The sequence below is a fragment of the Actinocrinis sp. genome, assembly GCF_035650855.1.
In the GTDB taxonomy this organism is placed as follows: Bacteria; Actinomycetota; Actinomycetes; order Streptomycetales; family Catenulisporaceae; genus Actinocrinis.
In genome coordinates this window covers 1-41,944 of sequence record NZ_DASRGV010000341.1, presented here as the reverse complement: position 1 = coordinate 41,944, position 41,944 = coordinate 1, and the positions used below count along the sequence as shown (strand labels likewise).

Here is a 41,944-nt window from a genome sequence, read left to right as displayed (position 1 = left end):
AGGTCGTGATGGTTGAGCGCGGCGGCACGCAGCCGGACCGTGGTCCACCCCTCCGGGACGGCCGGCTCGGGGCGTTCGCCCAGCTCCAGTCCCTTGAGCGGTTCGTCCTTGTCGATGGCTGCGGCGTAGACGGCGAACATGCGCCTCACCCTACCGATCGGTAACCCAGGCGGCCACCGTCTGGGACCGAAGTCACAGCCGGTGGCCGCACGTGGTTTGGAGTAACGCTGTATTCGGGGCTGGCGCCCCTTCGGCTATCGCCGCGCGACACCCGCGTCCCGGGCCGCCTGCGCGACCGCGGCCGTGACCGCCGGGGCCACCCGCGGGTCGAACGGCGAGGGGATGACGCACTCGGGCGAGAGCTCGTCCGCGACCACCTCGGCCAGCGCGTCGGCGGCGGCCAGCTTCATCGACTCGGTGATCTGCGCGGCGCGCACCGACAGCGCGCCGGCGAACACACCCGGGAAGGCCAGCACGTTGTTGACCTGGTTCGGGAAGTCGGACCTGCCGGTGGCGACCACGGCCGCGTACCTGCCCGCCACGTCGGGGTGGATCTCCGGGTTCGGATTCGCCATCGCCGTGATGATGCAGTCGCGGGCCATCGTGGCGACCGCGGACTCGGGCACCGTGCCGGCCGAGACCCCGATGAACACGTCGGCCCCGGCCATCGCGGACTCCAGGCTGCCGGTCAGCCCGGCCCGGTTGGTGAGCGCCGCCAGCTCGCGCTTGACCGGCGTCAGGTCCTCGCGGGTCACGTCCACGATGCCCTTGGAGTCGGCCACGGCCACGTCGCCGATTCCCGCCTGCACCAGGATCTTCGCGATGGCGACGCCCGCGGCGCCCGCCCCCGAGATCACCGCGCGCAGGTCGCCGAGGACGCGCCCGGTCACCTTCGCCGCATTGCGCAGCGCGGCGAGCAGCACGATCGCGGTGCCGTGCTGGTCGTCGTGGAAGACCGGGATGTCCAGCCGCTCCTGCAGGCGGGCCTCGATCTCGAAGCAGCGCGGCGCGGAGATGTCCTCGAGGTTGATTCCGCCGAAGGCCGGGGCGAGCCGGGCGATCGTCTCCACCAGCTCGTCCACGTCGGTGCAGTCCAGGCAGACCGGGACCGCGTCCACCCCGCCGAACTGCTTGAACAGGATCGCCTTGCCCTCCATCACGGGCAGCGCCGCGAGCGGGCCGATGTCGCCGAGGCCGAGCACGGCGGTGCCGTCGGTGACCACGGCGACGGTATTGGACTTCCAGGTGTAGTCGAGGGCCAGCTCGGGCCGCTCGGCGATCGCGGTGCACACCTCGGCCACACCCGGGGTGTACGCGAGCGAGAGGTCGGAACGGTCACGCAGCGGCACCGTCGCGGCGACCTCGAGCTTGCCGCCGCGGTGCAGCTCGAAAACGGGATTGCCGGTGTCATCATGCGCGGGCATGAGGGAACATCCTTCGGTCGATTGCAGGCGTCCCCGCGGCGTGCGCACCGAGACGGCCTACAGCGGGTAGGCAAATACCGTCTCCGGCGGCGGCACCGTCGAGGCACCAGGAGGGTGGAGGAAGGCCAGCTCCGGACCGCGCGAGGGTGAGGAACGCGGCTCAGGCCGACCGTAACCGTTGGTGTCCGGTCGCTTGGAAAAAGATTACGCCGCCCGGCTCGACTGATTCCAGGGAATCGCTCGGTTCGGCGACAAGGCACACAGTGTTGAATTAGTACAACGTCCCTTGCCAGGACCGTACAGAGGCGTACCGTAACGGCAAGCCTGCTCACGGGAGCCGCGAATCGCGTACGGTAAGCAGGCGGACACCGAACCGCGAACCGCCTTCCGAATGACATTACCGAGGTCAACGCAGTGGAACTTGCCTCCTACGCGGACCGCGCCGTACAGCTGGTGAACACGGCCGATCCGTACCGCGACCAGGACCATCTCACGACGGTCGACGACGCGCGGGCACTGCTGTCCCGCCAAGGGGCCTGTGGACGGCTCACTCACGGGGACCTGATGGAACTGCGGTCGCTGCGGCAGCGGCTGCGAGTCGTCTTCGACGCGGTGGACGCGGGCAACCCGCAGCAGGCCGTGACCGTCCTGAACCAGCTGCTCGAGCAGTACCCCATCAGGCCTCAGATCTCCGGGCACGACGACACCGACTGGCACCTGCACCTGGCCGAGGGCGCGCCGTCTACCGCGGCCGCGTATGGCGCCAAGGCCTGCATGGGCCTGGCGGTTCAGGCGACCGAGGTCGGGATGGACCGGCTTGGCGTCTGCCAGGCGTCGCCGTGCCGGGATGTGTTCATTGACACATCCACGAACCGCTCACGCCGCTACTGCTCCGAGCGCTGCGCGACACGGGCGAACGTCGCCGCGTACCGTGCCCGCCGCCGCGAGGCCGCCTTGGCTACCTCCGGCGCCACCGCCTGAGCACGCCTGCCGAACCGCCCGAAAGGCGGGAGAGGCGCGCTCGTGCCGCTCTGGGCGGCCACAGGCGCACGACCACCCGGCCGAGCACCAACGCGTCCGGTACCGCACCGAATTGGCGAGAATCGCCTGGTGCGTAAGGGTTGTCCGCGAGCAGCCACCAGCCGCCGCCTTCGCGCCGCGCGATCCGCTTAAGCAGCACCAGCTGCGGATCGCGCGGATCGCGGGCGAGTACTGCGTCTCCCGGGCCGAGCGCTCCCCCGTAGCGAACCAGAAGCCTGTCGCCGTCGTAGTACGCCGGCACCATCGAGGCTCCTGACACCCGTGCCAACCCCCACGGGACCAAACCGGTGACAGCGCTCACATCAGTCGATGATCCCACGCGCGGCAGGGCCGATCAGCCCGGAGTAGGCTCGGATCGAACCGAATCGTCGAGGACCGTAAGGGGTTCAACCTATGCGCATCTTCGCTCCGAAGCTGACCGTTCACGCGCACTGCGACCTGCCGTGTGGTGTCTACGACCCGGCGCAGGCCCGGATCGAGGCCGAGTCGGTGAAGGCCATCCAGGAGAAGTACCAGGGCAACGAGGACGCCGCGTTCCGCACCCGCGCGGTACAGATCAAGGAGCAGCGGGCCGAGCTGGTCAAGCACCACCTCGAAGTGCTGTGGGCCGACTACTTCAAGGCCCCGCACTTCGAGAAGTACCCGCAGCTGCACGGTCTGTTCAACGACGCGGTGAAGGCGGCCGGGGCCGGCGGCGTCAAGGGCTCTAACGACCCGGCGACCGGGCAGCGGCTGCTCGACCTGATCGGCGAGATCGACAAGATCTTCTGGGAGACCAAGCAGGCCGCCTGACCTGCACACTTCGGCCTCTTCCACGGCCGGGGCCCCGGGAACGACTGCGGGGGTCCCGGCCGTTTTCCCTGTCGGGTGCGGCGAATCGTCGCCGAAGCTCGGACGTATCAGTGTTGCGAGGCGACAGCGGTCACCCGTTGGAGGTACTTTCTTCTCACGGCAGGGTGCGGACTGCATACGATGCGTGCGGTCGGCGCGGCGCAGACGCCTGGCACGGACGCAGGAGGCACATACAGTGGACCAGGGCGCGGTTGGACTGACACAAGCCGCTACAAGGCTCAGCTCGGCTGGAGGGGCGACCGCGGTGGAGGATCGCGACTTCGTGGAGGTGCGGATCCCGGCCGTCGGGGCCTATCTCTCCGTACTGCGTACCGCGACCGCCGGCCTGGCCGCCCGGCTCGACTTCACTCTGGACGAGATCGAGGATCTGCGGATCGCGGTCGACGAGTCCTGCGCGATGCTGCTGCAGAAGGCGGTCGAGGGCACCAGCCTCACCTGCCGGTTCGACCTGGCCGGCAGCGCGCTGGCGATCACGGTCTCGGCGCCCACCTCGGACGGCAAGCCGCCGGCCCGCGACACCTTCGCCTGGACGGTGCTGACCGCGCTGGCCGGCGAGGTGGACGCGGTGACCGCAGCGGATGGACGCACCGTGGCGATCACCATGGTCAAGCGGCGCGACGGCGCGGAGAAGACGGCTCAGTGACTACCGCGCAGACCCCGATCACCGAGGCTTCCGGCGGTCTTCCCGACGGCGTGGCCGTCGTCGGCGAGCCCGCGAGCGGCGACGCGGTAGACCACGAGAGCTTGGACCTGGACGGCGCGCAGATGGCTGAGGCGGCAGACCTGGACGGCGAGGGCGCGTTCGACCTGCCGGAGCCCGCCGCCGCGCCCGAGGCGGAAACGGTGGCCGGTCCCGGAGCGCAGCGCACGCCGCAGGCGACGCCGCGCAGCTCGGCGCACGCCGCCGCGCACGCCGAGGCCCGCGAGCTGTTCCGGCGGATGGCCGAGCTGTCCCCCGAGGACCCGGCCCGGGCGCAGATCCGCGACCGGCTGGTGCGCATGCACCTGCCGCTGGTCGAGCACCTGGCCCGGCGCTTCCGCAACCGCGGCGAGCCGCTGGACGACCTGACCCAGGTGGCCACGATCGGCCTGATCAAGTCGGTGGACCGGTTCGACCCGCAGCGCGGCGTCGAGTTCTCCACCTACGCGACGCCGACCATCATCGGCGAGATCAAGCGGCACTTCCGGGACAAGGGCTGGGCGGTGCGGGTGCCGCGCAGGCTCCAGGAGCTGCGGCTCTCGCTGACCGCGGCGACCAGCGAGCTGTCCCAGCGCAACGGCCGCTCCCCCACGGTCGCCGAGCTGGCCGGGCACCTCGGGCTGACCGAGGAGGAGGTACTCGAAGGGCTCGAATCGGCTAACGCCTACTCGACGCTGTCCCTCGACGTGCCCGAGTCCGGCGACGACGAGTCCCCGGCGGTGGCCGACTCGCTCGGCAGCGAGGACGAGGCGCTGGAGGGCGTGGAGTACCGCGAGTCGCTCAAGCCGCTGCTCGAGCAGCTGCCGGCCCGCGAGAAGCGGATCCTGCTGCTGCGTTTCTTCGGCAACATGACGCAGTCTCAGATCGCCGACGAGATCGGCATTTCTCAGATGCACGTCTCCCGGCTGCTCGCCCGCACGCTGGCGCAGCTGCGCGAGAAGCTGCTTGTCGACGAGTAAGCGGTCGGCTTAAGAGCTCAGCGAACGTCCCGGCTGAGCACGCGGTGCGAGGCCGGGACGAACAGCAGCACGATTCCGGCCAGGCCGTAGAGCCCGGTCGGCACCGCCTCGCCGTAGAGATCGCCCTGCACCATCCAGTAGCAGGCCGCGAGCACCAGCAGGTGGGTCAGCAGCGCGGGGGTCCGCGCCCAGGTCTCGCAGCGCAGCAGGCCGCGGGCGACCCAGCCGACGCCGAGCCCGAAGATCGCGAACATCGCCCCGCCGAGTTCGGCCCGGCTGCGCAGCACCGGCTGGCCGCTCAGTCCGGCGACGACGAGGTAGATCCCGTAGCCGAGGAGCAGCGCGGCGACCAGCGCGGTGAGCACCGCCGCCGCGGTAACCGTCCCGGGCCGATCCGACGAGGCCTGCACGGCCGATCCGTGCTCGCCCGGTCCGCCGTTCGCCGGGGACGCGGCGGCGCTCTCAGGCACGGTCTTAGGAGCGGGCTTAGGCGCGGCCTTCTTAGGCGTAGCGGGCTTCGCAGGTACGGTCTTCTGACTCACCTTCGCAGCGTACAACTCCGCGCCCCGACCTCAGACAGCACAGTCGCCCCTGTCATATGTACTGTTTGCTGCATGTCCGACGAGCGGTTGGCCACGCCCGAAGCCAATCAAGAGCGCCAGTGGTCCGTGCGCACCGGGCTGCTGGTGATGAACCCGAAGGCGACCACCGCCACGGAACGCACCTGCGATGTGCTGGTCGGGGCTCTCTCCTCGGCCCTCGACCTGCGCACCGTACGCACCGAACGGCGCGGTCACGCCGCCGAGCTGGCGCGCGACGCCGCCGAGGAAGGCGTCGACGTGGTCATCGCCTTCGGCGGCGACGGCACCGTCAACGAGGTGGTCACCGGCCTGCTCGCAGACGGGCCCGGACTGGAGGTCCCCGCGCTCGCGGTCGTGCCCGGCGGCTCGACCAACGTCTTCGCCCGCGCACTCGGCCTGCCGAACCACGCCGTCGAAGCCACCGGTGCGCTGCTTCGGCTCCTACGCGAGCAGCGCACGCGCCTTGTCTCCATGGGCGCGGCCTACTCGGACGGCGAGAGCGCGCCCCGATACTTCACCTTCTCGGCCGGCTACGGATTCGACGCTGCCGTCGTCGGGGCCGTGGAACGGCAGCGGGCGGAAGGCCGGCGCTCGACGGGGGCGCTTTATATCCGTTCCGCGCTCGCCGAGTACTTCAGGAACACCGACCGCAGGACCGCGCCGATCAGCGTGACGCTCGCGGACGGCACGGAACTGCCGCCGCTGTTCATGGCGGTGCTGGCCAACACGGCGCCCTGGACTTACCTCGGCAGCCGCCCGATCCTGGCCACCCCGGAGGCAAGTTTCATGACCGGGCTGGACCTGTTCGGGCTTTCCAGCATGTCCGCCCTCCCCGTTTGGCGGACGGTCGGGCGGTTAATCGCGAATTCGCGGCGGCTGGGCGACGGTCGCGGGGTGCTGATCCGGCACGACCTGCCGGAGCTCACCCTTTCGGCCCAGCGTCCGGTCGAGTTCCAGGTGGACGGCGACTACCTGGGACCACGCGAACGTGTGACATTCCGTAGTGTTCCCGATGCACTGCGCGTGTTCGCGTGATGTACTGGGTTCCGGCGGGACGACCGTCCGCACCGCGCCGTTGGCCAGGCAGGTCGCGGACCGAGGCCCGCTAGGCCGCGGAACCTTGGACTCACTGCCACCGCCTTCGGCGCGTGCCTTCGAAGGCAAGGTGTGATCCAGCAGACACCTGAGAAATCCAAAATCACCTCGACAGACCCTTGTGCTGGGCGCCCGGGCCTGCCACGCTTGTTCACGGCCTTGAAACAACGGCTGTGATCGCTCAGCGCGGAGTGTCCGGCCCACCAGCCGGTCCCGTGGGACCAGCGGCAGCCCAGGCCCAAGAACCCCCCGCACGTCCTGGCCGTGGTCGGTCCCAGATCGACCCGCCGGTTCGAGCGGAGACGCTCGTGAAAGAGTTCACATTCACAAGATCTTCCGAAGATCAGTGAACCGGGAACAATTCATGTGGCGTCTGCATTAGGTAGTAGTCCGGCGCACGTGTGGTGGCGGCGCCAGGACCACTGCTGACAAGCGCCGCACTTCCCGCGGCGCTGCGGTACCCGCAGTAACCACTGCACAAGCGCACGAAGTCGTTGAAGCTCGGGCGGGCGCACCCCACCCCGTCCAGAGCGCACTACGCGAGGAGTTAGGACCGATGGACTGGCGCCACCGCGCCGCGTGCCGCGATGAGGACCCGGAGCTGTTCTTCCCGATCGGGAACACCGGGCCGGCACTGCTGCAGATCGAAGACGCTAAGGCGGTTTGCCGCCGTTGCGACGTCATTGACCAGTGCCTCCAGTGGGCGCTCGAGTCCGGCCAGGACGCGGGCGTCTGGGGCGGGATGAGCGAGGACGAGCGCCGCGCGCTCAAGCGCCGCGCCGCCCGCGCCCGCTCCCGCATGGCCTGAGAGCCGGCGGGCAGCGAGCCCAAGCTGGAGCAACCCTGAAGTACAGTGCGACAAGCGTAAGTACAGCCCGCCGACGGGATTGACCGTCGGCGGTGCGACAACGCGGAGGGACCGGACACGTCCGGTCCCTCCGCGTTTTGCTGTTCCCGCGCGTCCGCACCCTGGGGCATTCCCCGGTGAACATTCGGTGACGGCAAGGCGAATTCAAGCCGCAGCGTCGTGAGGGGACCGCGGCGACTCAGTCGCCGACGTTGAGCTCCAAGGTCACCACGGTGCCGCCGCCCTCCCGCGGCGTCATGTCGAAGGTGCCGCTCAGCTCGCCGGTCACCAGGGTCCGCACGATCTGCAGGCCGAGGTTGCCCGCGGTGGCCGGGTCGAAGCCTGGCGGCAGGCCGCGGCCGTCATCGGCGACCAGGATCGTCAGCTCCGGACCGCGCCGCACGGCCGTCACCTCGAGCGAGGAGCCGGCGCCGTCGAGTCCGTGCTCGAACGCGTTCTGCAGCAGCTCGGTCAGCACCATGGCCAGCGGCGTGGCGACCCGGGCCGAGAGCACCCCGAACGAACCCACCCGCCGGGACTGCACCCCGCGCGAGGACGCGCCGCTGCCGGAGGCCGCCGAGTAGTCCAGCACCATGGCCAGCACCCGGTCCGCGATCTCGTCGAACTCGACCCGCTCGTCCAGGGTCTGCGAGAGGGTCTCGTGCACGATGGCGATCGAGCCGACCCGGCGCACCGCCTCGTTCAGCGCCGCCCGGCCGCGCGGCTCGTCCAGCCGGCGCGCCTGAAGCCGCAGCAGCGCCGCGACGTTCTGCAGGTTGTTCTTCACCCGATGATGGATCTCGCGGATCGTCGCGTCCTTGGTCACCAGCTCGCGGTCCCGGCGGCGCAGCTCGGTCACGTCGCGCACCAGCACCATCGCGCCGATCCGGGTGCCCTGCGGCAGCAGCGGGATGGTGCGCAGCCGCATCGCGCCGCCGATCGTCTCCATCTCGGTGTCCCGGGGCGAGCGGCCGTCCACCGCGGAGGCCAGCGCCTCGTCGATCGGGCCCGACTCGGGGTCGAGCAGCTCCGCGCAGACCTTGCCGAAATGCGAGCCGATCAGGTCGGTGGCGTGGCCGAGGCGGTGGAACATGGACACCGCGTTGGGGCTGGCGTAGGTGACCGCCCCGTCCGCGTCGAGGCGGATCATGCCGTCGCCGACCCGCGGCATCGCGTCGAGGTGGCTGCGCGACTTCGGGTTGGGGAACCGGCCGGTCGCGATCATCTGGGCCAGGTCGGCCGCGGTCTGCAGGTAGGTCAGCTCCAGCCGGCTCGGGGTGCGGGCGGTCAGCAGGTTGGTGTTGCGGCCGATCACCGCGATCACCCGGTCCGCCCGGCGCACCGGGATCGCCTCGACCCGCACCGGCACCGCCTCGCGCCATTCCGGGTCGCCCTCCCGGATGATGCGACCCTCGTCCAAGGCCTGGTCGAGCAGCGGTCGTTTGCCGCGTGGTACCACGTGACCGACCAGATCCTCCGGATACGAGGTGGGGCCGGTGTTCGGGCGCATCTGCGCCACCGCGACGTACCGCGTCTCGTCGGCGGTGGGCACCCAGAGCACGAGGTCGGCGAAGGAGAGGTCGGCGAGCATCTGCCAGTCGGCGACAATGAGGTGCAGCCACTCCAGGTCTCGATCATCGAGGGTGGAGTGGTCGCGGACCAGATCGTTCATGGACGGCATTGGCTCAGTATCCCAGGCGCATCCGTCCGGGCTGCGCGTCATGGAGATCTTCGAACGTAGCGCGATAGGAAAGAGGACGGACGGATGACCGACCCGCTCGGCTGGCTCGACGAGCACGCCCGCAAGCGTGAGGCCGCGGGGCTGCGCCGGCGGTTGCGGCCGCGTCCCGCGCACAGTGGGCTGGTGGATCTGGCCGGCAACGACTACCTCGGCTTGGCGCGCGACGCGCGGGTCACCGACGCGGCCGCGGCCGCCGCGCGCGTCTGGGGTGGCGGCTCGACCGGATCGCGGCTGGTGACCGGGACGACCGAGGCTCACGTCGAGTTCGAGCGGCAGCTGGCCGAGTTCGTCGGCGCCGAGGCGGGGCTGGTCTTCTCGTCCGGTTATCTGGCGAACCTGGGTGCGATCACGGCGCTGGCGGGGCGCGGGGATCTGATCGTCTCGGACGCGCTCAATCACGCTTCGCTCATTGACGGCTGCAGGCTGTCCAGGGCACGCATCGAGGTTGTAGGGCACCGTGAGGTGACTGAGGTGCGCAGGGCGCTGGCCGAACGGCTGGAAGAGCGCGCGTACGTCGTGACAGACGCGGTCTTCTCGGTCGACGGAGACGTGGCGCCGCTCGCGGAACTGGCCGCGGCGTGCCGGGATTACGGCGCGGTGCTGATCGTGGACGAGGCGCACGGGATCGGCGTGTTCGGCGAGGGGGGCCGGGGCGCGGTTCACGCGGCGGGTCTGGCCGGCGCGCCGGACGTGGTGGTGACCGCGACGCTCTCGAAGTCGCTCGGCGCGCAGGGCGGGATCGTGCTCGGGCCGGCGGCGGTGACCGCGCACCTGGTGGACACGGCGCGGCCGTTCATCTTCGACACCGGCCTGGCTCCGGCGGCGGTCGGCGCGGCGGCGGCGGCCCTGCGCATCCTGCGCGAGCGCCCGTACTTGGCCGAGCAGGTGCGCGCGAACGCCCGGACCCTGCACCGGCTCGCGCTCGCCGCCGGGTTGACCGCCACTCCCCCGGTCGGCGCGGTCACCTCGGTGCTGATCGGCGACCCGGATCTGGCGGTCGAGCTGGCCGGGCTGTGCGCCGAGCGCGGGACCGCGGTCGGCTGTTTCCGGCCGCCGTCGGTGCCGGACGGCCGCTCCCGGCTGCGCTTGACCGCGCGCGCCGATCTCTCCGAGCGCGATCTGGACATCGCGGCCGCGGCGTTGCGCGCCGTCGCCGAACGGATCGGTTGAGTTCCCGCGCGGCGTCCCCTTCCGGTGGTCCAGACCAATATGCGCAGAGGTCTGGACAACCGAGATTGGTCTAGTCCACAATCGTGACGGCTCGCCGAACAGCGGCGCAGACCGGCCGTCCCGGCCCGCTAGTCCATGCACCGCAGGAGGAGTCGTCGCGTGCCCACCATCTCGGCGCCCCGAGCGGTCCTGGACGGCCGGATGACCGGTCCGGTGACGGTGGCCGTCGAAGACGGCGTGATCCGCGCGGTCCGCCTCGCGGACGGACTTGAGAGCGCTCCCGCCGACGTCGTGCTGGTCGACGGAGTGCTCACCGCGGGCCTTGTCGACATCCAGATCAACGGCGCCTTCGGAGTGGACTTCAGCTCGGCCGACGATGACGGGTGGGACCGGGTCGCCGCGTCGCTGCCCTCGACCGGGGTCACCGCGTTCCAGCCCACGTACATCACGGCTCCGCTCGGTGCGCTGGTCTCCGGGCTGCACACCGCGATCGAGGCGCGGGAGCGGCAAGAAGCCAGTGACTGGAGCCTTGGCGTCGCCGCGCGGATCCTGGGCGTGCACCTGGAGGGCCCGTTCCTCTCCCCGGTGCGCCACGGCGTTCACGAGAAGCGCTTCCTGGCCGAGCCGGCGCCCGAGGCGATCGACCGGCTGCTCGGCGCGCCGGGCCACGAGATGCTGACCATGGTCACACTCGCCCCGGAACTGCCGGGCGCGCTCGACGCGATCCGCCGGCTGACCCGCGCCGGAGTGCGCGTCTCGGTGGGCCACACCGATGCGACGGCCGATCAGATCACCGCCGCCGCCGACATGGGCGCGACGTTGGTCACGCACATCTTCAATGCGCAGCGCGGCCTCGCGCACCGCGAGCCCGGCGTGCCCGGCGCGACCATGGCGGACCGCCGCTTCTACTGCGGGCTGATCGCCGACCTGCACCATGTGGCGCCCGAGGTGTGCAGCCTGGTGTGGAAGGGCGCGCGCGGCCGGGTCGTATTGGTCACCGACGCGATCGCCGCCGCCGGCATGCCGCCCGGCAACTACGAGCTCTCAGGCATTCCGGTCGAACTCGGCGCGGACGGCGTACCGCGCAACGCCGACGGGACCATCGCGGGTTCGGCGCTGACGCTGGATCAGGCAGTACGCAACATGATCTCCCTGGGCCTGCCCGCGGCCCAGGTCGTCGAGGCGGCCAGCCGGATCCCGGCGGACGCGCTCGGCCGTACCGACCTCGGCCGGATCGCGGTCGGCGCGCGCGCCGACCTGGTCTGGTGGTCGGACGACTTCCACCCGCGCCGCACGTGGGTGGACGGCAGGGAGGCGGAGGCGCCCACCACGGCGGCCACGCTCCCCGGCCAGCGGGAATCGCTCGCCGTGTCGCCCTGACTCGCACGGCAGGTTCCCGCCGGTGAGCCGGGGCCGCGGCCGGACGGATGCCCGCACCATCCGCCCACGCACCGCTCCCCCGGCCGGAAGAGGGCCGCAGGCGCGGACGGAAGTTGAGGGTCTTCCGTCCGCCGCCTGCGGGCCACCGGACCTTTTTCACCGCGTCTTCCCGCCCGCCGCGGCGCCATTGCGACTGCAATAATTACCTGGACGCGGCGCGCCCGCGTGCCCAAGGATTGGGTCGGACTGCGCGCGCCGTGCTGACGGCGCACTCACGGGGCGTTTGTAAGGCCGTCGGGCAAACGGGGCTTAATACGTCTATGGGGGCAAGCGCTGGCAATGCTGCACCATTCGGGCTTTAGAGATCCACAACCCGGTGCTGATGTAGTCGTTTCGGACCGGGCGCTTGACAGCGCCCACATTCGCGATACATCGTGTCTCTCAGATCGCGATGTATCGCGTTTACGGAGGGGTAAGCGATATGAACGCACTAAGACGCGCCGGGAACACGCTCGCGCGTATACCGGGCGGCCGGATCGGCAAATGGGTCGTGCTCGGCGTCTGGGTCGTGCTGCTGGTCGGGCTCGGCTCGCTGGCCGGAAAGCTGACCGGCGCTGAGGACAACCAGGCGTCCAGCTGGCTGCCGGGCAGCGCCGAATCCACCCAGGTGCTCAACCTGACCGGCCAGTTCCAGTCCACCAGCCTGGTGCCCACCGTGGTGGTCTACCAGCGCGAGAGCGGCATCACGCCCGCCGACCTGACCAAGGCCCGGCAGGACGCCGCCGCGTTCGCCAAGGTGCCGCACGCCACGAACAAGATCGTCGGCCCGATCCCGTCCAAGGACGGCAAGGCCATCGAGACGATCGTGCAGATCGAGCTCGGCCAGAACAACGGCTGGAACGATCTGAAGCCCGCGGTGGACGCCTTCAAGTCGACGGCTTCGACCGGCGATCCGGGTCTGACGGTCTACGTGACCGGTCCAGGCGGTATGGGCGCCGACGAATCCGCCGCGTTCAGCGGGATCGACGGGGTCTTGCTCTACTCGACGATCGCCGTCGTCGTGATTCTCCTGCTGCTGACGTATCGCAGCCCGGTCCTGTGGTTGCTGCCGCTGACCTCCGCCGGTCTCGCGCTCACGGTCGCGGAGGGCGTCGTCTACCTGCTGGCCAAGCACGGCTTGACGGTTAACGCACAGAGCGCGGGCATCCTCCTCGTCCTTGTGATGGGCGCGGGGACGGACTACGCACTGCTGCTCGTCGCCCGATATCGAGAAGAGCTGCGCCGGCATGAGGACCGGCATGAGGCGATGGCGGTCGCGCTGCACCGCGCCGGTCCCGCGATCATCGCCTCCGCCGCCACCGTCGGCATCGGCATGCTCTGCCTGACGGCGGCTCAGATGAACTCGACCAGCGGTCTCGGCCCGGTCTGCGCGGTCGGCGTGATCGTGGCGCTGCTGGCCATGGTGACGCTGCTGCCCGCGCTGCTGACCATCTTCGGCCGGTGGATCTTCTGGCCGGTGCGCCCGACCGCGGGCACCGAGGACCCGACCGCCACCGGATTCTGGGCGAAGATCGGCGGCGGCATCGCCAAGCGGCAGCGGCTCGTGTGGGTCGGCACCGTGGTCGTCCTGGGCGCGCTCGCCTTCGGGATCAGCGGACTCAAGGCGGACGGCCTGTCCAACGCGGGCCAGTTCACCAACACCCCGCCCTCGATCATCGGCCAGCAGGTCGTCGCGGCGCACTTCCCGGCCGGCGCGGGCAGCCCGGTCGTCGTGATCGCGAACGACTCGTACGCCCCGCAGGTGGAGGTCGCGCTCGCGACGACGCCGGGCATCTCCTCGGTGGACGATCCGGTCAGCAAGAACGGATACGTCTACATGCAGGGCAACCTGACGGCGGCTCCGGACAGCCAGGCCGCGAAGAACGTCGTGGATCAGGTACGCGCCAACGTGCACGCGATTGAGGGCGCTGACGCGAAGGTCGGCGGCAACACCGCGGTGACCATGGACACCGAACGCGCCTCGCAGCACGACGACAAGGTCATCATCCCGCTGATCCTGCTGGTGGTGCTGGTGATCCTGGGCCTGCTGCTGCGCGCGCTGGTCGCTCCGCTGGTGCTGATCGGCACGGTGGTGCTCTCGTTCGGCGCCGCACTGGGCCTGAGCGTGATCTTCTTCAACAACGTGTTCCACTTCAGCGGTGAAGACGCGGCCTATCCACTGCTGAGCTTCGTGTTCCTGGTCGCGCTCGGCATCGACTACAACATCTTCCTGATGACCCGCATCCGCGAGGAGGCGGTCAAGGTCGGCACCAAGCGCGGCGCGCTGATCGGCCTGGCCGCGACCGGCGGCGTGATCACCTCGGCCGGCATGATCCTGGCCGGCACCTTCGGGGTGCTGGGCACGCTGCCGGTGGTGGGCTTCGCCGAGATCGGGTTCACCGTCTCGCTGGGCGTCCTGCTCGACACCTTCATCGTCCGCTCGATCCTGGTCACCGCGCTGGCGATGGACCTGGACCGGCGGATCTGGTGGCCGAGCAAGCTGGGCCGGCGCGCCACCGCGCTCGCCGCGGTTCCCGCGCAGGCGCTGCCTGCCGACGAACCGGACGCCGTATCTCGTTAGGCGCCGCATCCCGTTAGACGCTGACTCGCTAGATGCATTAGCGGGTCGCGAAGAAAGCAAGGGTCCTGCGCCCGCGAGTCACTCGCGGGGCAGGACCCTTTTTCTGCTCTCCGCGGCTACTTGGTCTCAGTGACCTTCGCCAGCGCGCGCGGGGCGTCGGGGTTCAGGCCGCGGGCCGTGGTGACCTCGTAGGCGAGCTGCTGGAGCGGCAGGATCTCCAGGATCGGGGCGACTTCCTCGGCGACCCCTGAGGGCAGCACGAAGCCCGCTGAGGCGCCCGCCACGTGCTCGCGGGAGCCGACTACGACCAGGTCTGCTCCGCGCTCGCGCAGGCGGTCCAGGACCGGCTCCAGGGCCGCGCCGCCGGCCCCCGCGGAGGCGATGGCGATGACCGGGGAGACGTTGTCCACCATCGCCAGCGGGCCGTGCAGCAGGTCCGCGCCGGAGAAGGCGTGCGCCGGGAGGTACGAGGTCTCCATGATCTTCAGCGCGGCCTCGCGCGCGGTCGGGTAGCCGTAGCCGCGCGAGGTGATGACCAGGCGGGAGGCGAAGCGGTAGCGCTCGGCGAGCTTGGCCACCTCGTCGCGGCGGTCCTGGATCGAGGCGGCCAGGTCCGGCAGCCCCTTGGCTGCCGAGCCGTCGCCGCCGCGCACCGCGTCGACGAGCAGAAAGAGCGTCAGCAGCTCCGCGGTGTAGCTCTTGGTCGCCGGCAGCGCCTTCTCCGGACCGGCCAGCACGTCGAGGGCCAGCTCGCTGGCCTGGTTCACCGGTGAGTCGGCCACGTTGGTGACGGCCAGGGTGAGCGCCCCGGCGGCCTTCGCCATCTCGGTGTAGGCGACCAGGTCGGGCGAGCCGCCGGACTGCGAGACGGTGATCGAGAGCACGTCGCTGAAGTCCGGCCGCGCGCCGTAGGCGGTCGCCGTGGACATCGAGGTCAGGCCGGCCGGAACGCCGAGGCCGACCTCGATCAGGTACTTGGCGTAGTAGGCGGCGTTGTCGCTGGTGCCGCGCGCGGTGAGCAGCACGAAGCGCGGCCTGCGGCGGCCGATCTCGGCGGCCACCTCGCGGATCGCCGGCAGGCCCTCGTCCAGCACGCGCTGGAGCACGGCGGGCTGCTCGGCCATCTCCCTGGCCATGATCTCGCCGGGCTCCGGGCTGGTCGCGGCCTGGCCGGCCGGGGTGGTCGTCATGCGGGGCGGTTCCTCTCGGGGTTCACGGTTCGAGAAGGGCGGTTCGAGAAGGGCGGTTCACCTGGCCTTGCCGCGCCGCCCGGAAATAGCCTCGGCTGCGGCGAGGCTGCACACGCGGGACGCGCCGTATGTCGCGACGACGGTCACGCCTCGGGCTGCCAGTTCATCGATCCGGCGGTACGGAAGTCCCAACTCGACGACGACGGCGTCCGGACGCTCGGCGACGATCGAGCTGACCGCATCAGCCATCCACGCGTTGCGGTTCAGGTCCCGCACGGCGAGTACGAGTGGACGGCCTACCGCAGCGGCGAGCAGCGGTGCGATGTCGATGCGTGCGTTCTCGTCGACGACGGGCACCGTCATCAGGCCGACCGATTCGGTACCTGCGGTTGGTGCGGAAACGCGCGTGCCCGTCGTCCCAGGCAGCAGCTCGGCGAGCGGCGCGAGCAGTCCCCAGCGAGTCGCGGTGTCGACGGCGATGTTCACCAGCGGGGAGAACTCGACGACGTAGGCGGGACCGGTGAGCGGCTTCAGCTCCCCGTGCACGCGCAACGCTCGCCGCGCGGCCTCGAGCCCGACGCCCGGTGTCACCGCCGGCTCGTCCGCTCCGGCGGCTCCCGCGGTTCCGGCCGCGCGCTGCGCCCAGATCTCGGCCGACCACCGTGCCACCGCGCGGTTGCGTTCGGCGGCCTCGTGCAGCCTTTCCTCCGACAGGCGGCGCTCCCGCACGGCCCAGACGATCGCGTTGCGCAGGTACAGGAACGCGTCCTCGCCGACGAGGCCGCCGCCGAAGCAGATCGCGTCCGCTCCGGCCGACAGCGCCTTGACGGTGCCCTCGGCGATGCCGTGCGTCGCGGAGATCGAACCCATGTCGATCCCGTCGGTGATGATCAGACCGTCGTATCCGAGTTCCTCGCGCAGCAGGCCGGTGAGCACGGCGCGCGACATCGTCGCGGGCAGCGCGGCGTCGTACCGCGGGAAGAGGATGTGCGCGGTCATGATGCACTTCGAGCCGGCGGCGACCGCCGCGCGGAACGGCGCGAGATGCAGTGCGAACTGCGCGTCGTCGAAGTCGATGAGCGGCAGGCCGAGGTGCGAATCCGTACCCGTGTCGCCGTGTCCCGGGAAGTGCTTGGCGCAGGCGGCGACTCCGGCGGCTTGCAGACCCTTGATGTACGCGGCGGTGTGACGCACCGTCAGCGCGCTGTCCGAGCCGAACGAACGCACCCCGATCACCGGGTTTTCCGCGTTCGCGTTGACGTCGGCGACCGGGGCGTAGTTCAGGTTGATCCCGGCGGCGGCCAGGTCCCCGCCGATGGCCCGGGCCACCTGCTCGGTCAGCCGCGGGTCGTCCGCGCTGCCGAGGGCCAGGTTGCCCGGGTAGGAGGAGCCGTGCTCGATCTCGAGCCGGGTGACGTCGCCGCCCTCCTCGTCCACGGCGACCAGCAGGTCCGGCTCCAGCTCGCGCAGCCGGCCGGTGAGCGCGGCCAGCTGCCCGGTGTCGCGGACATTGCGGTGGAAGAGGGCGACGCCGCCCAGCTCCCCGGCCCCGATCCGGCGCAGCAGCCAGTCCGGCGGGGTGAGGCCGTCGAAGCCGGCTTGGAGGACGGCTCCGGCGTCGCGCAGCAGTCGGGCGGTGTCGGTGCCGGATCGGGCCATGGGTCCTGTCCTCGTTGTCTTGCGTCTTGCGTTGTCTTGCGTCTTGCGTCGTACGTCGGGCGGTGCCGCGCGGCGCTCAGCCCTTGACCGCGCCCGCGGTCAGCCCCGAGGCGACCTTCCGCTGGAAGATCACGAACAGGACGATCACCGGGAGCGAGACCAGCAGCGCCCCGGCCATCTGCGAGCCGTAGTCGGCGCCGTGCGTCGGGCTGGAGGAGTAGAAGGACAGCCACACCATCGAGGTGCGCTTGTTGTTGCTGCTCAGCAGGGTGTTGGCGAGCACGAACTCGTTCCAGGCCTGGATCCAGGCGTACACGCCGGTGGTCACCAGGCCGGGCAGGGAGAGCGGCAGGATGATCCGGAAGAAGGCGCCCCACCGGGTGCAGCCGTCCACCATCGCCGCCTCGTCCAGCTCCACCGGGATGTTCACGATGAAGGAGCGCAGGGTCCAGACCACGTACGGGATGGTGAAGACCAGGTAGGCGAGGATCACGCCGAGGAACTGGTCGTAGAGCCCGGCCTTGTTCAGCACGATGTAGAGCGGGATCGCGATGGACAGCAGCGGGACCATCTGCACGATCAGGATGGCCACGATGAACGGGTTGCGGCCGCGGAAGCGGAACCTGGCCACCGCGATCGCGGCGAGGAACCCGACGGCGAGCCCGGCCAGCACCGAGCCGATCGTGATGATGGCGGTGTTGCGCATGTTCCCGAGGAAGTCCGGGTCGTCGAAGATCGTCTTGTAGCTGGAGAAGTCGAAGTGCGTCGGCCAGAAGGTCGGGTTCTGCGCGAGCAGGTCCCCGTTGGACTTCACCGTGGTGAGGATCATCCAGTAGATCGGGAACGCCATCACCACGCCGAAGACCACGGCGACGGCGTTCCACACGCCGGTCATCGCGCGGCTCTCGCCGGGCCTGCGGCCGCGGCCCCGGCCGCGGGAGCGGCTCGGCTGCGCGGCGGGCAGGCGATCTGGCATCGCCCGGGCGGGGGTGAAGCCGGCCATCAGCCCTGGCCTCCGATCTTGACGACCTGTCGGATGTACGCGACCAGCACGGCCAGCATCAGCACGATCATCGCGATGGAGATCACCGAGCTGGTGCTGTAGTGCGAGCTGGTGAAGCCCTCTTCGTAGAGGTAGATGCCCACGGTCCAGTAGCCGGGCTCTGGCGAGTTCTGCCGCAGCGCCCAGATCTGGGTGAAGACCTGGAAGTCCCAGATGAAGCTGAGCGAGGTGCACAGCAGCAGGAAGGGCCGGATGATCGGCAGGACCACGTGCCGGAAGCTCTGCACCGGGTTGGCCCCGTCGACGCGCGCGGCCTCGACCAGCTCCTTGGGCACCTGGGTCATCGCGGCGTTCAGGCCGAGCACGAGGAAGGGCAGCGCGCCCCAGACCACCGCCGCGGCGACCACGACGTAGAGCCCTTCGTTGGCGTTGGCGAACCAGTCGTGGTTCTTCATGCCGCTGCCGCCGAACAGGTAGAAGATGTAGTCGATCACGCCGCCGATCCCGGCGAACAGCCAGCGGAACACGGTCCCGGTGACCAGCGCGGGGATGGCCCAGACGAACATCAGCACGGTGGAGACGAAGATCTTCGCCCAGGGCGAGACCCGGTTGAGCACCAGCGCCATGGCCAGGCCGAGCGCGATGGAGATCGCGACGACCTCGAAGGTGAACAGGAAGGTGCGCCAGACCACGTGCCAGAACTGGGCGTCGGACAGCACCCTGCTGAATCCCTGGAAGCCGATCCAGCGGTCCAGGCCGGGCACGGCCAGGCGCAGGTAGCTGTTGACGTTCTGGAACGCGAGCAGGATCACCCGCACCAGCGGGTAGCCCATGACGCCGATCAGGGTGATGACGGCGGGCAGGATCAGGACGTACGGGATGTACCTGCCCTGGACCGTGACGCCGCGGCGGCGGCCCTTGGACGGCGCCAGGACCGGGCCCTCCAGACGTTCGACCCCGCGCTGGCGTGGGTCGGATTGAATCGCGCTCATCGTTGTAGAGGGGTCCTTCCCTGGAGCCCGCGGTCCTACTGCTTGCCGCGGCGGCCTGTGCACAGCAGCCCGCGCGGTGCGGCGCGCGGGCTGCTTTTCCTGTCACGTGCTAGGCCGCCCGGGGTGTCCTAGGACATCGTGCTCGCGGACCCGGGTGGTGTAGAACACCGTGCTCCGTGCGAGGAGGCGCCGGGCCCGCGAGGGGGAGACTACTGCGCGTTCAGGTCGCCCAGAATGGTGGTCTGGGCGGTGCCGAGGGCGGTCGCCGCGTCGGTTCCGGTGGCGATGGCCGAGAACGCGGTCTGCAGCGCGGTCTCGTCGGCGCCGGACCAGTTCGGCGAGTTCGGGATGAACCAGGTGGACGCCTTGGCCGCGTCACCGGTGGCCTTGTTCGCCGGGCTGGCCGCCTCGTAGGCCGAGATCAGCGTCTTGTTGTTCGGGATGGCGTACTTGGCCAGCAGCGTCTGGTTGGCGGTGTTGGTGAAGATGCGCAGGAACTCCGCGCCCAGGCCGGGGTTGGCGGCGTGGGTCGGCACGGCCAGGTCGGAGCCGCCGAGGAAGGCCGGAGTCGGCGCGTCGGCCGTGGTGCCCGGGACCGGGATCTCGGCCAGGTCGTTGGCCAGCGCGGGGTTGCCCGCCTTGGGGTCGACCACCGAGCCGGCCTCCCAGCCGGCGCCGATGATCGCGGCGATGTTGCCCTTGGCCATGAGCGCGTCCTGGTTGGACTCGTCCACGGTGGTGCCGCCGACCGAGTACTTCTTCTGCAGGTCGTACCAGGTCTGGATGCCCTTGACGAAGGTCGGGTCGGTCAGCGTGCCGGACCAGTTGCTGCCGCTGGCCTTGGCGATGACGCCCTTGACGCCGTAGGTGGCGGCGCCGAAGGAGGCCGCGGTGTACCAGTCCTTGCCGGGCAGGTAGAGCGCGGAGAAGTTCGGCACGCTGGCGTTCTTCGTCTGCACCTTGGCCAGGTCGGACTGCAGCTCGTCCAGGGTGGTCGGCGGGGTGGAGATGCCGGCCGCGGCGAACAGGTCCTTGCGGTAGATCAGGACGCGCGCACCCGCGTAGTACGGGACGGCGTAGGTCTTGCTGCCGTCGGCGCTCTGGCCGGAGGCTGCCAGCGAGTCGAGCCACTGCCCGGAGTTGTCGAACTGGCTCTTGACGCCGGTCAGGTCGACGAACGAACCGGCGTTGATGTACTTGGCGGTCTGCGTGTTGCCCAGCTCGAGCGCGTCCGGCGCGTTGCCGGACAGCAGCGCGGTGTCGAGCTTGGTGGTGTAGTTGGACCAGGTCTGGTACTGGACGTCGAGCTTGGCGCCAGTCTCCTTCTCGAACGCGGTCTTCGCCGCGACGACCACGTCGGGCCAGCCCTTCTGGGCGTCCTGCATGATCCAGACGTGGACTGTCTTGCCGGCACCCTGAGTGCTGAGCGCACCCTGGGGTGTCGCGTTGTTGCCGCTCGACGACGACGAGCACGCCGAGGCGGTCAGCGCGGCCGCGGCGAGCGCGGCGGCGGCTGCGATCTTGCGCTTCAAGCCATCCTCCTGTGGATGCCAAGGCGGGTGAGAGTGGACGGCACCGGTTCGGTCCCGAGCCGGCGACCCTGGGCTTCGCCGAGCCGGGCGGGTGCCACGCTGAAGAAGTACGGTGGTGGGGCTGCTTACCGGAGGTCCGGGCCGCGTTTCTCAATGGTTTAGACCAGTTGGGAGAGTGGCATAGACCAATGTGGACCGTCAAGGGTTCCGGCGCGACCGGCCCAAGCCGTTATCAAGGCTTCACCGGCCAGGGGCGATGCCCGGCCTGGTGCATACTGGTCTAGACCTCTCTCGTCAGCAGGGACGCCTCGGTGCGTCCGGCCGCGCGGGCCGCCGCCGTGGCGCGCGCCGGGGAGGGCTGTCGGTCCTTTACAGCGCCGTGGGACCATGACACCTTGTGGCCACAACATCAGGAGGTGCCGTGACGGTCGAGCACAGCGCGGTCGAGGTGCGCGCCCCGCTCGTCGGGCCGGGGGAACCGGATCTGGACGACAACGCCCAAGGCGCCGAGCCCGCCGCGCGCGTGCCCAAGTACTACCGGCTCAAGCGGCACCTGCTGGAGATGACCCAGACCATGCCGCCCGGCACCCCGGTGCCGCCGGAGCGCACCCTCGCGCTGGACTTCGACACCTCGCGCACGACGGTCCGTCAGGCGCTGGCCGAGCTGGTGGTCGAGGGCCGGCTCGAGCGGATCCAGGGCAAGGGCACCTTCGTGGCCAAGCCGAAGGTCGCGCAGGCGCTGCAGCTGACCTCGTACACCGAGGACATGCGCGCGCAGGGCCTTGAGCCGACCTCGCGGCTGCTGGAGATCGGCTACGTGTCCGCGGACGACGACCTGGCCGACCGCCTGGTGATCAAGCCCGGCTCCCGGGTGCTGCGGATCGAGCGGCTGCGCATGGCCAACGGCGAGCCGATGGCGATCGAGACCACGCACCTGTCCGCGAAGCGCTTCCCCGGCCTGCGCAAGCACCTGACGAAGTACAGCTCGCTGTACACCGCGCTGAGCGAGGAGTACGGGGTGCACCTGGCCGAGGCCGAGGAGACCATCGAGACCGCGCTGGCCACCCCGCGCGAGGCGGCGCTGCTGGGCACCGACACCGGGCTGCCGATGCTGCTGCTCTCCCGGCACTCGAAGGACGAGAACGCGGAACCGGTCGAGTGGGTGCGCTCGGTGTACCGCGGCGACCGGTACAAGTTCCTGGCGCGGCTGACCCGGCCGAAGGCTTAGCGCCCGTTCCCCCATGTCCCATCGGCTCCGCCGCAAGCCCCGGCGATCGCTGCTCGTGATCGCTGTCGCGGTGCTCGCGCTCTGCGGGATCGGCGTCGGCATCGGGGTGGGGATGAACGGGTCGCATCGCGACGGACCGCCGAGCGCGGCGCAGCGAGCTGACTTCGCGGACGTACTCCCGGCGCCGGTCAGCGCGACGGCGACCGGCGGTCAGTTCACGATCACCGCCGCGACGTCGATCCACGCGCCGTCAGGTTCCGCGCCCGCGCTGGCCGTCGCCGGCTATCTGGCGGCCCAGCTGCGGCCGGCCACCGGCTTCGCGCTTCCGGTGACCAGCGCGGACGCAGGCGGCGCCGGAGCGATTCGGCTGGTACTGAGCGGCGGCGGCGACAAGCAGCTCGGCGCCGAGGGCTATCGGCTAGATGTTTCCGATGATCAGATCACTGCCACGGCGGCACAGCCCGCGGGTCTCTTCCACGCCGTGCAGACGTTGCGTCAGCTGCTGCCGCCTCAGTCCGCCGAGCACACGGCGCAACCCGGCCTGACGTGGACGGTGCCCAACGGCCACGTGCTCGACTACCCGCGGTTCGCGTATCGCGCCGCGGGCCTCGACGTCGCGCGGCACTTCTTCAGTGTCGCGGACGTCGAGCGGTACATCGATGAGATCGCGCTCTACAAGGTCGACTATCTGCACATACATCTGACGGATGATCAGGGCTGGCGGCTGGCGATCGACGGCTGGCCGAACCTGACCGACGTCGGCGCCCGCACCGAGGTCGGTGGCGGGCAGGGAGGCTTCTACACCCAGGACGATTACCGCGAGCTCGTCGCCTACGCGCAGGCCCGGTATGTGACGATCATTCCGGAGATCGACGTCCCCGGGCACGTCACCGCAGCCCTGGCCTCCTACCCGGCGCTTAGCTGCGATGGCAAGCCGCAACCGGTGTTCACCGGAATCGCCGCCGGTTTCAGCTCGCTGTGTACGGCCAACCCTGCGACGTACACGTTCCTTGACGACGTCATCCGTCAGGTTGCCGCCCTCACGCCGGGCCCGTACGTCGGCATCGGAGGGGACGAGGCACAGGCCACCTCCGCTGCCGACTACGCGAAGGTTGTCGACCGCGCGGCTGCGGACGTGAGGGCTGACGGTAAGACGCCGTGGGGCTGGCAAGAGACCGCGACAGCGTCGATCGGCACTCCTGCGGTGGCCACGTATTGGAACCCCGGCTTACCGAGCGCCGCGATCAAGCAGGCCGCGAACACGGGCACGCAGCTGGTCCTGGACCCGGCCAACCACACCTACCTGGATCAGAAGTACGACAAGAACACGGCCCTCGGCCTGCACTGGGCCGGATACGTCGAGGTGCAGGACGCGTACGACTGGGACCCGGGCGCATACCTGCCCGGCGTGAATTCGTCCGCGATCCTGGGCGTCGAGGCGGACCTCTGGACCGAGACCGTGACCACCAGCGCCGACATCGACTACATGGCGTTCCCCCGGCTTCCGGCAGTAGCCGAACTCGGCTGGTCGCCTGAGTTGTCACACAACTGGACCGCCTTCCGCGGCCGCCTGGCCGCACAGGGCCCGCGCTGGAGCGCGATGGGCCTCAAGTACCACCACTCGCCTCAGATCCCCTGGCCCACCGGCAGTTGAGCCCCTGATCGGTGCTCGACCGGGCAGCCCTAGACTCGCCGGAATGAGCATCCTCGTTGTCACGGGCACCGGCACGGGTGTCGGCAAGACGATCACGACGGCGGCGTTGGCGGCCCTCGCCGCGGCGCGCGGTTCCTCGGTCGCCGTGGTCAAACCCGCGCAGACCGGCGTCACTGACGGGGAGGCCGGCGACCTGGCCGAGGTGGCCCGCCTCGCCGGGATCACGGAAGCGGACACGCACGAGTACGCCCGTTATCCCGACCCGCTCTCCCCCGCAGCCGCCGCGCGGACGAGCGGCCTGCCGCCGGTCTCGCTGCACGACGCGGCGGCCGACATCCGCAAGCTCGCGGAGTCGCACCGGCTGGTCCTGGTCGAGGGCGCGGGCGGGCTGCTGGTGCGCTTCGACGAGGACGGCACGACGCTCGCCGACCTCGCCCGCGAGCTGGGCGCGCCGGTCCTCGTCGTAGTCGATCCGGCGCTCGGCACGCTCAATCACACCGCGCTGACGCTGGAGTCGATGGCGCTGCGCGGCGTGGAGCTCGCGGGACTGGTCCTCGGCAGCTGGCCGCAGCCTCCCGAGGAACCGGACCTCGCGATGCGCTGCAACATCCGGGATCTGGAGACCCTGGCGGCGCGCCCACTCGCCGGGGCGATCCCGTCCGGCGCCGGCGCTCTTGACGCGCCCGAGTTCCTGCTGGCCGCCCGCGCGGGCCTCTCCCCGGCCTTCGGCGGCACGTTCGACGCGGCGGCCTTTCGCGCCCGCTTCGGCTGCTAAGCCGTGACAGCGCGCTCGTGACAGATCATGCGTGAGAATGGCCACCTCTTAAGCCCTGCTCGACCCGCGTGTGCGTCAATAGGGCAGACTGCCTGGGACGAGACGTCGAACGAAGGGCCCCGCATGACCGTCACCGTTGAAGCCGCCGACTCCGCGACGCCGGAGGGGACGGACGACATCCTGGCCGTCGCGCGGGTCCAGGTGCTGGAGGAAGGGCGCGGCCTCGACGAGGCTCAGGTACTCGCGGTGCTGGGACTGCCGGACGAGCGGCTCGAGGAGTTGCTCGCCCTGGCGCACGAGGTGCGCGAGCGCTGGTGCGGGCCGGAGGTCGAGGTCGAGGGCATCGTGTCGGTGAAGACCGGCGGCTGCCCGGAGGACTGTCACTTCTGCTCGCAGTCGGGGCGCTTCCCGAGCCCGGTGCGGGCCGCGTGGCTGGACATCCCGTCGCTCGTGGAGGCGGCGAAGGAGACGGCGGCGACCGGCGCGACCGAGTTCTGCATCGTGGCGGCCGTGCGCGGGCCCGACGAGCGGCTGATGGCGCAGATGCGCGAAGGCGTCGCGGCGATCAAGGCGGCGGTGGACATCAACGTGGCCGCGTCGCTCGGGATGCTGACGCAGCATCAGGTCGACGAGCTGGCCGAGATGGGCGTGCACCGGTACAACCACAATCTGGAGACCGCCCGCTCCTACTTCCCGAACGTGGTCACCACGCACACGTGGGAGGAGCGCTGGGCCACGCTGACGATGGTGCGCGACGCGGGCATGGAGGTTTGCTGCGGCGGCATCGTCGGGATGGGCGAGACCCGCGAGCAGCGCGCCGAGTTCGCCGCGCAGCTGGCCGAGCTGGAGCCGGACGAGGTGCCGCTGAACTTCCTCAACCCGCGCCCGGGTACGCCGTTCGGCGATCGCGAACCGCTCGAGGGCCGCGAGGCGCTGCGTACGATCGCCGCGTTCCGGCTGGCCCTGCCGCGCACGATCCTGCGGTACGCGGGCGGCCGGGAGATCACGCTCGGGGACCTGGGCACCGAGCAGGGACTGCTCGGCGGGATCAACGCGGTGATCGTCGGCAACTACCTCACCACGCTGGGGCGGCCGGCGACGCAGGACCTCGAGCTGCTGGATCGGCTTTCGATGCCGGTGAAGGCGCTGTCCGCAACGCTCTGACCTGCGCTGTCCATTTCAACGGGACACCGGTTCCGGGTAGTTGCGCCGGGCCCTTTCCCCCATGCTCAAGCGAGCAGCGGGGCCAGCGCCAGCTCGGCGGCTCCGACGAGCGCGGGTGCGGGCAGCGCGGCCGGGACCACCGGGACCGCGACGGCACGCTCGAGGAACGAGCCCTCGTGCAGCGCGCTGGACAGTGGCTCCGGCGCCACCGCGAGCAGCCTGGCCAGCAGCCCGCCGAGCACGATCCGGTCCGGGTCCAGCAGGTTGACCAGCACCGCGAGACCCGCGCCGACCCGGCCGGAGACGGTGTCTGCCGCCTTGCGCGCGACCGGGTCGCCTGCCGCCGCGTCGACCAGGACGACCCGGGCCCGGTATTCGAGCCCGGTGGTCGGCGTGTCCAGGCGGCCGGCGGCCCGAAGCAGGGCGCGCGGGTCGGCCTCGGTCTCCAGGCAGCCGCGCGCGCCGCAACGGCACGGCTCTCCGCCCGGGTTCGCCGTGGTGTGGCCGACCTCCATCGCGTAACCGCTCGCGCCGGCGAAGAGCCTGCCCGCGCTGATCAACCCGCCGCCGATGCCGATGTGCTCGGTCGTGACGAACAGCATGTTGCGGGCGTCCTTGCCGGCGCCGTGCACATGCTCCGCGAGCGCGGCCAGGTTCGCGTCATTGCCGACGTGGACAGGCAGGCCGCTGAGCGCAGACACATCGGCGAGCTCCGCGGTCACCAGGTCGCGCGCCGGAATGCCGGGCCAGTTCATGTGCCGCGGCGCGAGCGCGTAACCGTCGGTCGCGCGGACCGGTGAGGGCAGCGACACTCCGACACCGATGCAGGGCCGGCGTGCCTCCTCGGCGATGAGGCGGACCAATCGCCCTATCCGGTGCATCGTCATCTCGACGTCTGGCGACGGCTCGACGGCCTCGCGCTCGATCCGCAGCATCGTGCCGCCGAGCTCGAACGCGCTCACGTCGAGGGTGTCCACGCGCAGGTGGACGGCGATCACGATCGGGGACGTCGGCGCGACGCTGACCAGGTGCGAGGGCCGGCCGCGACCGCTGCCCGCCCCCGCCCCCGCTCCGGCCAGGGGCTGCTGCGGGTGCTCATCGACGGTGACCAGGCCGCGTTCGACCAGGTCGGAGAGCGCGTAGCTGATCGCCGAGCGGCCGCAGTCGAGCTCGGCCGTCAGTTCCGCGCGCGTGGCGGCTCCGCCGCGCCGGTGCAGCGCGGTCAGCAGCCTCGTGGCGTTGTTCGCCGAGTCGTTGCCCGACGTACCGCCGATCGGAGTGGACAGATCCGGGGTCACTCCACGATTATGTATTTGTACAACGTCTGCACAAAATGAGGCCCGCGGGAAAGCCGCGCGGGCGCGGAGGGGGAAAGGACGGACGATGACGACGGCGACACTGATCGGCCTGGTCGCGGGCTCGCTCACCACGCTGGCCTGGCTGCCGCAGGTGCTCAGGGCGTTCCGCACCCGCTCGACCAAGGACTTCGCGTGGGAGTGGTTCGCGATGTTCGGCACCGGGGTCGGCGCGTGGCTGATCTACGGCTTCCTGGCCGCGGCCCCGGCGGTGATCGCCGCCAACGCGCTGACGCTGGTGCTGGTGCTGGCGCTGGGCGCGCTCAAGCTGACCCACTCGGCGCGCTCCCGCTGAGGCGCGCCGCTGCCACGTCACTGCCAGGCCACTACCGCGCCACTAGGCGCACCGGACGCCACATTAACCGAATCGCAACATCACGAATCCGTGCAACCGTGCTGGCACGGCAATAACCTCCCTGCGGCGTCAATGCCGACGCCGTCGCCAGGAGGTTGAGATGAGTACGGGTTCAGATCAGCCGAGTCCGACTGCCCCGGGCCGGTCGATCCTCTCCCCGCTGCGTGCGGTCGCAGCGGTTTGCCTCATCGCGCCGTTCGTCGCGATGCTCTGGATCCCTTCGTACAACAAAACGAGCCCGAAGCTGCTCGGGTTCCCGTTCTTCTACTGGTATCAGCTGCTGTGGGTGATCATCACCGCGGTGCTGATGATCGTCGCGTTCACCGCGGTGAATCGCGATCGGGCGCAGCGCCGCAGGGCCTCGTCGGCCTCAGCGGCCAGCGCACGTGAGGGTCGCGACGGGACGGAGGCCGGCCGGTGACAAGCGACACCGTGACAGGCACTGTCGCGCATACGGCCACCGTGCCGCTCGCCGCCGGGAAGGCGGTCAACGGCACCGAGCTGGGCGTCCTGATCTTCTTCTTCGTCGCGGTCGCGGTGCTGGGCTTCCTCGCCGCGCGCTGGCGGCGGGTCGGCGATCACCGGCACCTGCACGAATGGGGGCTCGGCGGCCGCTCGTTCGGCGGCTGGGTCACCTGGTTCCTGCTCGGCGGCGACCTGTACACCGCGTACACCTTCGTCGCCGTGCCGGCCGCGATCTTCGCCGGTGGCGCGTTGGGCTTCTTCGCGGTGCCCTACACGATCCTGGTCTGGCCGATGGTCTTCATCTTCCTGCCACGGCTCTGGTCGGTCTCCCGCAAGCACGGCTACGTGACGCCCGCGGACTTCGTGAAGGGCCGGCACGATTCCCGTGCGCTCTCGCTCGCGATCGCGGTGACCGGCATCGTCGCAACGATGCCCTACATCGCCCTGCAGCTGATCGGCATCCGGGCCTGCCTGGACGTGATCGGCATCGGCGGTAACGGCTCGACGTGGCAGAAGGACCTGCCGCTGTTCATCGCCTTCGCGGTCTTGGCTGCCTACACGTACACGTCCGGACTGCGCGCCCCCGCACTGATCGCATTCGTTAAGGACACGCTGATCTACCTGACCGTCATCGTGGCGGTCATCTACATCCCGACGCGGATTCCGGGTGGCTGGTCGCACGTCTTCGACGCCGCGCAGAGCAGGCTGAGCACGGTGAACCCGAAGACCGGCAAGCCGGCCGGTTCGACGCTGCTGGCGAAGGGCAACTCGATCCCGTACGCCACGCTGGCGATCGGCTCGGCGATGGCGCTGTTCATGTACCCGCACGCGCAGGTCGGCGTGCTGGCCACGAAGAAGCGCAACACCGTGCGCCGCAACCTCGCCGCGCTGACCGCGTACTCGCTGATGCTCGGCGTGATCGCGCTGCTCGGCTACATGGCCATCGCCGCGCACTTCACCACGGCCACGCTGAACGGCAACGCGCAGCACGCGGTGCCGGCGCTGTTCGACTGGGCGTTCCCGTCCTGGTTCGCCGGGGTGGCCTTCGCCGCGGTCGCGATCGGGGCGCTGGTCCCGGCGGCGATCATGTCGATCGCGGCGGCGAACCTGTTCACCCGCAACGTGTGGGTGGACTTCGTGCGGCCGCAGGCCTCGCCGCAGGAGCAGACCCAGGTCTCGCAGATCGCCTCGCTGCTGGTCAAGTTCGGCGCGCTGGCCTTCGTGCTCGGCCTCGACGCGACCAGCGCGATCAACTTCCAGCTGCTGGGCGGCGTGCTGATCCTGCAGACCTTCCCGGCGATCGTGTTCGGGCTGTACACGCGGTACTTCCACCGCTGGGCGCTGCTGCTCGGCTGGGCGTCGGGCATCGTGTACGGCGCGCTGGTCGCCTGGTGGCAGAGCTCGCCGACCCAGAAGCACTTCGGTTCGCAGGTCGCGCAGATCCCGTGGACGCATCAGAAGGCGTACATCGCGGTCACCGCGCTGGTGCTCAACCTGGTGGTGCTGCTGGTGACGAACGTCGCGCTCAAGGCGATCAAGGCGCCGGCCGGAACCGACGCCACCGCGGCCGACGACTACGAGTTCGAAGAGGCCGAGCAGGGCGCGGCTCCCGAATCGGTGCCGGCCGTCTTGTAAGCGAACCGCCCTGTCGAGACCTTCCGTGGCTCCCCGTTCTCGCCTGATGCGAGGATGGGGAGCCATGGACGTCTTGGTGCGGGAGGCCCGCGAACGGGAACTGGACGAGGTCGGCGCGGTGACCGCCACCGTGTACGACGGTCTGGTCAGCCCGGAGTATCTGAAGATCGTGCGGGATGCGCGGTCACGCTGGGAGGCCGCGGCCACGACGACCTTCGTCGCGCTCGACGACGGGACCGACGGGCTGCTCGGCACGGTGGTGTACGCCGCGCCGGGCTCGCCGTGGCGCAATCTCGGCGACGGCGAGGAGTGCGAGGTCCGGATGCTCGCCGTGCTCGCCGCGGCACGTGGACGCGGCGTCGGCGAGGCGCTGGTGAAGGCGTGCATCGCGCGGGCCAAGGCGGAAGGCTCGCCGCGACTGGTGCTCTGCACGGAGCCGGAGATGCGGGCCGCGCAGCGGCTCTACGCGCGGCTCGGGTTCGAGCGGGTGCCGGAGCGTGACTGGCTGCTGCGGCCGGGCATCACGCTGATGTCATACGCGATGGAGCTTTCGTGATGAGTGCGATGGCGGAGACGTACTGCGGACAGTGCGGTAAGCCTCTCGCGGAGGCCGAGCACCGGGCGTGTGCGGCGCGGCTGGAGCTCGAACCGCCGCGGTATTGCGGGCAGTGCGCGCGGCGGATGGTGGTTCAGGTGTTGCCGAACGGGTGGACCGCTCGCTGCTCGGTGCACGGCACGGCGGCTATTCGAGCACCGCGATGACGTCGCCCTCCTGAATGACGTCGCCCGGCACCACGTGGATCTCGGTCACCGTGCCGCCGAGCTCGCACAGCACCGGGATCTCCATCTTCATCGACTCCAGCAGCACCAGCGCGCTGCCGGCCGGCACCCGATCGCCCACCTTGACGTCGACCTCGGCCACGTTGGCCACCATCTCGGCACGGACCACTTCGGACATGCCGGCCCCTTCCCGTCGGCCGCGCGGCGCGGCTGCCGAAATCGTCGCACAGCCGGAGCGTCCGGCACGGCTGCGCCGCCCGCCAATCTTCGGCCCCCGCTCTTGTACGGAGCGGCGCCGTCAGCCCGGGTACGGCTCGGCGGATTCGACGATCCGGGTGAGCGACTCGACCACGCGCGGGTCGTACTCGGTCGCCATGCCGAGCCTGATCCGCTGCAACGCGGCCAGCCGGCGATCCGGGTCGAGTGCGCCGCCGACCAGGTCGTCGTAGGCGTTCGCGGCCCGGATGATCGCCCCGGCCAGGGTCTTCGGCTCGTCCGCGTGCTCGGGGCAGAACGGATGCCACTGGTGCTCGAGGATGTCGGCCACCTGGTCGAGCACGCCGGTCTGGCGCACCACGTCCGCGCCGAGGGCGGCCACCGAGGCGGCCCGCTCCGGCCCGATGAGGACGGTGGCGCCGCCGGGGATCGGGTCGGTGAGCGAGAGCTGGCCGATGTCGTGCAGCAGGGCTGCGTATTCGAGGTCGAGCAGCCGCGCGTCGGGCAGCGACAGGTCGCGGCCGATCGCGAGGGCCAGGTGGCAGACCCGGCGGGCGTGGCCGGGCTCGGTGTAGTCGGCGAGCTCGGTGACCCGCGACAGGGCCCTGATCGTCTGCTGATAGGTGGCGCTGATCTCGGCGTAGCGGCGCAGCGCGCGCTGCACCACCAGGATCGGCGCGGCGGCGATCGGCAGCACCCACAGCCCGAGCGGCCGCGCGGTCAGCGCGATCGCGACGGCGAACAGGATCACCGTCGGGCACACCCAGGCGGTGGCCAGGCAGTCGTCGCGGAAGCTGGAGAGCAGCCGGCGCAGCGACGGGCTCGGCCGCGCGGTCAGGCCGACCGGGTCCCAGCGCGACGGGCCGGCGGTCACCGACGGCGTGCGGCCGGGCTCCAGCAGCGTGAGCAGCGAGGCCAGCAGGTTGTCCAGGATCAGCGCGGCGATCGCCACCCCGGCCAGCAGCGCGCCGTTCGCGGGCATGCTGTGCCGGGCGAGCAGCCCGCTGGCCGGGCCGGGCATCAGCCAGCCGCGGAAAAGCACGGCGGCGAAGCCGGTGACGATGATGCGCCGGGCCAGATAGCCGGGGCGGGGATGGCGCCCGGCGTAGGCCTGGATCGAGACGCCGCACACCGCGGCCACCGCGGTGACCGCGATGACCTCGGTCGCGCCGTAGGTCGTGCGGGCGCCGTTCACCGAGTAGCACAGCGCGAACGCGAGCGCCGCGGTCGAGGAGAGCGGCGCGGAGTCCCGGCCGTGCGGCAGCGCGATGCGGATGGCCTCACCCAGCGCGATGGTCACGCCGAACGCGGCGGCGATGCCCGGCTGGCGCGGCCCGTGCAGCAGTACGTCGAGCACCGCCGCGCCCGCGATGACCAGCGCGAAGCAGGTCAGCAGCGCGGGCGCGGTCAGCGAGCCGTACAGCCTGGCCGGGGCTCCGGTACCGGTCACCGGTGGCGCTCACCCCTCACCGGCGCCCCCGGCGCGCCGCGCGGGACGGCGTCCCGGACTGCTCCCGGTCACCGCGCTGTTCGCCCATCGGCGAGGGCACCACGAAGGCCGGGTCGTCGTGGTCGAAGCCGTTCGCGGCGGATTCGGGCACGGCGGGCCGCGGAATGGCGCGCTCACGGAACGGGGCGCCGTTCGCGGCTCCGTTCGTGACACCGCCGTTCGTGACACCGTTGACGGGCACGCCTACCGCGGGGCCGGCGTTGAGCGCCCCGGCGTCCATCTCGGCGGGGTCCTTCGCCTGGGCGGGGACCAGGCCGGGCCCGTCCGGGAACCCGGCGAAGTCCGGCATGGTGCCGTCCCCCAGCCACGGCCGTCCCTCGCCCTCGGCCTCGGCCAGCGCCTCCTGCATCGCGTCCACCATCGCCGGGTCGAACTGGCTGCCGGCGCAGGCCCGCAGCTCGGCCATCGCCTCGGGCACCGAGCGGGCCGGCCGGTAGCAGCGGGTCGAGGTCATCGAGTCGAAGGCGTCGGCGACCGCGATGATCCGGGCGAAGCGCGGGATGCGCTCCCCGGCCAGGCCGGTCGGGTAGCCGCGTCCGTCCATGCGCTCGTGGTGGTGCAGGATCGCGGTATACGCCTCGTTGAGGAACGCGATGTCGCGCACGACGTCCACGCCGCGCACCGGGTGAACTCTTATGGCCTGGAGCTCCGCCTCGTCGAACTTGCCGTCCTTCTGCAGCAGCCGGGTCGGCACGCCGAGCTTGCCGACGTCGTGCAGGATCGCCGCGTAGTGCAGTATCGAGATGCGCTCCTCCTCCATGCCGAGGCGGCGCGCGATCATCTCGCTGGCCTTGGCGACCCGCTCGCTGTGCCCGCGGGTGTAGAGGTCCTTGATCTCGACCGCCTGGACGAGGGCGCGCACGGTGGCGTCGTGTGCGGCGCGCTGCTCGGAGTACTGCGCGTAAGCCCATCTGGTCACCAGCAGCGGGCCGAGCATCACCATGCTGGCCATCACCTGCGCGTGGTTGCGCCACAGCACCGCGGCGAGCAGGCCGGCGAAGCTGTAGGCGACGTTGCGCGGCAGCACGTGCCGCAGCGCGTCGCGGACCGCTGCCCGCGCGCGAACCTTGCCGCCGAGCACGGTCATCGTCCCGACCATGAGCGCGGGCACGGCGGAGAGCGCGAGCGCGGCGACCACTATCGGCAGCAGCGCGCCCGGCATCTCGGGCCGCATCAGCGTCCTGGAGCCGTGCATCGCGATGTAGACCGCGTCCCCGGCCACCGGGGTGAGGAAGATGCCGGAGACGACGAAGACCATCCGGTCCCACGGGGTGCCCGGCCGCAGGCAGATGCACAGCCCGCCGAGCGCGACGCTGGCCGCGGCGGCGCCCGGGGTGAGCAGGACCACGGCGGCGAGCTGGAGCGCGACCGAGGCGGGCACCCCGGGGCTCTCCGCGAACTTCGGGAAGGGGGTGGTGAGCACGATGAGGCCCTGGATCACCGCGAGGGCGAAGAACAGCAGCAGATCCACCCGGTCCCAGCGGGTCATCGGCAGGACGACGGCGGCGACCACGACTGCGGCCGCAGCCATGGCGGCCACGTACAGCCTCGGCGTCCTCGGCATCGGCCCATCCTCGCCCTCCCGGTCCGGGCAGACCGGACGGGTGTGGGGGGTCGGACGCGCGCCGACGGGCGACCCGGCCCTGCTCGGCTCCGTCCCCCGAGCCATCCTACGAAGCCTGCGCGCCAAGTGCGCGGCAGTCCCGGGATGAGTTTTGCGAAACTCCAGTACTGTCACGTCGCCACCCCTCCGCACCGGGGCACTCCTCAGCCCCGAGCCGGTTCCGCACTCCCGACTCGATGGCCTAACGACACGATGGTGCCACCTGTCACGCCATACGGAACACGATTCAATCGACTGAGTGGAAAACTCCGGCGAATATCGGACCAGTTCAGACGGGCAGTGACGGATAAACTACCGAGCGTCAGCAAATCGCGTCGGCATTAACGGCGTTACATCTAAAACCGGATCAGCCGGACGTGAGAGATCGCAACCTGTGGCGATCGGGCGTGTACGAGGCGTGACTTGTGGCGCCGTGGAGTGACTTCGAGGGCGACGACGCCTCGGCGTAGCGAGCGGCGCCGCTGCGGGCGGCGCTCAGCTCGACTGGACCGGCTCTGCGCTGTCGGCCGCGAGGTCCTGCTGGACCTGGCGGATCTTGGACAGCACCTTCGACCTCAGCTGCTCGGGCGCGGTGTCGCAGCCGCAGCTGCGGTGGACCAGGGCCTTGACCGCCTGCTCGAGGCCGAACTCGGCCAGGCAGGGCGCGCACTCGTCGAGGTGACGCTTGACGGTCGCGCAGTCGTCCTCGGCCATCTCGTGGTCGATGTACTCGTAGACCCGGTCGAGCACCGACGAACAGTCGGTCTCGTGCGGGTGCCCGCAGCTCATGCCGTCGCCGCCTTTCCAGCGTCCCCGCTGTGACCGTTGGCCCCGTCCTTGCCGTCGGCGCCGGCCACCGCCCCGGCGAACCCGCGCTGTTCGGCGTAGTCGGCCAGCAGCTCCCGTAGCTGCCTGCGGCCGCGGTGCAGCCTGGACATCACCGTGCCGATGGGCGTGCCCATGATGTCGGCGATCTCCTTGTAGGGGAAGCCCTCGACGTCCGCGAGGTAGACCGCCATGCGGAAGTCCTCGCCGATCGCCTGCAGCGCCTCCTTGACGTCCGAGTCCGGCAGGTGGTCGAGCGCCTCGGCCTCGGCCGAACGCAGGCCGGTCGAGCTGTGCGACTCGGCCCGGTGCAGCTGCCAGTCCTCGATCTCGTCGGTGCCGGAGGCCAGCGGTTCGCGCTGCCGCTTGCGGTACCCGTTGATGAACGTGTTGGTGAGGATGCGGTACATCCACGCCTTCAGGTTCGTACCCGGCTTGAACTGGTGGAACGACGCGTACGCCTTCGCGTAGGTCTCCTGGACCAGGTCCTCGGCGTCGGCCGGGTTGCGGGTCATCCGCAGCGCGGCCGAGTAGAGCGCGTCCAGGAAGGGCATGGCGTCGCGCTCGAACCGCGCGTCCCGCTCGGCCGGGGTCTCCTGGTCAAGCTGCTGGGCAGCCCTGAGCGCCGCGTCGGTCTCGTCGACCGGCTGCGGCGAGGTCTGCGTGTCCGCCTCGTGCGCGGGCTGCGCTCCGGCGGCAGTGCCCACCGTGATACCCACCTCCGTGATCGGATCCGGCTCGAGGACAAGCCGGACTTCCCCCGAGAATAGCCGCCGGGGAACGTGATCACCGATTCGGGCGGGCGTCTTCGGCGGCGCGGAGCGGGCGAACTCGGCGAACTCGCGTTCTGTGGGAGTGGGGATCGTGACCATCACAATCCGTCAGAACAGCGGTTCGGCCTCCCCCATTCCCGATCCGGGCGCCGGCTCCGGGATCGGTTCGATCAGCTCCGGGCCGTTGTTGCGCACCGAGTTGACCTGATCCGAGACGGCGAGGGCGACCCAGTCCGGGGAGAAGTCGAGCAGCTCGCGGGCCTGCTGCGGATCTTCGAGCTGCGGGTCGAGCCAGGCGGTCCACGCGTCGTGCGGCACGGTGAGCGGCATGCGGTCGTGCAGCCAGGCCATCCGGTCGGTGGCGGCGCCGGTCAGGATGGAGGCGGACCACAGCTCGTTGCCCTCCGCGTCCCGCCAGCGCTCGTACAGGCCGGCGAAGGCGAGCGGGCCGCCGGCGACCGGCCGCACGTAGTAGGGCTGCTTGCGCGGCTTCGGCTTGGCCTTGGAGCTCGCGGCGGCTGTGGCGGGGTCGGGCGGCAGGGCGAGCCACTCGTAGTACCCGTCGGCGGGCAGCAGGCAGCGGCGGCGCGCGAAGGACTGCTTGAAGGCCGACTTCTCGGCCGCCGACTCGATCCGGGCGTTGATCATCTTCGCGCCGATGGACGGGTCCTTCGCCCAGAACGGGATCAGACCCCAGCGCAGCGTGGACAGCGTGCGCTGCCCGTGGCGCACGAGCACCGCCGGGATCGGCTTGGTCGGCGCGACGTTGTAGTCCGGCGGGTACTCCTGGATCTGGAGGTCCGCGCCGAAGTCGATGGCCAACTGCTGCGGCGGCGTGTTGACGACATAACGACCACACATGTAACGAAGCCTGCCACGCGGCGCTGACATTCGGCTCAGTCCGGCGCCGGCGCGGTTCGGCGGGGGTGAACCGGCAGGGGTGATTCCGCGGCGAGCGCGCGATCCACTCTCGGGCGTGAACGCGGGACGGATTTCCGCTCGCCCGCGCGACTAGGCTTGGGGCATGACGACTTCCGAGCTCTGGACCGCCCCCACCAGCGCCGGGCCGGTGACCGCCCGGGTGACCGTCCCCGGTTCGAAGTCCGCGACCAACCGCGCGCTGTTGCTCGCGGCGCTGGCCGACGCGCCCTCCACGCTGCGCCGCCCGCTGCGCAGCCGTGACAGCCTGCTGATGGCCGGGGCGCTGCGCGCGCTCGGCGTCGGGATCGAGGACCTGCCGGACGGCTCGTGGCGGGTCACGCCGCCGAAGGCGCTGCGCGGCGACGTGAGCGTGGACGTCGGCAACGCGGGCACGGTCATGCGGTTCGCGCTGCCGATCGCCGCGCTGGCCGAGGGCCCGGTGCGCTTCGACGGGGACCCGCGCTCGCACGAACGGCCGATCGGCGCGCTGATCGAGGCGTTGCGGGCGCTGGGCGCGGACATCGACGACTCGGCGCGTCCCGGGCACTTCCCGCTGACCGTGCGCGGCGCCGGGGCGCTGGCCGGCGGCCTGGTCGAGATCGACTCCTCGGCCTCCTCGCAGTTCGTCTCGGCGCTGCTGCTGGCCGGGGCGCGGTTCGAGCGCGGGGTCGAGGTGCGGCACGTCGGCGAGCGGCTGCCGAGCCTGCCGCACATCCGGATGACCGTCGAGATGCTGCGCGAGGCCGGGGTCGCGGTGGACGACGCCGAGCCGGAGCGCTGGGCGGTGGCCCCCGGGTCGATCCGCGGCCAGGAGACGACCATCGAGCCGGACCTGTCCAACGCGGCGCCGTTCCTCGCGGCCGCGCTGGTGACCGGCGGCCGGGTGACCGTGGCCGACTGGCCGGAGCACACGACGCAGCCCGGCGACCGGCTGCGCGAGATCTTCACGCTGATGGGGGCGCGCTGCGAGCTCGGACCCGGCGGCCTTACGGTGACCGGCGACGGCGGCGTGCACGGCGTGGACCTGGACCTTTCCGACGAGGCCGAGCTGACCCCGACGATCGCCGCGGTGGCCGCGCTGGCGGACGCCCCCTCCCGGCTGCACGGCATCGGCCACATCCGGCTGCACGAGACCGACCGGGTCGCGGCGCTGGCCAAGGAGCTCAACAACCTCGGCGGCGAGGTGATCGAGGGCGAGGACGAGCTGCTGATCAAGCCGCGGCCGCTGCACGGCGGCGAGTTCGCGACGTACGACGATCACCGGCTGGCCACCGCCGCCGCGGTGCTCGGCCTCGTCGTGCCGGGCATCCAGGTGGAGAACGTGGCGACGACCGGCAAGACGCTGCCCGACTTCACCGGCCGGTGGGCCGCGCTGCTCGCCGGAACGGAGTATCAGGGGTGATGGCGGCGGCCCACCGGGTATCGGCAACTGCGATGAGGAGCGCGCCGACGACCAGGACGCCGATAGCGGTGACGGTGGACGCCGCGTGGTGAGGCGCGGCCGGGACTTCGACGAGGAAGACGTCCGGGTCCGGGCGAATCCGCGCGGCTCACGACCGCGCTCCCGGCTGCGGCCCGAACACGTGGACGCCGCGGAAGGAATGGTCGTCGCGGTCGACCGCGGCCGGTACACCTGCCTGATCGATCTGGACACGGTCCACGAGACCGATGCGGACACGGAGTCCGGAGCCGACGGTTCGGGGCGCGGGCGCGCGGACCGGTCGGCGCAGAAGGGCCGGGGCAGGAGCACCGCGAAGCCGTCGAAACCGTCGAAGGCCGCCGAGCACCGCGCCGGTCGGGGCCCGAACACCCGCGAGGTCGTCGCGATGAAGGCGCGCGAGCTCGGCCGCAAGGGCGTGGTGGTCGGGGACCGGGTCTTGCTGGTCGGCGACTTGCGCGGCGGGCCGGACGCGCTGGCCCGGGTGGTGCGCGTGCATTCACGCGAGCATGTGCTGCGCCGCACCGCCGACGACACCGATCCGGTGGAGCGGGTCATCGTCGCCAATGCCGACCAGCTGGTCATCGTGACCGCGCTGGCCGACCCGGAACCGCGCCCGCGGATGATCGACCGCTGTCTCGTCGCGGCCTACGACGCCGGGTTGTCGCCGCTGCTCTGCCTCACCAAAGCAGACCTCGCCGATCCAGCGCCGCTGCTGTCGGCGTACGAGGCGTTGGGCGTTCCGTCGATAGTGACCCGGCGCGGCGGCAGCCTGGAGCAGTTGCATGAGGCGCTGGCGGGGCGGATCAGCGTCCTGGTAGGCCATTCCGGAGTCGGGAAGTCAACGCTCGTCAACGCGCTGGTCCCGGATGCGGATCGGGCGATCGGGCACGTAAACGACGTCACCGGACGCGGTCGGCACACCTCGACCTCGGCGGTGGCGCTGCGCCTTCCGCAGTACACGGCAGATCAGGTCTCCACGGAGCCCGCGGCCCCCAAACCGTCGCGGCGCGCCCGCAAGGCGGCGGCGAGCGCGCGACAGGCCAATCCGTGGACCCAGCCGATACTTTTCGACGACGAGGAACTCGACACCCTGCGCGAGCGCGACGCGGAGCCGCGCGTGCTGCCTGAGGGCTGGGTGATCGACACTCCCGGCGTGCGTTCCTTCGGCCTCGCGCACGTGAGCCCCAACCGGGTCTTGGAAGCGTTTCCCGATCTGGCCCAGGTCATCGCCGAATGCCCGCGCGGCTGCACTCATGCGGCCGACGCGCCGGACTGCGCGCTCGACGAGTGGTTGGCCGAACTGCCGCCGGACTCACCCGAACTCGCCGTGGCCTTGGCCCGGGTCGACTCGGTTCGGCGACTGCTCACGGCTCTGACCGAGCGTGGCACGGGCACGTGACGGGACCGGATAGCCGGGGTCTTCGTCGATGCCTTTACCGAACCGGCGGACTTCTACCGGACTTTTACCTTGAGTGACCCTCTCATGCCATAGCGTAAAGGCTCCGCCGGTCGTGCGCGGCCGCGGGTCCTGTCCCCGAGGTGAGAAGGACCGCCCGCATGCCTTTTGATCCCCGGCTGATCAAGGAGTCCTTCGCTCTGGTGGAAGACCGCGCGAACGATGTCGCCGGCCACTTCTACGCGCTGCTCTTCCTTGAGAATCCGGGGATGCGCGACATGTTCCCGCCGATGATGGGCGTTCAGCGCGAGCGGCTCGTCGCGGCGGTGGTCCGCTTCGTGAACCAGGCGCACGAGCCGCAGAGCCTGATCGAGTACCTGCGGCAGCTAGGCCGCGATCACCGCAAGCACGGCGTGCGGCCGCAGCATTACGACGCGATGGTCCGAAGCTTCATCGGGGCGCTGCGGCATTTCGCCGGCTCGGGCTGGACCGCGCAGATGGAGGCGGCGTGGCTGTCGGCCTTCGAATTCGTCTCGCAGACGATGGTCGCCGCCGCGCAGGACGCCGCGAAGAGCACCCCCGCTTACTGGAGCGGCCGGGTCGTCGCGCATCACCGGCCGAACGCCTCGGTGGCGCTGCTGACGGTGCAGACCGACCATCCCTACCCGTTTCGCCCCGGGCAGGCCGCGGCGATCGAAACGCTGCGCTGGCCGCGGGTGTGGCGCCCTTACTCGATAGCGAACGCGCCGCGCGCCGACGGCCTGCTCACGTTCCAGGTGCGCGCGGTGGACGGCGGCTGGGTTTCCTCGGCGCTGGTGAATCACACCCAGCTGGGCGACACGGTGCGGCTCGGCCCGGCGGCCGGCGCCATGGTGTGCAACTCGCTGTCGAACCGGGACGTGCTGATGATCGGCGGCGGGACCGGGATCGCGCCGATCATGGCGATCGTCGAGGACATGGTCCGCTGGAACACGAACCGGCGGGTCACCGTCTATTACGGCGCGCGCAAGACCGCTGACTTGTACGCGTTGGACGCGCTAGAGGCGCTGCGGGCCCACGCCCCGTGGCTGACCATCGTGCCCTGCGTCTCACACGACGCCTGGTACTCCGGCGAGCGCGGGCTGCTGCCGGACGTCCTGGCCAGGCACGGCGCCGACCGCTTCAACTGGGCCGAGCACGACGTGTACGTCTCCGGTTCGGCAGAGATGATGCGGGTGACGCTGAAGCAGCTGCTGGAGCTGGAGATCCCGGCGGAGCGCATCAGGTTCGACGCGTTCGGCCGGCAGAGCGAGGTCCAGCACGGCTTCCAGCGGGAGGAGCACGTCGGCGGGCGCAAGGTGCTTTCCTCCAGCGAGCCGCGACTCCCGCAGCTGCCGCAGCGCACGCCGCAGCCGCTGCCCCGGCGGCTGCCGCAGACTCCGCGCGTGCCGCAGCCTCAGGTGTGGCGTCAGGCGTCGAAGTCGAGCGCGACCTCGTCCGAGGTGGGCAGCGACTGGCAGGTCAGCACGAAGCCGCCGATCTTCTCGTCGGGTTCGAGGGCGTAGTCGCGGGCCATCTGCGCGGTGCCGGAGACCAGTTTCGCGCGACACGTGCCGCACACGCCGTCAGTGCACGCATACGGCACCTCGGGCCGGTCGCGCATCACCGCGGCGAGCAGGCTGTCGTCCTCAGGCCGCAGCTCGCAGCGCGTGGTGCGGCCGCCGAGCGTGACGGTGATCCGCGCGCCCTTCCCGGTTCCCGCCGCCGCGGCACCGTCCTGCGCCGCGGGCTTCTGTTTGCGCACGCCGCCGGTGTCGAAGAGTTCGAACCTGACATGCGCCGCGCCGCGCTCGGTCAGCACCTGCCGGCAGTCCTCGACCATGCCGATGGGTCCGCACAGGTAGTACGCGTCTTCGGGCGCGGCCGCGATCGCGTCGAGCAGCAGCGGCAGCTTCTCCCGGTCGATCCGGCCGGTGAGCAGCGGCGAGCCGTGGTCCTCGCGGGAGAGGATGTGCAGCGCCTCGAACCGCGGGCCGTAGCGGTCCTTGAGGTCGGCGAGCTCGTCGAGGAACATCACGTCGGCGCTGGTGCGGTTGCCGTACAGCAGCGCCGCGGTGCTCTCGGGGTTCGTGCGCAGCGCGTCCTGGAGGATGGCGAGGACCGGGGTGATGCCGCTGCCCGCCGCGATCGCGATGACCCGCACGCGCCCGGTCTGCAGCTCGCCGGGCTGCGCGTGGAAGCCGCCGACCGGCGTGAGCACGTCGAGTATCTCGCCCGGCGCCAGCTTGCGGACCGCGTAGTCGGCGAAGCCGCCGGGTCCGTGCCGCTTGACCGCGACGGCGAGCCGGGAGGGCGGCCCGTCGGGCGGCGGGGGCGCGCAGATCGAGTAGGAGCGGCGCAGCTGCTCGCCGGTGCCGGGAGCGGTGTAGCGGATGGTGAGGTGCTGGCCTGCGGTGTAGTGATAGGCCTCGCGCAGCGGCTCGGGGACGGCGAGCACGATGCGGACCGCGTCTTCGGTCAGCGGCTCGACCGCGTCGACGGCGAGCTGGTGGAACTGCACGGTCATCGGCTCGCCCGCTTGATCGCCGGGAACGGTTCGCGGCAGGTGGCGCAGCGGCGCAGCTCTTGGCAGGGCGCGGGCCCGAACGCGCTGATCAGGTCGGTCTGGGCAGCGCCGCAGCGCGGGCAGCGCACCTCGGCGGGCGCGCGGCCGAGCGTGACGAAGACCGGCGCTGGGTCAGTCCCCTTCGATCCGGTGCGGCCCGCGGGCGGTGCGATCCCTTCCGCCGCGAGCTTCGCCCGGCCCTGCCGCGTGATTCGCTCAGGGGTCCATGGCGGATCGAACCGCAGCTCGATCGCGACGGATTGCCAGCCGGCGTCGAGCAGCGCGGTCTTGACGTCCTGTTGGATGACCTCTGTCGCCGGGCAGCCGAGGTAGGTCGGCGTCAGCTCCACACGCACCGATCGCGCATCCTCATCGACGCGTACGGCGCCCACGACTCCGAGATCGCCGAGCGTGACATAAGGCATTTCCGGGTCGGGAACCGCGGATACGACGTCGTTCGCGCTGAGAAGTCGCTGTG

At 70.8% G+C, this 41,944-nt stretch carries 38 protein-coding genes and 2 pseudogenes; 21 read left to right on the top strand and 19 right to left on the bottom strand.

Going from position 1 to position 41,944, the window contains the following annotated elements:
- Together VFB40_RS28675 and VFB40_RS24290 are read right to left on the bottom strand one after the other, a co-directional pair.
- Positions 1–140 (bottom strand): annotated as a pseudogene (locus tag VFB40_RS28675) (Zn-dependent oxidoreductase); the annotation flags it as partial.
- Positions 141–254: 114 nt separating this feature from the next.
- Positions 255–1,397, bottom strand: a pseudogene (locus tag VFB40_RS24290) (NAD(P)-dependent malic enzyme); the annotation flags it as partial.
- 441 nt (positions 1,398–1,838) lie between these two features.
- Here VFB40_RS24290 and VFB40_RS24285 point away from each other — a divergent pair.
- Entirely contained in the window at positions 1,839–2,405 is a 567-nt protein-coding gene (locus VFB40_RS24285) for a CGNR zinc finger domain-containing protein (protein ID WP_324854527.1), read from the top strand.
- Here VFB40_RS24285 and VFB40_RS24280 read toward each other — a convergent pair.
- Positions 2,383–2,724, bottom strand: coding sequence for a S24 family peptidase (locus VFB40_RS24280; protein ID WP_324854531.1), 342 nt, complete (start codon positions 2,722–2,724; stop codon positions 2,383–2,385). The genes VFB40_RS24285 and VFB40_RS24280 overlap by 23 nt on opposite strands.
- Before the next feature lie 134 nt (positions 2,725–2,858).
- Here VFB40_RS24280 and sodN point away from each other — a divergent pair, with 134 nt between their 5' ends.
- The 3 genes from sodN to VFB40_RS24265 all read left to right on the top strand — a co-directional run bounded on the left by sodN (position 2,859) and on the right by VFB40_RS24265 (position 4,976).
- The gene (sodN, locus tag VFB40_RS24275; protein ID WP_324854525.1) at positions 2,859–3,257 is read left to right on the top strand and encodes a superoxide dismutase, Ni; all 399 of its coding nucleotides are present in this window, start codon (positions 2,859–2,861) and stop codon (positions 3,255–3,257) included.
- 304 nt (positions 3,258–3,561) lie between these two features.
- A complete protein-coding gene (locus VFB40_RS24270) occupies positions 3,562–3,960 on the top strand; it encodes an ATP-binding protein (RefSeq protein WP_324854523.1) in 399 nt (132 codons plus the stop codon).
- 122 nt (positions 3,961–4,082) lie between these two features.
- The gene (locus VFB40_RS24265; RefSeq protein ID WP_414642142.1) at positions 4,083–4,976 is read left to right on the top strand and encodes an RNA polymerase sigma factor SigF; all 894 of its coding nucleotides are present in this window, start codon (positions 4,083–4,085) and stop codon (positions 4,974–4,976) included.
- Between the two features lie 17 nt (positions 4,977–4,993).
- On the opposite strand, the gene VFB40_RS24260 is transcribed toward VFB40_RS24265, so the two are convergent.
- Positions 4,994–5,446 (bottom strand): hypothetical protein, encoded by a 453-nt coding sequence (locus VFB40_RS24260; RefSeq protein ID WP_324854519.1) that lies wholly within the window; start codon positions 5,444–5,446, stop codon positions 4,994–4,996.
- A 219-nt stretch (positions 5,447–5,665) separates the two neighbouring features.
- On the opposite strand from VFB40_RS24260, the gene VFB40_RS24255 reads away from it, so the two are divergent.
- Together VFB40_RS24255 and VFB40_RS24250 are read left to right on the top strand one after the other, a co-directional pair.
- Entirely contained in the window at positions 5,666–6,592 is a 927-nt protein-coding gene (locus VFB40_RS24255; RefSeq protein ID WP_349261624.1) for a diacylglycerol/lipid kinase family protein, read from the top strand.
- Between the two features lie 616 nt (positions 6,593–7,208).
- On the top strand, positions 7,209–7,460 hold the full coding sequence (locus tag VFB40_RS24250; RefSeq protein ID WP_211470702.1) for a WhiB family transcriptional regulator: 252 nt from the start codon (positions 7,209–7,211) through the stop codon (positions 7,458–7,460).
- A 238-nt stretch (positions 7,461–7,698) separates the two neighbouring features.
- Here VFB40_RS24250 and VFB40_RS24245 read toward each other — a convergent pair whose 3' ends face one another.
- Positions 7,699–9,180, bottom strand: a complete 1,482-nt coding sequence (locus tag VFB40_RS24245) for a histidine kinase N-terminal domain-containing protein (RefSeq protein WP_349261619.1) — start codon at positions 9,178–9,180, stop codon at positions 7,699–7,701.
- An 84-nt stretch (positions 9,181–9,264) separates the two neighbouring features.
- Between VFB40_RS24245 and bioF the strand changes: the two genes are divergently transcribed.
- From bioF to VFB40_RS24230, 3 genes are all read left to right on the top strand, one after another.
- Entirely contained in the window at positions 9,265–10,410 is a 1,146-nt protein-coding gene (gene bioF, locus VFB40_RS24240) for an 8-amino-7-oxononanoate synthase (RefSeq protein WP_324854511.1), read from the top strand.
- 159 nt (positions 10,411–10,569) lie between these two features.
- A complete protein-coding gene (gene nagA, locus VFB40_RS24235) occupies positions 10,570–11,790 on the top strand; it encodes an N-acetylglucosamine-6-phosphate deacetylase (RefSeq protein WP_324854509.1) in 1,221 nt (406 codons plus the stop codon).
- Between the two features lie 481 nt (positions 11,791–12,271).
- The gene (locus tag VFB40_RS24230) at positions 12,272–14,410 is read left to right on the top strand and encodes an MMPL family transporter (protein ID WP_324854507.1); all 2,139 of its coding nucleotides are present in this window, start codon (positions 12,272–12,274) and stop codon (positions 14,408–14,410) included.
- 116 nt (positions 14,411–14,526) lie between these two features.
- Here VFB40_RS24230 and VFB40_RS24225 read toward each other — a convergent pair whose 3' ends face one another.
- The 5 genes from VFB40_RS24225 to VFB40_RS24205 form a co-directional block, all read right to left on the bottom strand.
- A complete protein-coding gene (locus VFB40_RS24225) occupies positions 14,527–15,600 on the bottom strand; it encodes an SIS domain-containing protein (RefSeq protein WP_324854505.1) in 1,074 nt (357 codons plus the stop codon).
- Between the two features lie 57 nt (positions 15,601–15,657).
- Entirely contained in the window at positions 15,658–17,259 is a 1,602-nt protein-coding gene (locus VFB40_RS24220; protein WP_324854502.1) for a glycoside hydrolase family 3 protein, read from the bottom strand.
- A 76-nt stretch (positions 17,260–17,335) separates the two neighbouring features.
- Positions 17,336–18,262, bottom strand: coding sequence for a carbohydrate ABC transporter permease (locus tag VFB40_RS24215; protein WP_324854500.1), 927 nt, complete (start codon positions 18,260–18,262; stop codon positions 17,336–17,338).
- Positions 18,262–19,254: a carbohydrate ABC transporter permease gene (locus tag VFB40_RS24210; protein ID WP_324854498.1), complete on the bottom strand. Its 993-nt coding sequence runs from the start codon at positions 19,252–19,254 to the stop codon at positions 18,262–18,264. The genes VFB40_RS24215 and VFB40_RS24210 overlap by 1 nt, the downstream gene beginning before the upstream one ends.
- Positions 19,255–19,463: 209 nt before the next feature.
- Positions 19,464–20,786 carry an extracellular solute-binding protein gene (locus VFB40_RS24205; protein WP_324854496.1) on the bottom strand — a complete coding sequence of 441 codons (1,323 nt, stop codon included), beginning with the start codon at positions 20,784–20,786 and terminating at the stop codon, positions 19,464–19,466.
- A 484-nt stretch (positions 20,787–21,270) separates the two neighbouring features.
- On the opposite strand from VFB40_RS24205, the gene VFB40_RS24200 reads away from it, so the two are divergent.
- The 4 genes from VFB40_RS24200 (at position 21,271) to bioB (ending at position 25,607) form a co-directional block, all read left to right on the top strand.
- Positions 21,271–22,014 carry a GntR family transcriptional regulator gene (locus VFB40_RS24200; RefSeq protein ID WP_349261623.1) on the top strand — a complete coding sequence of 248 codons (744 nt, stop codon included), beginning with the start codon at positions 21,271–21,273 and terminating at the stop codon, positions 22,012–22,014.
- Between the two features lie 13 nt (positions 22,015–22,027).
- On the top strand, positions 22,028–23,668 hold the full coding sequence (locus VFB40_RS24195) for a beta-N-acetylhexosaminidase (RefSeq protein WP_324854492.1): 1,641 nt from the start codon (positions 22,028–22,030) through the stop codon (positions 23,666–23,668).
- A 43-nt stretch (positions 23,669–23,711) separates the two neighbouring features.
- Positions 23,712–24,443, top strand: a complete 732-nt coding sequence (gene bioD, locus VFB40_RS24190; protein ID WP_324854490.1) for a dethiobiotin synthase — start codon at positions 23,712–23,714, stop codon at positions 24,441–24,443.
- A gap of 123 nt (positions 24,444–24,566) precedes the next feature.
- On the top strand, positions 24,567–25,607 hold the full coding sequence (gene bioB / locus VFB40_RS24185) for a biotin synthase BioB (RefSeq protein ID WP_324854488.1): 1,041 nt from the start codon (positions 24,567–24,569) through the stop codon (positions 25,605–25,607).
- A gap of 65 nt (positions 25,608–25,672) precedes the next feature.
- On the opposite strand, the gene VFB40_RS24180 is transcribed toward bioB, so the two are convergent.
- Positions 25,673–26,905, bottom strand: a complete 1,233-nt coding sequence (locus tag VFB40_RS24180; protein WP_324854485.1) for an ROK family protein — start codon at positions 26,903–26,905, stop codon at positions 25,673–25,675.
- A gap of 85 nt (positions 26,906–26,990) precedes the next feature.
- Between VFB40_RS24180 and VFB40_RS24175 the strand changes: the two genes are divergently transcribed.
- The 5 genes from VFB40_RS24175 to bsaP all read left to right on the top strand — a co-directional run bounded on the left by VFB40_RS24175 (position 26,991) and on the right by bsaP (position 30,179).
- A complete protein-coding gene (locus tag VFB40_RS24175) occupies positions 26,991–27,257 on the top strand; it encodes an SWEET family sugar transporter (RefSeq protein ID WP_324854483.1) in 267 nt (88 codons plus the stop codon).
- A 160-nt stretch (positions 27,258–27,417) separates the two neighbouring features.
- Positions 27,418–27,738, top strand: coding sequence for a DUF3311 domain-containing protein (locus tag VFB40_RS24170; RefSeq protein WP_324854481.1), 321 nt, complete (start codon positions 27,418–27,420; stop codon positions 27,736–27,738).
- An 11-nt stretch (positions 27,739–27,749) separates the two neighbouring features.
- Entirely contained in the window at positions 27,750–29,417 is a 1,668-nt protein-coding gene (gene mctP, locus VFB40_RS24165) for a monocarboxylate uptake permease MctP (RefSeq protein ID WP_414642140.1), read from the top strand.
- 64 nt (positions 29,418–29,481) lie between these two features.
- Positions 29,482–29,973 carry a GNAT family N-acetyltransferase gene (locus VFB40_RS24160; protein ID WP_324854477.1) on the top strand — a complete coding sequence of 164 codons (492 nt, stop codon included), beginning with the start codon at positions 29,482–29,484 and terminating at the stop codon, positions 29,971–29,973.
- Positions 29,973–30,179, top strand: coding sequence for a biotin synthase auxiliary protein BsaP (gene bsaP / locus VFB40_RS28885; RefSeq protein ID WP_527249211.1), 207 nt, complete (start codon positions 29,973–29,975; stop codon positions 30,177–30,179). The genes VFB40_RS24160 and bsaP overlap by 1 nt, the downstream gene beginning before the upstream one ends.
- Here bsaP and VFB40_RS24155 read toward each other — a convergent pair.
- The 6 genes from VFB40_RS24155 to VFB40_RS24130 all read right to left on the bottom strand — a co-directional run bounded on the left by VFB40_RS24155 (position 30,160) and on the right by VFB40_RS24130 (position 35,985).
- Positions 30,160–30,375 (bottom strand): biotin/lipoyl-binding carrier protein, encoded by a 216-nt coding sequence (locus tag VFB40_RS24155; RefSeq protein WP_324854475.1) that lies wholly within the window; start codon positions 30,373–30,375, stop codon positions 30,160–30,162. The genes bsaP and VFB40_RS24155 overlap by 20 nt on opposite strands.
- 120 nt (positions 30,376–30,495) lie before the next feature.
- Complete coding sequence (locus VFB40_RS24150; protein ID WP_324854473.1) at positions 30,496–31,863, bottom strand: HD-GYP domain-containing protein; 1,368 nt, start codon at positions 31,861–31,863, stop codon at positions 30,496–30,498.
- 16 nt (positions 31,864–31,879) lie between these two features.
- Positions 31,880–33,487 (bottom strand): HD-GYP domain-containing protein, encoded by a 1,608-nt coding sequence (locus tag VFB40_RS24145; RefSeq protein ID WP_324854471.1) that lies wholly within the window; start codon positions 33,485–33,487, stop codon positions 31,880–31,882.
- Between the two features lie 534 nt (positions 33,488–34,021).
- Positions 34,022–34,315, bottom strand: coding sequence for a mycothiol system anti-sigma-R factor (rsrA, locus tag VFB40_RS24140; RefSeq protein ID WP_324854469.1), 294 nt, complete (start codon positions 34,313–34,315; stop codon positions 34,022–34,024).
- Positions 34,312–35,070 carry a sigma-70 family RNA polymerase sigma factor gene (locus VFB40_RS24135; RefSeq protein WP_324854467.1) on the bottom strand — a complete coding sequence of 253 codons (759 nt, stop codon included), beginning with the start codon at positions 35,068–35,070 and terminating at the stop codon, positions 34,312–34,314. Before VFB40_RS24135 ends, rsrA begins: the two co-directional genes overlap by 4 nt.
- A gap of 162 nt (positions 35,071–35,232) precedes the next feature.
- Complete coding sequence (locus tag VFB40_RS24130; protein WP_324854465.1) at positions 35,233–35,985, bottom strand: SOS response-associated peptidase; 753 nt, start codon at positions 35,983–35,985, stop codon at positions 35,233–35,235.
- Positions 35,986–36,148: 163 nt separating this feature from the next.
- Between VFB40_RS24130 and aroA the strand changes: the two genes are divergently transcribed.
- The 3 genes from aroA to VFB40_RS24115 all read left to right on the top strand — a co-directional run bounded on the left by aroA (position 36,149) and on the right by VFB40_RS24115 (position 40,426).
- Entirely contained in the window at positions 36,149–37,447 is a 1,299-nt protein-coding gene (gene aroA / locus VFB40_RS24125; protein ID WP_324854463.1) for a 3-phosphoshikimate 1-carboxyvinyltransferase, read from the top strand.
- Positions 37,448–37,871: 424 nt separating this feature from the next.
- Complete coding sequence (rsgA, locus tag VFB40_RS24120; RefSeq protein WP_349261620.1) at positions 37,872–38,885, top strand: ribosome small subunit-dependent GTPase A; 1,014 nt, start codon at positions 37,872–37,874, stop codon at positions 38,883–38,885.
- A gap of 158 nt (positions 38,886–39,043) precedes the next feature.
- Positions 39,044–40,426 (top strand): globin domain-containing protein, encoded by a 1,383-nt coding sequence (locus VFB40_RS24115; RefSeq protein ID WP_324854459.1) that lies wholly within the window; start codon positions 39,044–39,046, stop codon positions 40,424–40,426.
- Here VFB40_RS24115 and VFB40_RS24110 read toward each other — a convergent pair.
- Together VFB40_RS24110 and paaD are read right to left on the bottom strand one after the other, a co-directional pair.
- Positions 40,330–41,427, bottom strand: a complete 1,098-nt coding sequence (locus VFB40_RS24110) for a 2Fe-2S iron-sulfur cluster-binding protein (protein WP_324854457.1) — start codon at positions 41,425–41,427, stop codon at positions 40,330–40,332. The two genes, VFB40_RS24115 and VFB40_RS24110, sit on opposite strands and share 97 nt — an antisense overlap.
- Positions 41,424–41,944, bottom strand: a 521-nt coding sequence (paaD, locus tag VFB40_RS24105) for a 1,2-phenylacetyl-CoA epoxidase subunit PaaD (protein WP_324854455.1), incomplete at its 5' end; no start/stop codon positions are given. The genes VFB40_RS24110 and paaD, both read right to left, overlap by 4 nt.

Coding starts and splice junctions, on each gene's coding strand:
- sodN (WP_324854525.1), top strand. CDS start 2,859: ATGCGCATCTTCGCTCCGAAGCTGACCGTTCACGCGCACTGCGACCTG.
- VFB40_RS24265 (WP_414642142.1), top strand. CDS start 4,083: ATGGCTGAGGCGGCAGACCTGGACGGCGAGGGCGCGTTCGACCTGCCG.
- VFB40_RS24255 (WP_349261624.1), top strand. CDS start 5,666: ATGAACCCGAAGGCGACCACCGCCACGGAACGCACCTGCGATGTGCTG.
- VFB40_RS24250 (WP_211470702.1), top strand. CDS start 7,209: ATGGACTGGCGCCACCGCGCCGCGTGCCGCGATGAGGACCCGGAGCTG.
- VFB40_RS24245 (WP_349261619.1), bottom strand. CDS start 9,180: ATGCCGTCCATGAACGATCTGGTCCGCGACCACTCCACCCTCGATGAT.
- bioF (WP_324854511.1), top strand. CDS start 9,265: ATGACCGACCCGCTCGGCTGGCTCGACGAGCACGCCCGCAAGCGTGAG.
- VFB40_RS24230 (WP_324854507.1), top strand. CDS start 12,272: ATGAACGCACTAAGACGCGCCGGGAACACGCTCGCGCGTATACCGGGC.
- VFB40_RS24225 (WP_324854505.1), bottom strand. CDS start 15,600: ATGACGACCACCCCGGCCGGCCAGGCCGCGACCAGCCCGGAGCCCGGC.
- VFB40_RS24220 (WP_324854502.1), bottom strand. CDS start 17,259: ATGGCCCGATCCGGCACCGACACCGCCCGACTGCTGCGCGACGCCGGA.
- VFB40_RS24215 (WP_324854500.1), bottom strand. CDS start 18,262: ATGGCCGGCTTCACCCCCGCCCGGGCGATGCCAGATCGCCTGCCCGCC.
- VFB40_RS24210 (WP_324854498.1), bottom strand. CDS start 19,254: ATGAGCGCGATTCAATCCGACCCACGCCAGCGCGGGGTCGAACGTCTG.
- VFB40_RS24195 (WP_324854492.1), top strand. CDS start 22,028: ATGTCCCATCGGCTCCGCCGCAAGCCCCGGCGATCGCTGCTCGTGATC.
- bioD (WP_324854490.1), top strand. CDS start 23,712: ATGAGCATCCTCGTTGTCACGGGCACCGGCACGGGTGTCGGCAAGACG.
- bioB (WP_324854488.1), top strand. CDS start 24,567: ATGACCGTCACCGTTGAAGCCGCCGACTCCGCGACGCCGGAGGGGACG.
- VFB40_RS24175 (WP_324854483.1), top strand. CDS start 26,991: ATGACGACGGCGACACTGATCGGCCTGGTCGCGGGCTCGCTCACCACG.
- VFB40_RS24170 (WP_324854481.1), top strand. CDS start 27,418: ATGAGTACGGGTTCAGATCAGCCGAGTCCGACTGCCCCGGGCCGGTCG.
- VFB40_RS24160 (WP_324854477.1), top strand. CDS start 29,482: ATGGACGTCTTGGTGCGGGAGGCCCGCGAACGGGAACTGGACGAGGTC.
- bsaP (WP_527249211.1), top strand. CDS start 29,973: ATGAGTGCGATGGCGGAGACGTACTGCGGACAGTGCGGTAAGCCTCTC.
- VFB40_RS24155 (WP_324854475.1), bottom strand. CDS start 30,375: ATGTCCGAAGTGGTCCGTGCCGAGATGGTGGCCAACGTGGCCGAGGTC.
- VFB40_RS24145 (WP_324854471.1), bottom strand. CDS start 33,487: ATGCCGAGGACGCCGAGGCTGTACGTGGCCGCCATGGCTGCGGCCGCA.
- rsrA (WP_324854469.1), bottom strand. CDS start 34,315: ATGAGCTGCGGGCACCCGCACGAGACCGACTGTTCGTCGGTGCTCGAC.
- VFB40_RS24130 (WP_324854465.1), bottom strand. CDS start 35,985: ATGTGTGGTCGTTATGTCGTCAACACGCCGCCGCAGCAGTTGGCCATC.
- aroA (WP_324854463.1), top strand. CDS start 36,149: ATGACGACTTCCGAGCTCTGGACCGCCCCCACCAGCGCCGGGCCGGTG.
- rsgA (WP_349261620.1), top strand. CDS start 37,872: ATGAAGGCGCGCGAGCTCGGCCGCAAGGGCGTGGTGGTCGGGGACCGG.
- VFB40_RS24115 (WP_324854459.1), top strand. CDS start 39,044: ATGCCTTTTGATCCCCGGCTGATCAAGGAGTCCTTCGCTCTGGTGGAA.
- VFB40_RS24110 (WP_324854457.1), bottom strand. CDS start 41,427: ATGACCGTGCAGTTCCACCAGCTCGCCGTCGACGCGGTCGAGCCGCTG.